This window comes from Capnocytophaga catalasegens (assembly GCF_026005215.1).
Classification (GTDB): domain Bacteria; phylum Bacteroidota; class Bacteroidia; order Flavobacteriales; family Flavobacteriaceae; genus Capnocytophaga; species Capnocytophaga catalasegens.
In genome coordinates, this window is sequence record NZ_BPMA01000002.1 from 1 (window position 1) to 57671 (window position 57671).

30 protein-coding genes (1 of these 30 running past the window's edge) are annotated in these 57671 nt (G+C 35.0%); 17 read left to right on the plus strand and 13 right to left on the minus strand.

Features of this window, described 5'->3' with window-relative positions:
* Positions 1-562 precede the first annotated feature (562 nt).
* The 9 genes from OO775_RS00175 (at position 563) to OO775_RS00215 (ending at position 12400) form a co-directional block, all read left to right on the plus strand.
* On the plus strand, positions 563-1360 hold the full coding sequence (locus OO775_RS00175) for an HAD family hydrolase (RefSeq protein WP_264844934.1): 798 nt from the start codon (positions 563-565) through the stop codon (positions 1358-1360).
* A 64-nt stretch (positions 1361-1424) separates the two neighbouring features.
* The gene (gene rfbA, locus OO775_RS00180; RefSeq protein ID WP_264844937.1) at positions 1425-2297 is read left to right on the plus strand and encodes a glucose-1-phosphate thymidylyltransferase RfbA; all 873 of its coding nucleotides are present in this window, start codon (positions 1425-1427) and stop codon (positions 2295-2297) included.
* A gap of 47 nt (positions 2298-2344) precedes the next feature.
* A complete protein-coding gene (gene rfbC, locus OO775_RS00185) occupies positions 2345-2914 on the plus strand; it encodes a dTDP-4-dehydrorhamnose 3,5-epimerase (protein ID WP_264844939.1) in 570 nt (189 codons plus the stop codon).
* Entirely contained in the window at positions 2911-3774 is an 864-nt protein-coding gene (rfbD, locus tag OO775_RS00190) for a dTDP-4-dehydrorhamnose reductase (RefSeq protein WP_264844940.1), read from the plus strand. Before rfbC ends, rfbD begins: the two co-directional genes overlap by 4 nt.
* A 59-nt stretch (positions 3775-3833) precedes the next feature.
* Positions 3834-4892, plus strand: coding sequence for a dTDP-glucose 4,6-dehydratase (gene rfbB, locus OO775_RS00195; protein ID WP_264845061.1), 1059 nt, complete (start codon positions 3834-3836; stop codon positions 4890-4892).
* Between the two features lie 374 nt (positions 4893-5266).
* The gene (guaB, locus tag OO775_RS00200) at positions 5267-6739 is read left to right on the plus strand and encodes an IMP dehydrogenase (RefSeq protein ID WP_264844942.1); all 1473 of its coding nucleotides are present in this window, start codon (positions 5267-5269) and stop codon (positions 6737-6739) included.
* Positions 6740-6917: 178 nt separating this feature from the next.
* Positions 6918-10175: a S41 family peptidase gene (locus tag OO775_RS00205; protein ID WP_264844944.1), complete on the plus strand. Its 3258-nt coding sequence runs from the start codon at positions 6918-6920 to the stop codon at positions 10173-10175.
* Between the two features lie 171 nt (positions 10176-10346).
* On the plus strand, positions 10347-11837 hold the full coding sequence (locus tag OO775_RS00210; RefSeq protein ID WP_264844946.1) for a cellulose synthase family protein: 1491 nt from the start codon (positions 10347-10349) through the stop codon (positions 11835-11837).
* Entirely contained in the window at positions 11837-12400 is a 564-nt protein-coding gene (locus OO775_RS00215) for a 5-formyltetrahydrofolate cyclo-ligase (RefSeq protein WP_264844947.1), read from the plus strand. Before OO775_RS00210 ends, OO775_RS00215 begins: the two co-directional genes overlap by 1 nt.
* Before the next feature lie 19 nt (positions 12401-12419).
* On the opposite strand, the gene ribB is transcribed toward OO775_RS00215, so the two are convergent.
* From ribB to hemA, 5 genes are all read right to left on the minus strand, one after another.
* Positions 12420-13547, minus strand: a complete 1128-nt coding sequence (ribB, locus tag OO775_RS00220) for a 3,4-dihydroxy-2-butanone-4-phosphate synthase (RefSeq protein ID WP_264844948.1) — start codon at positions 13545-13547, stop codon at positions 12420-12422.
* Positions 13532-14974, minus strand: coding sequence for an LptF/LptG family permease (locus tag OO775_RS00225; RefSeq protein WP_264844950.1), 1443 nt, complete (start codon positions 14972-14974; stop codon positions 13532-13534). Before OO775_RS00225 ends, ribB begins: the two co-directional genes overlap by 16 nt.
* Before the next feature lie 72 nt (positions 14975-15046).
* A complete protein-coding gene (gene lolA1, locus OO775_RS00230) occupies positions 15047-15694 on the minus strand; it encodes an outer membrane lipoprotein periplasmic chaperone LolA1 (RefSeq protein WP_264844951.1) in 648 nt (215 codons plus the stop codon).
* An 84-nt stretch (positions 15695-15778) separates the two neighbouring features.
* Positions 15779-18169, minus strand: coding sequence for an FtsK/SpoIIIE family DNA translocase (locus tag OO775_RS00235; RefSeq protein ID WP_264844952.1), 2391 nt, complete (start codon positions 18167-18169; stop codon positions 15779-15781).
* Between the two features lie 192 nt (positions 18170-18361).
* Positions 18362-19627: a glutamyl-tRNA reductase gene (gene hemA / locus OO775_RS00240; protein WP_264844954.1), complete on the minus strand. Its 1266-nt coding sequence runs from the start codon at positions 19625-19627 to the stop codon at positions 18362-18364.
* A 195-nt stretch (positions 19628-19822) separates the two neighbouring features.
* Here hemA and OO775_RS00245 point away from each other — a divergent pair, with 195 nt between their 5' ends.
* On the plus strand, positions 19823-20710 hold the full coding sequence (locus OO775_RS00245) for an AraC family transcriptional regulator (RefSeq protein WP_264844955.1): 888 nt from the start codon (positions 19823-19825) through the stop codon (positions 20708-20710).
* 95 nt (positions 20711-20805) lie between these two features.
* Positions 20806-21402 carry a lipoprotein signal peptidase gene (locus OO775_RS00250; RefSeq protein ID WP_264844957.1) on the plus strand — a complete coding sequence of 199 codons (597 nt, stop codon included), beginning with the start codon at positions 20806-20808 and terminating at the stop codon, positions 21400-21402.
* Between the two features lie 37 nt (positions 21403-21439).
* On the opposite strand, the gene rsmG is transcribed toward OO775_RS00250, so the two are convergent.
* Positions 21440-22060, minus strand: coding sequence for a 16S rRNA (guanine(527)-N(7))-methyltransferase RsmG (gene rsmG, locus OO775_RS00255; protein ID WP_264844958.1), 621 nt, complete (start codon positions 22058-22060; stop codon positions 21440-21442).
* A 129-nt stretch (positions 22061-22189) separates the two neighbouring features.
* Between rsmG and OO775_RS00260 the strand changes: the two genes are divergently transcribed.
* Positions 22190-23377 carry a pyridoxal phosphate-dependent aminotransferase gene (locus OO775_RS00260; protein WP_264844959.1) on the plus strand — a complete coding sequence of 396 codons (1188 nt, stop codon included), beginning with the start codon at positions 22190-22192 and terminating at the stop codon, positions 23375-23377.
* A gap of 113 nt (positions 23378-23490) precedes the next feature.
* Here the strand turns inward: OO775_RS00260 and OO775_RS00265 are convergent, their stop codons facing one another.
* The gene (locus tag OO775_RS00265; protein ID WP_264844961.1) at positions 23491-24189 is read right to left on the minus strand and encodes a PQLLE family protein; all 699 of its coding nucleotides are present in this window, start codon (positions 24187-24189) and stop codon (positions 23491-23493) included.
* A gap of 773 nt (positions 24190-24962) precedes the next feature.
* Between OO775_RS00265 and nagB the strand changes: the two genes are divergently transcribed.
* The 5 genes from nagB to OO775_RS00290 all read left to right on the plus strand — a co-directional run bounded on the left by nagB (position 24963) and on the right by OO775_RS00290 (position 32129).
* Complete coding sequence (gene nagB, locus OO775_RS00270) at positions 24963-26906, plus strand: glucosamine-6-phosphate deaminase (protein ID WP_264844962.1); 1944 nt, start codon at positions 24963-24965, stop codon at positions 26904-26906.
* A 139-nt stretch (positions 26907-27045) separates the two neighbouring features.
* Positions 27046-28332 carry a glutamate-1-semialdehyde 2,1-aminomutase gene (gene hemL / locus OO775_RS00275; protein WP_264844964.1) on the plus strand — a complete coding sequence of 429 codons (1287 nt, stop codon included), beginning with the start codon at positions 27046-27048 and terminating at the stop codon, positions 28330-28332.
* A 31-nt stretch (positions 28333-28363) separates the two neighbouring features.
* The gene (locus tag OO775_RS00280) at positions 28364-28675 is read left to right on the plus strand and encodes a DUF4288 domain-containing protein (RefSeq protein WP_264844965.1); all 312 of its coding nucleotides are present in this window, start codon (positions 28364-28366) and stop codon (positions 28673-28675) included.
* Between the two features lie 11 nt (positions 28676-28686).
* Positions 28687-30999 carry a beta-N-acetylhexosaminidase gene (locus tag OO775_RS00285; protein WP_264844966.1) on the plus strand — a complete coding sequence of 771 codons (2313 nt, stop codon included), beginning with the start codon at positions 28687-28689 and terminating at the stop codon, positions 30997-30999.
* 113 nt (positions 31000-31112) lie between these two features.
* Positions 31113-32129 carry a DUF4369 domain-containing protein gene (locus OO775_RS00290; protein ID WP_264844968.1) on the plus strand — a complete coding sequence of 339 codons (1017 nt, stop codon included), beginning with the start codon at positions 31113-31115 and terminating at the stop codon, positions 32127-32129.
* A gap of 62 nt (positions 32130-32191) precedes the next feature.
* Here OO775_RS00290 and OO775_RS00295 read toward each other — a convergent pair whose 3' ends face one another.
* The 6 genes from OO775_RS00295 to OO775_RS00320 form a co-directional block, all read right to left on the minus strand.
* Complete coding sequence (locus OO775_RS00295; RefSeq protein ID WP_264844969.1) at positions 32192-33196, minus strand: outer membrane beta-barrel protein; 1005 nt, start codon at positions 33194-33196, stop codon at positions 32192-32194.
* Between the two features lie 95 nt (positions 33197-33291).
* Positions 33292-33639, minus strand: a complete 348-nt coding sequence (gene arsC, locus OO775_RS00300) for an arsenate reductase (glutaredoxin) (RefSeq protein WP_264844970.1) — start codon at positions 33637-33639, stop codon at positions 33292-33294.
* A gap of 20 nt (positions 33640-33659) precedes the next feature.
* Positions 33660-34886, minus strand: coding sequence for a M64 family metallopeptidase (locus tag OO775_RS00305; RefSeq protein ID WP_264844972.1), 1227 nt, complete (start codon positions 34884-34886; stop codon positions 33660-33662).
* Between the two features lie 135 nt (positions 34887-35021).
* Positions 35022-43622: a T9SS type B sorting domain-containing protein gene (locus tag OO775_RS00310; RefSeq protein WP_264844974.1), complete on the minus strand. Its 8601-nt coding sequence runs from the start codon at positions 43620-43622 to the stop codon at positions 35022-35024.
* 293 nt (positions 43623-43915) lie between these two features.
* The gene (locus tag OO775_RS00315; protein ID WP_264844975.1) at positions 43916-56446 is read right to left on the minus strand and encodes a T9SS type B sorting domain-containing protein; all 12531 of its coding nucleotides are present in this window, start codon (positions 56444-56446) and stop codon (positions 43916-43918) included.
* A gap of 378 nt (positions 56447-56824) precedes the next feature.
* On the minus strand, positions 56825-57671 hold the 3' portion of the coding sequence (locus OO775_RS00320; protein WP_264844976.1) for a PorP/SprF family type IX secretion system membrane protein. It continues 572 nt past the right edge of the window; only the last 847 of its 1419 coding nucleotides appear in the window; its start codon lies beyond the right edge, outside the window — the gene reads right to left on this strand; its stop codon occupies positions 56825-56827.

A 57671-nucleotide genomic window follows, 5' to 3' on the forward strand; every position in this document is an offset into this window, starting at 1 on the left:
AGTGATTACGGATATACAAAAATTAAATTACCTATATACAGCTATTTTCTAAATTGGTTGTTTTTGTTTAGATAACAGTAGAAATATAAAAAGAGATGGTTACTCTATGATTCACTCACTTTTTACCAAAAAAGTTCTGTTTGTAGGCCAAAAGATACAGAAAAAGATAATTAGCAAATAATTTTGTCTTTTTTTATATTTTATCATATCTTATTCCTGAATTATAAAACTTCATTTCTATTTCTCAATGCTCCACAAAAACGAAATTACAACTATTTTTTGTATTTTCAACATAAAATAACTTCTATTTTCTGTCGGAAATATGAAAATATTGGCAATAAATCGCTTAAAAATAATCATTCGATAACTTACCTTTCAAAGTTGTATCAATTGAAATGGAAAAACATCGCATTGAACTCTGCAAATGAATCAAGTTAATATACAAACATTATCTAAAAAACTAAAATAGTTATCAGAGTTACAACGTATTTTCTTGAAAAAAACTTTTTTTGATGTTATATCTATAAAAAAAACATTATCTTTGCCACTTAATAATTTTTTTATGATAAAACTTATTGTCTCTGACATTGATGGAACACTGGTCAATAGTAAGAAAGAAATTCCTACAGATTTCTGGTCTCTGTTTCAGGAGTTGAAAGAGAGAAGTATTGGTTTTTGTATTGCAAGTGGAAGACAAATTCAAGGTTTGCAACAACTTTTTGCTCCGATTGCTGATGATTTAATATTCATTCCAGACAATGGTGCTTCTTTGGTAAGTAAAGGTACTTTGCTTTATGAAGATTCTGTACCATTTTCACTCTTAACATCTATTATAAAAGTCTGTGAAAAGGTTAACAGCGTAGGAATTGGGCTTTGTGGCAAAAAATATACTTATATCAAAACCAAAGATGAAGGTATCTTTGCGCAATACCTCCCTTACTATCCTGCACACCAGAGAGTTGAGACTTTTGAAAATATTAATGATGTATTTTTTAAATTAGCTATTTACGATAAAAAAGATATACGTACAAACCTATATCCTCTTCTGGCAAAGTTTGGACAACAGCTAAATATAGCTATTTCGGGAAAAACTTGGCTTGATGTAATGAAAAAAGACACCAACAAAGGCAATGCTCTTGCATACCTACAAAAATACTTAGACGTAACGGTTTCTGAAACTGCTGTTTTTGGGGATCACCTCAACGACTTGGAGATGATGCGTTTTGCCAAATATAGTTTTGCTATGAAAAATGCAGAAGAAGAGGTTAAAAAAGTTGCTAATTATATCACAGATTTTGATAATGAAAACCAAGGCGTAACAAGGCAAATAAGAAAATTTTTCGAATCAGAATTGATATAGTTTCAATTTCTGAATATATCATTCCATAAAATTTAGAATATATAAATATATAATAAAAAAATATATGAAAGGAATTATTCTTGCAGGAGGCTCAGGCACAAGGCTTTACCCAATTACAAAGGGCATTTCAAAACAGTTGCTTCCCATTTATGACAAACCAATGATTTACTATCCACTATCGGTGCTGATGCTGGCAGGTATTCGGGAAATTTTGGTTATTTCTACACCGCAAGATTTGGGCGGATTTGAGCGTTTGCTCGGTGATGGAAGCGATTTTGGTTTGAAAATCGAGTATGCCAAACAACCTTCGCCCGACGGATTGGCACAAGCCTTCATTATCGGAGAGAAATTCATTGGAAATGAAGATGTTTGCCTTGTTTTGGGCGATAATATTTTCTATGGTCAGCATTTTACAAAAATGCTTGTAGAATCAGTAGAAACAGCTGAAAAAGAACGCAAAGCAACCGTTTTTGGCTACTATGTCAAAGACCCTGAACGCTACGGAGTGGCCAAATTTGACCAAAATGGAAATGTTCTTTCTATTGAAGAAAAACCAAAAATACCAAAGTCCAATTATGCTGTGGTGGGGCTGTATTTTTACCCAAATAAGGTAGTCGAAATAGCCAAAAGCATCAAACCTTCTGCACGAGGAGAATTGGAAATCACCACTGTAAATCAAGAATTTTTAAAAGATAACGAACTGAAAGTCCAGCTATTAGGACGTGGTTTTGCGTGGCTTGACACCGGTACGCACGATTCACTTTCCGAAGCCTCGAATTTTGTAGAAACTCTCGAAAAACGCCAAGGGTTAAAAATTTCTTGCTTGGAGGAAATCGCCTACAAAAAAGGTTGGATTTCTGCCGATAAAGTCCAAGAGCTAGCCAAGCCAATGCTTAAAAATCAGTACGGGCAATATTTAATGGATTTATTAAAATAGTTTTTAGCTTACTTTTTGGTAAGTTATGTTTATTATTAAGGTAAAATATGAACATAATCCCAACGGAAATAAAAGAAGTTTTTATCATCGAACCGAAGATTTTTGATGATGAGCGTGGTTATTTTTTCGAATCGTTTTCTCAGCAAAAATTTGTAGAAAATATATGTAAAACAACCTTTGTACAAGATAACGAATCGAAGTCTAAGTACGGCGTTTTGAGAGGATTACACTTTCAGAAACCGCCTTTTACTCAATCAAAATTAGTACGCGTGGTACAAGGGAAAGTCCTTGATGTGACGGTAGATATTCGCAAAGGTTCACCCACTTTTGGCAAACACGTAGCCGTAGAACTTTCAGGCAAAAACAAAAGGCAATTGTTTGTCCCAAGAGGATTTGCTCACGGATTTGCGGTACTTAGTCAAGAGGTGATTTTCCAGTATAAATGTGATAATTATTACGCTCCACAGGAGGAAGGCAGCGTACTTTGGTCTGACCCAGCTTTGCAAATTGATTGGAAAATTCCACAAAAAGATATCATCCTTTCACAAAAAGACAAAGAAAGTCCACTATTGAAAGACGCTTTTTTGTTTGATTATAATCAAGATTTGTACGAATGAACATTTTAATAACAGGAGCCAGCGGTCAGTTAGGTTCGGAGATAAGAAATATCGTAAAAAAATCATCGAATAACAATTATATCTTTACAGATATTCAGCAATTAGACATTACCAATAAAGAGGCTGTACTACGCTTTTTTGTTGATAATCAAATAAATATAGTGGTAAATTGTGCTGCTTACACCCAAGTAGACAGAGCTGAAGATGAGCCTGAAAACGCTCACAAAGTCAACTGTTTGGCTATGGAATTTTTAGCTGATGCTTGTCAGAAAACATCAAGCAAGATGATTCATATTTCCACCGATTATGTATTTTCGGGAGAAAAAAATACGCCTTACACCGAAAAAGACGCTGAAAAACCATTGGGAGTTTATGGTCAAACGAAATTCGATGGAGAAAATTGCATCAGAAAGGCAAATATTCCACATTTAATAGTGCGAACTTCGTGGTTATATTCCATTTTTGGACATAATTTTGTAAAAACTATTCAAAAATTGAGTAGCAAACGTGCGGAATTGAAAGTGGTTTTTGACCAAGTCGGAACACCTACTAATGCCGCTGATTTAGCCGATTTTATCGTGTATGTCATCGAAAATGATTTACTGAAAAACCAACAAGAAACCTATCATTTTTCAAACGAAGGCGTATGTTCGTGGTTCGATTTTGCTACTGAAATTGTGCGTTTGTCTGGAAACAATTGTATCGTAAAACCTTGTTTATCAGACGAATTCCCAAGTAAAGTAACTCGCCCAAGTTATTCTGTATTGGACAAAACAAAACTTAAAACAGATTTTAACTATTCTATTCCGCATTGGACAAAAAGTTTTAGAAAAAGTCAAGCGAAAAATCCGAATATTTAAATTTTACTTTTGAAAGGGCAAAACATTTTTTGCCCCTACATGAAACTTAAAAAATATACATAATGAAAAATATATTAATCACTGGTGGAGCTGGATTTATTGGCTCACACGTTGTTCGGTTGTTTGTCAATAAATATCCGCAGTACAACATCATCAATTTAGATTTTCTGACGTATGCAGGAAATCTCGAAAACCTCAAAGACATCGAAAATGCTCCAAATTACGAATTTGTCAAGGCTGACATTTGTGATTTCGAAGCAATGAAACAACTTATTGAAAGCAAAAAAATCAATGCGATTATTCACTTAGCTGCTGAAAGTCACGTAGATAGAAGCATAAAAGACCCTTTTACATTTGCCAAAACCAACGTAATGGGAACGCTTTCGCTATTACAAGCAGCTCGTGAGGTATGGAATAGCGATTGGAAAGACAAACTATTTTACCACGTTTCCACTGATGAGGTGTATGGAGCGTTGGAAATGGACGACACCCTTTTCACAGAAAACACCAAATACGACCCGCATTCGCCTTATTCGGCATCGAAAGCCTCGTCTGACCATTTTGTAAGAGCCTATCAAGATACGTATGGATTGCCGACCGTGATTTCCAACTGCTCGAATAATTATGGAAGTTATCAATTTCCTGAGAAGCTAATTCCATTGTTTATCAACAACATACAAAACAACAAACCGCTTCCCGTTTACGGAAAAGGCGAAAATGTCCGTGATTGGCTTTTTGTGGAAGACCACGCACGTGCCATTGATGTTATTTTCCACAAAGGAAAAATAGGCGACACATATAACATTGGCGGATTTAACGAATGGAAAAACATCGACCTTATCCGTTTGATTATCAAAGAAGTAGATAAACAATTGGGACGTCCCGAAGGAACTTCTGAAAAGCTAATAACGTACGTTACTGACCGAGCTGGACACGATTTACGTTATGCCATTGATGCTACGAAAATCAAAAACAAATTGGGTTGGGAGCCTTCGTTACAGTTTGAAGAAGGAATCCGAAAAACCGTCAAATGGTATCTGGACAATCAAGCGTGGATAGATAATGTAACGGCTGGAAATTACCAGAAATATTACGAAGAGATGTACAAAAATAGATAAAAAAATACCCGTAAAAACGGGTATTTCTCTACTTAAAACTAACTAATTCTGACAAGGCTAAACAACTGATATAAACACTAAAAAGAACATACCTGTCAGAATTGCAAATGAAACATAAAAAACACTATTAATTTTTATTTCATTTTGCTTATGCGAAGATTCGCATTTCAAACAACAACACCGCAAAGGTAAAACCATTTTTCAAAAAAACAAAATTATTTTTAATTATTTTAAATAAAAATAATATCTCGGTGATTTACAAACAACTAACTCTAAAAAATATTTACCCTACTCCTACTCTATTTTTTTAAAGAAAAAATTTGTCATATTATTTTTTTGACCTATATTTGCGTGCAACTACAAAAAGTTGCCTTATGAATTCAGAAAATCCTAAAATTATAAGTGAAGGACTCACTTACGATGATGTTTTATTAGTCCCTAATTATTCCGAAGTACTACCTAGAGATGTCTCTATTCAAACTTTATTTTCAAGAAATATCACACTGAATGTTCCAGTGGTTTCCGCTGCGATGGATACTGTAACCGAATCGGCTATGGCAATTGCTATGGCACGTGAAGGAGGTATTGGCGTGCTTCATAAGAATATGACCATTGACAAGCAAGCCTTAAATGTGCGAAAAGTAAAACGTGCCGAAAGTGGCATGATTATTGACCCTGTTACCCTTTCTCTAACAGCTACTGTAGGTGATGCAAAACTTTGTATGAAAGAAAATAGTATTGGTGGCATTCCTATTGTTGATGCGAATGGTATTCTCAAAGGGATTGTTACTAATAGAGATTTACGTTTTGAACGAAATACCAAACGTCCGATTGTCGAGGTGATGACTCATCAGAATCTAATCACTGCCTTAGAAGGTATTTCAATGCTTGAAGCAGAAAAAATCCTCGAAAAAAACAAAATTGAAAAACTTCCTGTTATTGGAAAAGACAATAAATTAGTCGGTCTGATAACTTTCCGAGATATTGCCAAACTTCAAAAAAAATCTATTTCAAACAAAGACCACTTAGGTCGCCTACGTGTTGCCGCTGCTTTGGGAGTTACCGCCGATGCTACCGAACGAGCAGAGGCTCTTGTTGGTGCTGGTGTCGATGCTGTTATCATTGATACTGCTCACGGACATACCAAAGGAGTTGTTTCTGTTTTAAAATCGGTAAAGGCCAAATTTCCTGATTTAGACATCGTAGTAGGAAACATAGCTACTGCCGAAGCAGCAATTTATCTGGCAGAAAATGGTGCCGATGCTGTAAAAGTAGGTATCGGACCGGGTTCTATCTGTACTACGCGTGTAGTTGCTGGCGTTGGATATCCTCAGCTTTCTGCGGTTATGCAAGTAGCACAAGCCTTAAAGGGTAAAAATATTCCTGTTATTGCAGACGGAGGTATTCGTTACACAGGTGATATTGTCAAAGCAATTGCTGCTGGAGCCCATAGCGTAATGCTTGGGTCACTTTTGGCAGGAATCAAAGAATCCCCAGGGGAAACTATTATTTTTGAAGGACGAAAATTCAAATCATATCGAGGAATGGGCTCTGTGGAAGCTATGGAAAAAGGAAGCAAAGACCGCTATTTTCAAGATGTGGAAGACGACATCAAAAAACTCGTTCCCGAAGGAATTGTAGGACGCGTACCATACAAAGGAGAACTCCAAGAGAGTATGCATCAGTTCATTGGTGGGTTACGTGCTGGTATGGGATATTGCGGAGCCAAAGACATTCCTACCCTGCAAGAGGTTGGAAAATTTGTACGAATTACAGCAAGCGGTATTGTTGAAAGCCATCCACACAACGTTACCATTACCAAAGAAGCCCCCAATTATTCTAGATAAATAACAAAAAATACAAGTTATACAGAAATAATTTGTACTTGAATTTCATTATAATTTTATCAATTTAGCGCATAAGTATTTTATTTACAAATACTTAATGACTGTGTGGTAGTTACTTTTATATATTGAATTATAAACAAAAAATCAATTATTTATTACACATCAAATACAATTCAAAATGAGAATTCTTTTTTATCTTTTCTTTTTAAGTTTTTCAACGAATTTATTTGCGCAAGCTCCTTCATGGCTTAGATACGCATCCATCTCTCCCGATGGAAAATATATTGCTTTTTCATATCAGGGAGATATTTACAAAGTACCTGTTACAGGAGGTGAAGCAATCCGCTTAACTACACATTCGGGGTACGAAACCAAGCCTATTTGGTCTCCCGATAGTAAAAAAATAGCTTTTACAAGCGATCGCAAAGGAGGCTATCAACGTATATTTATTATGAATAGTGAAGGTTCAGAGGCTACTCAACTAACTTTCCATTCGGCTAGTGCTACGCCTTACACTTTTTCAAAAGACGGAAAATTTGTTATTTTTTCAGCAAGCATTGGAACCGAAGCTCAAAATGCACTTTATCCATTTCGTAATTTTCATCAATTATACAAGATTTCTATAAATGGAGGAAGCCCCGAGCGAATTTTATCAACCCCAGCAGAATGCGTTAATTTCAGTACTAACGGAAATAAAATGTTGTATCAAGATATAAAAGGATTTGAAAATCAATGGCGCAAACATCACACCTCGTCAATTACACGCGATATTTGGTCATACGACTTGAAAAATAACACACATACCCAACTTACCCACTGGAAAGGAGAAGACCGAAATCCGATATATACTACTGATAATCAATCTTTTTACTTTTTAAGTGAACGAAATGGTTCTTTTAATGTTTTTAAAGCAGATTTAAAGAATATTGATAACCCTAAGCAACTTACTTTTTTCAAAGATTTTCCTGTTCGTTTCCTTTCGATGGCTACCAATGGAATGCTTGCATTCGGTTACAAAGGCGAATTATACACACTCAAAGAAGGTGAAAAACCTGAAAAAGTTATTATTTCCATACGTAATGATGTTTCTAACATTCAGGAACAGAAATTAAATTTTTCATCAGGAGCAACTTCGATAGCCGTTTCTGCCAATGGCAAGCAAATAGCTATGGCTATTCGTGGCGATGTTTTTGTTACTTCAACCGATTATACTACAACAAAACAAATTACTAAAACTGCTTCGGCTGAAGCCAATATTACTTTTGCCTTTGACGGACGCTCACTTGTTTATTCGAGCTATCGCGATGGATACTGGGATTTGTACAAATCGCAAATAACCCGAAGTGAAGATATGAATTTTGCAAATGCTGTACAAATTTCCGAAGAAAAACTCATTAAAAATGATTCTTCTGAAAAAATGTATCCTCAATTTTCTCCTGATGGCAAAGAAATTGCTTTTGTACGCAATCGAACTGAACTTGTTGTATATAATTTAGATAGCAAAAAAACACGTATTATTACTGATGGAAAATACCAACTGGAACGTAGTGGATATTTTCATTATAAATGGTCGCCTGATGGAAAATGGTTTGTAATTCAGTATGTTGCACGAAATCATGCTCCATATTATGATATAGGTATTGTAAGTAGTGAAGGTGGTAATGAAGTGTTTAATATTACCGAAAGTGGTTATACGAATACCAATCCAAGATGGGCGCTTGATGGGAATGCAATAATCTGGAATACAGAACGTTACGGAATGAGAAATCACGCTTCATGGGGTTCTATGCGCGATGTTGTAATTGCTTTTTTAAATCGAGAGGCTTTTGACAAATATTTGATGAATAAAGAAGAATTTGAGCTCTACACTGAAGCTTCTAAAAAAGAAAATAAATCTAAAAAATCTTCCGAAGAATTTGACCAAAAAGAAAGTAAAAAAGATAGTATCTCTGATAAGAATTCGACTAAAAAGAAAGATATAAAAATAGAATTTGACAATCTTCAAGAACGGATTGTTCGACTTACTCCAAATTCGTCTGTTTTAGGAGATGCTATCATAAGTAAAGACGGGAAAAAATTGTACTACCTGGCTGCTTTTGAAAGTGGATATGACCTCTGGGTACACGATTTGCGCGAGAAATCGACCAAATTATTATCCAAAATTAATGGAAATTCTCTTTACTTCGATATGGATAAAGATGGGAAAAATATCTTCTTGCTTGGAAGTCAAAAAATGCAAGTAATGGAAATTCCATCAGAAAAATTTAAATCCATTTCATTCAATGCTTCGGCAAAAATTGACCTTGTCAAGGAACGAGAATTTATGTTTGATATGGTCAAACGCGAAATAAAAGAACGTTTTTATATTAAAGATTTACACAGAGTTAATTGGGAAAAACTCACGCAAGAATACCGAAAATTTTTACCATATATAAATAATAATTATGATTTTGCCGAAATGCTAAGCGAATTGTTAGGAGAACTCAATGTTTCACACACTGGGGCAAGATATTATCCTTCCACATCGGCAGATGAAGCTACGGCACAATTAGGTGCTTTTGTAAGTACTCCAAAAAATGGAAAAGGCTTAGTGATTGATGAAATTGTAGTCAATAGTCCATTTGATAATTTTCAATCTAAAGCAGAAAAAGGCGTTATTATTGAAAAAATTGACGGAGAAGAGATAACACAACAAACGGATTATGCCATACTTCTGGAAGGAAAAGTTCAGAAAAAAGTATTGATTTCTCTCTACAATCCAAAAGATGGTAAACGATGGGACGAAATCATAAAGCCCTTATCTACAAGCGATTGGAATAAACTTCAGTACAAACGATGGGTAAAACAACGTGCCAAAGATGTCGAAAAATGGTCTAATGGTCGCTTAGGTTATGTACATATTCCTTCAATGGGTGATGATAGTTTTCGAGAAATATATACAGATTTGCTCGGAAAATACTATGACAAAGAGGGAATTGTTATTGATATTCGATATAACGGAGGTGGTCGACTTCATGAGGATATCGAAGTACTTTTCAGTGCAAAAAAATATCTAACTCAAAAGGTACAAGGCAAAAAATATGCTGATATGCCAAGTCGCCGATGGACAAAACCTTCTATTATGCTTATGAATGAAGCTGATTATTCAAATGCACACGGCACCCCTTGGGTTTATAAACATACAGGTATTGGCAAACTTGTGGGAATGCCCGTAGCAGGTACAATGACTTCGGTTAATTGGGTTACTCTTCAAGATACTTCTCTTAATTTTGGAATTCCCGTAGTGGGATACGAAAAAATTGATGGAACTTACTTGGAAAATGATCAACTCGACCCAGATATATATGCTCCTCTTGATCTTAATAAAATAGTAAAAGGAGAAGATACTCAACTTAAAAAAGCTGTAGAAGAATTATTAAATCAAATAAAAAAATGACTTTAAATCTTGCATTTATCATTTTATTTATAAGTCAAATTTGAAAATTTTATTTTTTAAAACCTTAGGAAATACTCACTTTTTTAATATTTGACTTATTTTTTTTGCTTTACTTTTTTGTTATAAAAAAAAAGTCTGTACATTTGCAACGAAAATCAAAATCAAAAAAGTATGGATTTAGGTCTAATTATCACATACACAATTGTAAGCATTTATTGTTTGGCATTATTGCTTATCTTTTTTTATAGTTTGTCAATTCTTAATCTGTCGATTAACTATCTCAAACATAAAAAACAAACCGATGATGCTCCAAAATTTAACCTACTTGATCCAAGGGAAATTCCATATGTAACTGTACAACTTCCTATCTACAATGAAAAATATGTAGTACCGCGTTTATTGGAAAATATTGCCAAACTCGAATATCCTAAAAACAAATTAGAAATTCAAGTTTTAGATGATTCTACCGACGAATCTGTTTCAGAAACAGCTCGAATTATAGCGGAATTACAAAAAACAGGTTTAGATATTATTCATGTTCGGCGCGAAAACAGAGAAGGATTCAAAGCCGGTGCACTGAAAGCAGCTACAGCTTTTGCCAAAGGTGATTTCATAGCTATTTTTGATGCAGATTTTATGCCTCAACCCGATTGGCTTAAAAAAACCATTGTTTATTTCAAGGATGAAAAAATTGGAGTAGTGCAAACTCGCTGGGGGCACATCAATCGAAATTATTCATTACTTACTAAAATTCAAGCACTTGCTCTTGATACCCACTTCACTTTGGAACAAGTTGGGCGAAACAGCGAAGGACATTTTATTAACTTTAACGGTACTGCGGGTATTTGGCGTAAAGCAACTATCCTTGACGCTGGTAATTGGGAAGGCGATACACTAACCGAAGACTTAGATTTGAGTTATCGAGCTCAACTTCGCAATTGGAAATTCAAATACTTAGAAGATGTTGAAACGCCTGCCGAACTTCCTGTGGTGGTTTCTGCAGCGCGCTCACAACAATTTCGCTGGAACAAAGGCGGTGCTGAGGTATTCAAAAAATCGGTTCGTGCAGTATTAACTGCTAAAAACATCAATTGGAAAACAAAATTTCACGGAGTAATGCACTTGCTCAATAGTTCTATGTTCTTATATGTATTCATTGTAGCGGTGCTTAGCGTTCCGATGATGTATATCAAAAATGCGTATCCAAACTTAGCTTGGGTCTTTCAAGTAACGAGTTTTTTCATAGCTAGTACTATTATTCTTTTCTGTTGTTATTGGATAACTTATAAAAATATTCAAGGGAAAACTTTTGACGATTTTGTTGATTATATAAAATTATTTTTTACATTTTTCTCTGTTGCCTTAGGGTTTTCGCTACACAATGTAATTGCTGTTTTAGAAGGTTATACAGGAAAAAAAAGTGAGTTTGTCCGTACTCCCAAGTTCAATATTAGTAATCTTAAAGACTCTTGGAAAGGAAACAAATATATCAATACAAAACTTTCTCCTAATATGATTTTGGAATTTTTGCTAATGCTTTATTTCCTTTTTGGATTGTATAGTGGTATCAAACTCAATGATTTTGGACTATTTCCTTTTCACTTGATGCTCTGTTTCGGATTTGGTTTTGTTTTTTATAAATCATTAGTACCCAAGGCATAATGAACAAACATACTTTACGAAAAATATACAAAGAAAAAAGAGCTTCCCTTTCGGAGGCTCTTCGTGATTTACAAAGTCTAGATATTGCTAATCAATCACTTACATTACCTATTTGGAATAAACGCCTATATCATATTTTTTTCTCAATAGAAAACCAGAATGAAGTTAATACACAGTACTTATTGAATATTCTTTTTGGTAAAGACAAAAATATAGCCACTTCAAAAACGATTTTTGAGGAAAATAGGTTAAAACATTTTCTACTTACTGACCAAACTTTAATAAAAATTAACTCACAAGGAATTCCAGAACCTGATGGAGGCATTCCAATAGAACCTCAATTGATTGATGTGATTTTCGTACCTCTTTTAGCTTATGATATACAAGGAAATCGGATAGGATATGGCAAAGGATTCTACGACCGATTTTTTTTAGAATGCCGCTTTGATGTTCTTAAAATCGGTTTATCATTTTTCCCTCCCGAAAAAGAAATTTCAGATATTTCACAAAATGATATTCCTCTTGATTATTGTATCACTCCCCAAACTATTTTCAAATTTTAATTCCTTTATACCTTACAAATCAATACGTTACATACTCTGATATTTCTAATCCGTAGCCCGACATACCTACATATCGTGAAGGTTCAGAGTTAGTCAATAATCTCATATTAGATATTTGTAAGTCGTGAATAATTTGAGCACCTATACCAAAGTCTTTACTCTCTGTGCTTTTGGATAAAGAGATTTTTTCGCCATTTTGCAAGGCTTTGAGTTGTTGAATACGTTGTAACAAATTCAATGAATAATCTTCTTGACTGATTACAACCACTACTCCTTTGCCTTCTTGTGCTATTTTTTTAAAAATTCGGTCTAACTCATTATCTTGATTTTTAGCAATTAGTTCCAAAATATTATTGCTAATAAAAGTAGAATGCACACGTGTAAGAACCGCTTCATTTTCTTTCCAATTGCCTTTGGTAAAAGCCAAATGAATTTGATTATTAGTTGTTTGTTCGTAAGCTCTTAGACGAAATTGTCCATAATCTGTTTCTATGGTAAAATCTTCTTTCTTATTGATAAGTCGGTCGTTACGCATACGATAAGCCACTAAATCTTCAATAGAAATAATCTTCATTTGATGTTTTTTGGCAATTTCCATAAGTTGTGGAAGTCGTGCCATAGAACCATCTTCGTTTAGTATTTCAATTAAAATTCCTGCGGGATTAAGCCCTGCCAATCGAGCCAAATCGACTGCTGCTTCAGTGTGTCCTGTTCTTCGTAGTACGCCTCCTTCTTTGGCTTTTAACGGGAAGATATGCCCGGGACGACCAAAATCTTCAGGTTTTGTAGCAGAATTCACTAAAGCTTGAATGGTTTTGGCGCGGTCAAATACAGAAATTCCTGTTGTACAACCATGCCCTTTCAAATCAATAGAAACTGTAAATTGGGTATGATGAAGTACCGTATTGTTCTCAACCATCATATCCAAACCCAATTCCTTACAACGACTCTCTAACAATGGCGTACATAAGAGTCCGCGACCGTATAATGTCATAAAGTTAATCATTTCGGGAGTTACTTTTTCTGCTGCTGCGACAAAATCACCTTCATTTTCTCGGTCTTCATCATCAACAACAATAACCATTTTCCCTTGTTGAATATCTTCAATAGCTTCTTGTATAGTGTTTAATTTTATTTTATTTTCCATTTTTTTATCGATTTTAAAATATTTTTAATAGTAAAAAAACGCTCTGCAAACTGAAACACAGGCTTGTCTTGGTTAATACGAATAGTCAAATACATTCCCAAAGGTAATAATATAAAAGTAGGTATCCAAGGGGCAATTATAGCATTCAGATGTCCATTTTCTGCCATACTTTTCATAAACATTCCTAAGAAATAATACGAAAGAAAAAGCCCCATAGCAACTACTAACGGAAGTCCCATACCTCCTTTTCTGATAAAAGCACCTAAAGGAGCTGCAACAAAAAATAACACAAAACAAGTAAAAGCCAAAGCAAACTTATCGCTTAACGTTAGCGTATAAACATTGATAATTTTGTTTTTTAATTTAATATCTTCTTTTCTAGATTCTAGATTATTCCGTAACGAATTGTTATTATCTTTGGCTAAACTATACAATTGACTTCTTTTGTAATCATCTGAAAAGAAATTTTTTAACTCCCCAAAATTTCGTATTGTATCTTTATATTTTTTTTCTGAATTAGGTCCTCGCCCTTGAACAAAACCAATCCCAGTACGGCGATATAAACTTTCTCCAAAAGCTTCTATACTGGCTTTATGTTCTGTTTTCAAAGAGTCTAAAACATATGATAATTGATTGACATTCATAGACTTATAAGAGCCCCTATCACTTTCTTGATTGAGATCAACTTCGGCTTGACTAACATCAATATTCATTGTATAAGTTTCAAATTTTGTCTTAGCAAAAGGAAATGTAATATGACTATGGTCGTTTCTTATATCTCTGTAATAGGTTCCATCTTTGAGTACTAATTGCAGTACGTTTGACATATTGTTCTCGCTTATGAGTTCACCTTCTTTGGCTTTTATCACAGTTCTATTAACGTTATATTCTGTCTGATGAATAATAACATCGTGCAAATATTGCCCATTTTCCCCCGTTTTCTTGCGAACTTTAATAGCAAATCCTTGTATATGAGTGAAGATGCCTTCGCTTATGGCTGCTGATGGTTGTACTTGCTGAACATTTCTTCTCAAATCGGCTGCTTTTTTATGAGCCACAGGTTGCAGGTTATTACTTGTAAAAAATACAGACAAACTTAGAACAAACATAAAAATTATCAAAATACGCAAAGCCCTAAAAAGTGATACACCAGAAGATTTCATGGCTGCAAATTCATAACTTTCGGCAAAAGCTCCCATTGTCATAATTGATGAAAGAACAACTGTTAGCGGAAGAATAATAGGAATTAGATTGGGGAGCATAAGTAAAATAAACTTAACAATAATCCAAATACTAATTCCTTTTCCTGCAAATTCGTCAATATACAGCCATATTGTATGAAATACAAATATCAATACAATGATGAAAAAACCACTAAAAAAGTTAATCAAAAATCGAGTTAATATGTATCGGTTGAGAATTTTCATTGTACAAAAGTAAAAAGGAAAAGTATAAAGTCATAAAACTTTATACTAATGTTTTTGTTTTAAAATAATATATTAAAATCTTGATATGTAATAGCCTTCTTTTTTATATTTGGTTTCATCAAATTGAAATTTGTTCTCTGGCAATATCTGATTAGTTTTTATCTGATTGACAACAATAGTGGTGCGGACATCTTTTTTATCAATTTGAATAACATTGTAAATATGTTTGGTCATACTATCAATTCCGAGAAGAATTTGTTTAATATTGCTGTCGTTTTTAGTTGGTTTCAAGTCAATATACTGAATTTTTCGTCCCTTCACATTTTGCTCTATATCCCACTTATAAGTATAACCTTTTCGGTAAAAAGTAAGCATACTAGAAGGGGAATAGAGTTCTTCTTTTTTATTTGTTGCAGACTCAATAGTAATTTCTTCATTTTCAGGAGTTATCGTGTAAATATTTTTCCCATCAAATATTTGAGTTACTCCCAGATAGTTAATAACATATTTTTCTCCTTCCAAAGTTACATCACCACGTGTTTCTTGTTTGATATTTTCTTTGGGATTATCAAGCATATAGCGAAAATCAATTTGTATATTCTTATACGAAATTACTTTATTATATACTTCATCAAGCAGTTTTTTAGCTTTGATATTTGCATTTTGTGCCGAAGTAATTCCCACAACAAATATCGCTAATAATGTAAAAAATCGGTTCATTTTATTATTTTTGTATGTTTATCAGATAATATTTTTACCTTTGATTAGCAAAAATGATACCAAAAAAATATCACCTAACTATTTTTATAAATTATTTTCAAAAAATTGTTCTAATGCAATAACATCTGTAATAAGCACACGGCGAGCTTTACTCCCCTCGAAAGGCCCTACGATTCCTGCAGCTTCCAATTGGTCAATAAGTCGTCCTGCTCTATTGTATCCTAACTTTAGCTTACGTTGTAAGAGTGATGCAGAACCTTGTTGAGCATTAACAATAATTTCAGCAGCTTCTCTAAAAAGAACATCTCGATCCGAAGCATCAAACTCCAAAGGCTCACTACTTCCTTCTCCTACGTATTCAGGTAATAAATGTGCATCAGGATAAGCCTTTTGAGCTCCGATAAAATCTACTATTTTTTCTACTTCGGGAGTATCAACAAAAGCACATTGAATACGAACCATATCATTACCTTGAGTATAAAGCATATCTCCTTTTCCAATAAGCTGGTCTGCTCCTGAACCATCTAGAATGGTTTTTGAATCAATTTTAGAGGTTACACGAAATGCTACACGAGCAGGAAAATTAGCTTTAATAATACCTGTGATAACATTCACCGAAGGTCGTTGCGTAGCAATAATTAAGTGAATACCAATAGCTCGTGCCAACTGTGCTAATCGTGCAATAGGAAGTTCTACTTCTTTGCCCGCAGTCATAATAAGGTCTGCAAATTCATCAACAACCAAAACAATATAAGGCAAAAACTGATGTCCTTCATTCGGATTTAATTGCCGAGCCTTAAATTTTACATTGTACTCCTTAATATTACGAACCATTGCATTTTTCAGAAGTTCGTATCGATTATCCATTTCAATACAAAGTGAATTCAATGTATTGATAACCTTTGTATTATCTGTAATTATAGCTTCTTCACTATCGGGTAATTTTGCTAAATAATGTCGTTCTATTTTATTATACAAAGTAAGTTCTACTTTCTTTGGATCTACCAAAACGAATTTTACTTCAGCAGGATGTTTTTTATACAAAAGCGAAGTAAGCACTGCATTTAGTCCAACCGATTTCCCTTGTCCAGTAGCTCCTGCCATTAGTAAGTGGGGCATTTTGGTCAAATCAACTACATAAGTTTCATTGGTAATTGTTTTTCCAAAAGCCACAGGTAGCTCCATTTCAGCAGTTTGAAAACGTTGCGAACTAATAACTGAACGCATCGAAACCATCGAAGGTTTCTTGTTAGGTACTTCTATTCCGACTGTACCTTTCCCTGGTATTGGAGCTATAATACGAATACCCAATGCAGCAAGTGAAAGAGCGATATCATCTTCCAAACTTTTAATTCGTGCAATTTTGATACCAGGAGCAGGGACAATTTCATACAGAGTAACTGTCGGTCCTATAATTGCTGATATTTTAACAATTTCAATTTTATAATTCCGAAGCGTTTGTATAATTGTATTTTTGTTTTCGTTCAGTTCAGCATCATCACGAATAACTCCCGTATTACTGTATTCTTTAAGCAAATCGACTGGCGGAAATTGATAATTTTTTAGTTCTAAAGTAGGGTCGTATTCTCCAAAGTTTTCAACCAATTGTTGCGCTAACAATTTAGGGTCTATTTCTTCTTCTTTCTTTACCTTAACTTCAAAAGATTGTGATGTAATAACCTCTGTATCAACATCTCTTACTTCAATTTCTAACGGAGGTATATCTTTTTTATGTGTATAAACATCAACTTTGGATTGAGGTTTTTCTGTTAGAGAAATTTCTTTAAAAACAACTTCAGAAGCTGTATTTTTAGTATCTTCTCCCGATGTTTGATTTGATATTTCTTGTGAAGAAATGTCTTTATCTCGGTGTGTTACTTTTTGAAACAAATTTTTGGAAGCTCCAATGGTTTCTCGTGAAGAAGTCAAAACATTTCGAAGTTTTTCGGGAGTAATATTAAATTTTCCGATACAATAAATACTACCAATAGTCAGTAATATAAGCCCTGTACCCACAGAACCTATATAATCTTGCATAAATCGATTTATTTCATATCCGCTTATTCCGCTCAATATGGTTGCCTCAGAATTGAAAAAACCCAAACAAATCGAAATAAATAACATCCAAAGAATGCCCCAAAACCAGCGATTTAGTAATCGTATTTTAAGTTCTAACAATATTTTCAGTCCTGAAAGTGCCAATAAAACAACAGGGATAAATGTAGCTATACCAAATCCTTTGTAAATAAATAAATTCCCTAAGAATGCCCCTATTTTGCTTAAAATATTTTTGGCTTGTACATTGCGGTCAGAAAGATTTGTCAAAAGACTTTGGTCTACTTGCCAACTAAACATATAAGAAACGAAGGCAAAACTCAATAAAATAGAAAACATCAACAAGAAAAAACCTAACATTATTTTTCGTTGTTGCTTCTTGTCTGCATTACTGGGGGTTGCTTTCTTTTTTTTAGACATTTTTCTTTTTATTTTATAAAAATTTGATTTTTGACAAAAATCTGCGCAAAGATACATAAAACTATTAAATAAATAGTACAATGTAAGCGAATATTCTACATATTGAATTTCTTATAAGGATTTATGAAAAAAAAAACAAAATCAAATTTGAAAAACAAATTCAATTTTGTGTATTACAAAGTTATTTTTTTATTATTTATCAACGCTCATCTCCATTTGATTCAGTTGGAAAATTTGTTGTACAAAAACTAAACTTTCTTCAACCGATGCACTTTCTTTGAGATAATTCATAAACTGCGTTGTTATTTTTTGAATAATTCGATTACTGAGTATTTCGGCTTGTTCTTCATTAAAATCAATAATTTTTTTACGTTGAAAATCAATTTCAGCGTTTTTCATTATTTCAAGTTTTGTTTTAAGCGCTTTGATGGTTGGAACAAATTTTCGACTTTCTACCCATTCAAAAAACTCTTTTTTCACCTCTTTTATAATTTGCTGTGCTTGTGGAATATATAATTTTCGCTGTTCCAGTGTATCATCAGTTATTTGTGAGAGATAATCCATATGTATAAGTGTAATTCCCTGATGTTCAATTACGTTATCATTTACATTTTTAGGAATTGAAAGATCTAAAATAACCATTTGTTTTCCTTGCGGAATTATTTGTTTGTCTATTGTGGGATTTTCTGCTCCAGTAGCTACTATCAGAATATCACTTTGTTTTATTTCATCTGACAAATCCTGATAATTTTTAACAATAAGATTAAACTTTCCTGCTATTTCATCTGCTTTATCTTTGGTTCTGTTAATAAGTGTAATATGCTTATTATCAATATGTTTCACTAAATTTTCGCACGTATTACGCCCTATTTTCCCTACCCCAAACAGCAAAATATTTTTCTGAGAAATATTTTTTACATTTTTTAGCAAGTATTGTACTGCAGCAAATGAGACAGAAGTAGCTCCTGACGAAAGTTCTGTTTCTGTTTTCACTCGCTTACTTGCCTGAATTACAGCATTCTGTAATCGTTCCATAAAGGCATTGATAAGATTGTATTTTTTAGAGAGTGCAAAACTCTTTTTGAATTGACTAATAATTTCAAAATCGCCCAGTATTTGACTATCTAAGCCTGTTCCTACATTGAAAATATGGTCAAAAGCGTCTTTATTTTTATACACATAACCTACTTTTTGAAAATCATCAATACTAGCTTTGGAATGCATACATAGCTTCTGAATAAGCTGAAAAGGATGTTGCGCAAAGCCATACAATTCCGTACGATTACAAGTCGAAATGACCATAAGAGCGTCCATCCCTTCACATTGAGCATCTGCCAGCAAAGCTTCTTGATGTTGGCTATCCAAACTAAAAGCCCCACGTATATTAGCATCTGCTTTCTTATAACTGATTCCTATTACATAGAAGTGGCTGTATTTTGAAATGTTATATTGCTGCATAAGTATTTTAAGTATCGTTTTGCAAAAATAAGACGTTATTATCAAAAAAAATAACGCTCAAAGTTCTTTTTTTATCCCTAAAAGTTCTATCTTTGCATCGTAAAAAATTAAATACTGAAAATCAATAATTTACAAGTTTTTAAATTTTCTACACTTGTGAAATATGGAATAAATCTAAATAAATACATCATAAAAATGAAAACTAAAATTTTAAAAAATATCGCAGAAAGTACCCGCACACTCCATCAAGTAGATAACGAAATCTTCGTTCTCTTCAATTTAAACAATGATACTGATTATAAAGAAGTTACGCATACTATTCAGCAAAATTTTATTCAATTTCATTTCTGTATAAAAGGACAAGGACAATTTTTATTCAACCAAGGAACGTATGGACTTATGATGCCTGCGTTACAAATGCTACTTTTGTACAATCCACAGCGAGAACTTCCTGTACATCTGAAATTAAATCCTAAATCAATTGTAATATCTATTTTTATTTCGATACAAAAATTCCATTCTTTGTTTTCGACAGAATCTGACTTAATAGATTTCTTACAAGTCGAAAATAAAGACAAAAAATACTACTCAGAAGGCAATATTTCTTCGCAAATGGCAACTATTTTACATCAAATGTATCAGTCGAACGTACATTCGAGCGTATATTCGCTTTATCTAAAAGGCAAAATTTACGAATTATTAAGCATATACTTCAACAAAAACACAGATGTTGAGCAATGTCCTTTCCTTTCAGATGAAGATAATATGGTTAAAATACGCAAAGCCAAAGAAATCATCATTCAACAGATGCTCACTCCCCCATCTTTGCAAGAACTTGCCAATGAAGTAGGCATAACTCTCAAAAAACTCAAATCGGGTTTCAAACAAGTGTATGGTGAGTCGGTATATAACTTCTTGTTCGATTACAAAATGGAAATGGCTCGCAAGTTATTGGAAGGTGGGCAGTATAACATCAATGAGCTTAGTTTGAAGCTCGGATACAGCACACCGAGTCATTTTATTTCTGCATTCAAGAAGAAATTTGGCACAACTCCCAAAAGGTATCTTTTGGTGAAAGAATAATCTTTCTTCAAAAACGAATTTTTAACAAAGAAATTAGAAAATGTATTTGGTAGAATTGAATATTATTTTCTATTTTTGCACTTTATTTTTCAGTTATGAAATTCAAACACGCAATACTTATCATATTTTTGGTACTTCTGGCTGACCAAGCCTCTAAGATTTATATAAAAACGCACTTTGCAGAGTACGACGATATTGAGGTTTTCAGTTGGTTCAAGATTTTTTTCATTGAGAATGAAGGAGCCGCTTGGGGAGTGAAAATTCCGGGAGAATATGGCAAATTGATACTAACATTGTTCAGAATTATAGCTGTTTTCGGTATCGGTTATTGGCTTTGGGACGCCGTTAAGAAACAAAGTTCGCGTATTTTAATCGTTTCTATCGCTCTTATTTTCGCTGGAGCATTAGGCAATATTATTGATTCGGTTTTCTACGGAGTTATTTTCGACCATAGCACAGGTAAGGTCGCTACGCTTTTCAGTCAAGAGCCTTATGGAACGCTTTTTCACGGCAAGGTGGTCGATATGCTGTATTTTCCGTTGATTGATACCAAGCTTCCGGAGTGGTTACCCATTTGGGGAGGCAAACGATTTACTTTTTTCGACCCTGTTTTCAATATAGCCGATAGTGCCATCAGTATAGCTGTTGGTTTGCTTATTGTTTTCAACAAAAGAGCCTTTGGTACGAAGTAATACCTCTATTTTTTTGAAAATAAAGCCTCAGTCCTTATTATGGTTGAGGTAGATAAACTACTTTTTTGGTCTGGAAGAAATCTTGCTCAAAGTAATCAGAAAGATTGTATAACTGAGCACTTGCAAAAGGTGAAAGTTCTTCTGTAAGGTCGCCTCCTTTGAGATATAATATTCCATTTTTTCGATTATGAAGCGATTGAGGTTTGAATTTCCCTTGTACCCAGCGAACAAACTCGGGCATTTGCGTAACTGCTCGGCTTACAACGAAATCGAACTGTTCCGTAACAGATTCTGCCCGACGATGCTCAGCTCGGACGTTCTTCAATGCTAATGATGCAGCAATTTCTTGAACTACTTTTATCTTTTTTCCAATAGAATCGACCAAGAGAAATTGCGTTTCCGGAAAAAAAATAGCTAATGGAATGCCGGGAAAGCCTCCGCCCGTCCCGATATCCATCACGTGTGTATGAGGCAGAAAGGTTTGCACTTTGACAATTCCCAAGGCGTGTAACAAGTGTCTTACGACAATCTCTTGTATGTCTTTGCGCGAAATTACATTGATTTTGGCATTCCATTGTTTGTACAATTCCACCGATTTATCAAATTGTGCCACTTGCTTGGCGGTTAATTCCGGAAAGTATTTTAAAAGTTCTTCCATAGTTTGCATATTAGGCTACAAAAATAAAACAAATCCTTCATATTTGTTATATTTTCCAAAAATTTCTTTATTATTTTATCAAATAAAACAATATATGTTCTATATTTGTCTTTTCTAAACTTTATTATAATGAATACACTTTTATCGGATAGAGTAAATCGCATTACACTTTCGGCAACGCTTGCTATGGCAGCCAAAACACGCGAATTAAAAGCGCAAGGCAAAGATATTATTAACCTAAGCTTAGGAGAACCTGATTTTGACGTCCCCGATTTCATCAAAAAAGCTGCTATCAAAGCCATTGAAGAGAATTATAGTAAATACTCTCCTATTGATGGTTTTGCTGACCTTAAAGATGCTATTTGCCAAAAGTTCGAGCGCGATAATCACCTCACATATACTCCTTCTCAGATTGTAGTTTCGACAGGTGCTAAGCAGTCATTGGCAAATGCCGCTTTGGTACTGCTCAATAAGGGTGATGAGGTCATTTTGCCAGCACCTTATTGGGTTAGCTATTCAGATATTACTAAAATTGCCAATGGCATTCCCATTGAGGTAAAAACATCTATCAAGAACGACTTTAAGATAACTCCCGAGCAATTGGAAGCAGCAATTACACCACAGACAAAACTTTTGTTTCTTTGCTCGCCTAACAATCCGAGTGGTTCAATTTATACCCGTTCCGAATTAGAAGCTTTGGCAACAATTCTTCGCAAATACCCAAATATTTTTATTATTTCTGACGAAATATACGAATATATCAATTTCATAGGCGAACATACCAGCATAGCCGAAATAGATGGAATGTACGAACGAACTATTACCATCAATGGCGTCTCCAAAGCCTTTGCCATGACTGGTTGGCGTATCGGATATATGGGAGCTGCCCAGTGGATTGCTCGTGCATGCAGCAAATTGCAAGGTCAAATAACCAGTGGAGCTAATACAATTGCCCAACGAGCGACTATGGCTGCCTTACAAGCGCCCAAAAGTGCTACACAATATATGATTGACCAGTTTCGTAATCGTCGAGACTTAGTATTAGAGCTTCTTCGCCAAATAGATGGCTTTCAAGTAAATGAACCACAAGGAGCTTTCTATGTTTTTCCTGATATTTCTTCTTTTTTTGGGAAAATATTACGAGGTAAAAAGATAGATACTGCCAATGATTTCTCTATGTTTTTACTTGAAGAGGCTGGTGTAGCTACTGTTACGGGAGAAGCCTTTGGAGATAATCAATGTATCCGACTTTCATATGCTACAAGCGAACAAGAGCTTCGTGAAGCTATCAAACGAATAAAAAATGTACTCCAATAAATCTTTATTTCAGCATATACGTTGCCAAATATCCTTCATTTTATTATACATACCAATGAAAAGAGCAGTTATTCCTATTAAAACACTGCTCTTTTCTATTAGTAATAGAAAATTTAATTTCTTTTTGTAACAATTCCCAATGCTTCAAGGTCTTGTGCCTGAGAGAGTGCTACTTTGGCATATGCCACAAAGTCTATGTACTGCTTGTGAAGCTCATTGAAGTATTTGTCACGGATTTCTGTCGATTTTTGAGCTTGAGCGGTCTCTTTCTTTTGAGTTTCTTTCAGAAAGATAATTTCTGAGAGCTTATCTTGAACCATTTTTAAGTCTTCTTCTTTAATACTAATTGTTTGGAGTTTAGACATAAATATCGGGTTTTTAAGCAATTGTGAATAGAAGTTCCCTACTTGCACTAACCAATCACTATATGCCATTTTTCTTTTCCCAGAGAAGTCCAATGAAGAAGCTGCTAACTTATCACCTTTGAAAAGGATTTTACAGAAAGCTAAGTGTTTGCTATACAATTCGTTAATTTCTGCAAATTTTTGGTCAAATTTGCTTGTTGCAGCGTATTGTTTCGCATATTCAGTCTTTTGAACTTGATGTAACTCTTCCAAACGAACAACTTTTGCATAAAGTTCATCAAGAGCTTCAAGCGTATAACCTAGTGGTTTTACTTGCTCTTGTATGTTTGGTAATTTTCCATTAGAAAATGCTAAACGCATTTTTTGAATCCACTCCTCAACTGATATGTGTTGATTTTTTTTCTTTGGAGATTGATTCTTCTCATTCTGAATTTGATTTTCGCTCATATTATTATCTATTTATATGTTATAAATTATTTTTTACTTATTTTTTATTATAATTCCTATATAAAAAACTTATAAACTACTATTTTTTTCATTTTTATTTTCTCATAAATTGATTTTTACCAGTCAGAATTCATTTCTACATAGTAAATATTTATTTATAATTGGTCAATATTTATTTCTAATCAGTCAGAATTCATTTCTTTATGGTAATCATTCATTTATATATGGTAAAAATTTATTTCTATACAATATGAATCAATATCTTTTTATTTAAAAAAAAAATAGTATTGGTAAAAATAAATAACTTAGTTATATTTTTCAAAATAAATACAGCAAATTATGTGCCACAAATAGTTAAAATAAAATTATTTTAAAGAAAATTAAAATATGTTTTTTATTTTTCAAAAAATAAGTAAGAAAATAATAATTATATCGTGTATTTATTCATTTTAAATTTATCATTTTCAATTCTCCAATGAGAAAAATAATAAACTATTTGCACTTCCTTTTAATAATATGCTCCATATAGCATAAATTTAGTATCAAAATAATTATATAAAAGGTAATAATTCATTTCTTTACTATACATATTCGTAACCAAATAGCTTTTAAAAGTATAAACCCATGTAAGAGTTTGTTCATTAGTAACTAAATTATACTTTATAAAACGTTTTAGTTCAGAAATGTATATTTTTTTCCATCTGTCATAGATTATGAATAAAAAAATGTTGTAGCTTTGAAACAAATTTCATTATCTAACAAAATTCTTAAAAATGAGTAAGTTATATTCCAAAAATGACCAACGTATTAAGCATCAACCTGCGGGACAACAAGAAGAAATGCGTTATGAGAAAATCCACAACGTAGTCTTTGACGATGCACAAGCAGCTTCACTGGCAGTAGCTCACGAAATTGCTGACCTTATTACTTTGAAACAATCGGAAGGGTTACCTTGCGTGTTAGGATTAGCCACAGGGTCTTCCCCTATCAAAGTATATAAAGAATTGGTGCGCCTACACAAAGAAGAAGGATTAAGTTTCAAAAATGTTATTACATTTAACTTAGACGAATACTATCCGATGTCAAAGCAAGACCCACAAAGTTACTGGCACTTTATGCACAAACATCTGTTCGACCATATTGACATCAATCCTGCCAATATTCATATTCCCAACGGGGAAATTCCTAAAGAACAAGTTCGTGAATATTGCAATCAATACGAAGATAAAATACAAAAAGCAGGCGGTATTGACTTTCAACTCTTAGGGATAGGAAGAACCGGACACATTGGGTTCAATGAACCAGGCTCTAATATCAATTCTGCTACACGTATGGTAACTCTTAACAAAGTTACAAAAACTGATGCCGCAGAAACCTTCGGCGGATACAAAAATGTACCACAGAAAGCCATCACTATGGGAGTAGGAACGGTATTATCTGCTCGACGTATCGTATTATTAGCTTGGGGAATTAACAAAGCGGAAATTATCGAAAAAACTATCGAAGGAGATATCTCAACACATATCCCAGCTACTTTCTTACAAGAACACAACAATACTACATTTGTCATCGACCAAACTGCCGCAAGTAACCTTACTCGATTCAAAACTCCTTGGCTTGTAAGTGATTATGATTTTAAGAAAAACTATGACGAAATTACTCGTGCCGTAGTTTGGCTTTGCGACCGATTAAAAAAACCAATTTTAGGACTTCGTGAAGAAGATTACTTAGAAAATGGATTAGGCAATTTATTGGTTGAAAAATCAGCTTATGATATGAATATCAAGATTTTCAATCGTATTCAGCGTACTATTACAGGTTGGCCAGGAGGCAAACCCAACGCCGATGACCAATATCGACCTGAAAGAGAACTTCCTCATAAAAAACGTGTTATTATATTTAGTCCACACCCCGACGATGATGTTATTTCGATGGGAGGTACGTTCGATAGATTGGTAGAACAAGGACACGAAGTACATATTGCATATCAAACCTCAGGAAGTACCGCCGTGGCAGATACTGAAGCCCTTCGTTTTGTAGAAGTTGCACACGATATGCTTTTGGGAAAAACTGATGTTTCTCACTTGGAAGAAGTCATCAAAATACTTCGTAACAAAAAAGCTGGCGATAAAGAAACTCTTGATGTTTGGAAACTCAAAGGAAATATTCGTCGCCACGAATGTTATGGCGCTACTCGTTATTATAACGTTCCTGATGAGAATTTACACTTTTTGAATCTTCCTTTCTACGAAACACAAGCCGTTGAAAAACAACCTATTGGCGAGGCAGATATTAAAATTATTGAAGAGCTTATCCGTAGAGTGAAACCACATCAAATATATGCTGCAGGCGACTTAGCAGATCCACACGGCACACACAAAGTGGCATTAGACGGAATTTTTGCCGCTTTGGAACGCCTCAAACACGAAGAATATATGAAAGATTGTTGGGTATGGCTCTATCGAGGAGCTTGGCACGAATGGGATATTCACGAAATGGAGATGGTCGTACCAATGACCCGAGACCAAGTACTTCGCAAACGTCAAGCGATTTTTTTCCATCAATCACAAAAAGATGGAGCTATGTATATGGGAAGTGATATGCGCGAATTCTGGCAACGTGCAGAAGAACGTAATGCTGACACAGCTAAACGTTTCCGCGAATTAGGTTTTGCTCAATACGAAGCAATGGAAGCTTTCCGAAGATATTTTTTCTAGTAATTTAAATTTTTTAGTGCCTTAATACTCTCTGTTAAAAATTTGACAGGGAGTATTTTTTCATATAAAAAATTTCATAAATTCATAGAAACTCTTTACATTTGTAATTTCATTTAAAAAATCTAACAAAAAAACAATAATGATATATAAAAGAAGTAGCGAACTTTTCTCGCAAGCACAAAAAGTACTACCTGGTGGAGTTAATTCACCTGTACGAGCTTTTAATTCGGTAGGAGGAACTCCTATTTTTGTAAAAAAAGCACAAGGAGCTTACCTATATGATGAAGACGGAAACCAATTTATTGATTACATTGCTTCGTGGGGTCCATTATTATTCGGACATACTTACCAACCTGTAATTGACGCTGTTATAGAGCGAGCTAAAAGAGGAACATCTTTTGGTATGCCTACCGAAATTGAAACTCAAATAGCCGAATTGGCAGTCAAAATGGTACCCAATATTGATAAAATTCGTTTTGTCAATAGCGGAACTGAAGCCTGTATGAGTGCCATTCGATTAGCTCGCGGTTATACCAATCGAGAGAAAATTATTAAGTTTTCAGGTTGTTATCACGGGCATTCTGATTCTTTTTTAATAGAAGCTGGTAGCGGAGCTGTTACCTTTGGTACGCCTAATAGTCCAGGAGTTACGCAAGGTACTGCCAAAGATACTCTACTTGCTCAATACAATGATATTCAATCTGTTGAAAAATTATTTGATGCGAATAAAAACCAAATAGCTGCCATTATTATAGAGCCTGTTGCTGGTAATATGGGATGTGTTCTTCCCAGAAAAAATTTTCTTAAAGCATTAAGACAAATTTGCACTGAAAATCAATCATTACTTATTTTTGATGAAGTAATGACTGGTTTTCGCTTAGCCAAAGGAGGAGCTCAAGAAGTATTTGATATTCAAGCAGATATAGTTACTTTCGGGAAAGTAATCGGTGGTGGCTTGCCTGTAGGTGCTTTTGCCAGTCGTAATGAAATAATGAATCACTTAGCCCCTGAGGGTCGGGTGTATCAGGCTGGAACACTCAGCGGAAATCCCTTGGCAATGAGTGCAGGGCTAGCAATGCTTACCGAAATAGAAAATAATTCGCAAGTATTTGATAGCTTAGCCAAAAAGACAGAATATTTACACAAAGGTTTTGAAGAAATATTGACTAAAAACAATATTCCGTTTCGGATAAATCGTTTCGGGTCAATGATGTCTTTATTTTTCACAGAAGAAGACGTTGTTGATTTTGCATCATCGTGTAAATCTAATCAAGAAAAATTTAGAAAATACTTTCACGGAATGCTTGCAGAAGGTATTTATTTGCCTCCAAGCGGATTTGAAAGTTATTTCTTAAATGATGCCCTCTCTTATGAAGATTTAGATAAAACTATTCAAGCTTTAGAAAAAATCTCAAAAACATTATAACTAATTTATAAATATTTAAAAATATTTCCCTATGAAAAAATATTTTTCAACAATACTATTTCGTACAACCAATTTGGCAACCAAACAAATGATATATGAAGAGACTTTTATTTCTGTAAAAGCCGAAAATCAAGAAGATGCCGTACAAAAAGTTACAGATTATGCAAAATCTTGTGTAACAACTTACAAAAATGATAAAGGTGAAGAGTTACACGTATATTTTGTAAAAATAGGTGCAACCCAAGAGTTTCTTCAAGAAGATGAAACACAAGATGTTAATGAAATTTCTGTACGAAGTTTTGAAAATTTTGACGAATATTTTAAATTCGTCATTCCTGAATAAAATTCAATATGATGAAACGTTATTTTATAATTTTTATAGGATTTCTTACTATGAATTGCCAATCTGGCAAAGAAATCCATTTTACCGAGCAAGATATTAATCTTGTTCCCAAGCCCGAAGAAATAATTTTGGAAACTGATTATTTTGAATTTTCTCCTGAAACGAAATTTGTTGCTAATGATTCGCTACGCCCTGTAATTGAGCTTATTACAAACAAATTTCGCTCTGCCTCAGGTTGGGATTTTTCTAAAAATATTCAAAATTCAAACAAGCAATATCCTTCTAATTATATAAAATTGGTCGTAGATGAAAATCTTGCCAAAGAAAGCTATACTTTCCATTCAGATAAAGATAAAATAATCATTTATGCTCGTGATTATCAAGGTTTTGTATATGGAATACAAACACTACGGCAATTACTTCCTGCGGAAATAGAAAGCACTTCTGTTGTAAAAACAAACTGGGTTATTCCGTCTGTAAAAATCACAGACAAACCTCAGTATCAGTGGCGCGGTCTAATGCTCGATGTGGCTAGACATTTTTTTTCAAAAGAATACATTCTCAAAACAATAGACCGAATGGCTATGCTGAAAATCAATACATTTCATTTTCATCTGTTGGACAATGAAGGTTGGCGTATTGAGATAAAAAAATATCCAAAATTGACCGAAATCGGTGCATGGCGCGTAAATCAAGAAAACAAACATTGGAATGCTCGAACCACCAATAATCCCAATGAAAAAGGTTCTTATGGCGGATTTTTCACACAAGAAGATATTAAAGAAATCGTAGCTTATGCTTCCAAATATGGTATCAATGTAGTTCCTGAAATAGAAATGCCTGCTCACGTAATGAGCGCTATCGCAGCATATCCAGAACTCTCGTGCCACAAACGCCCTATTGCTGTACCTTCGGGTGGCGTATGGCCTATTACCGATATTTATTGTGCGGGACAAGAAAAAACTTTTGCTTTTCTACAAGATGTTTTAGATGAAGTAACTAACTTATTTCCAAGTAAATACATCCATATTGGAGGAGATGAAGCCACGCATACCGAATGGGAAAAATGCCCCTTGTGCAAAGTTCGTATGAAAACTGAAAATTTGAAAAATGCACACGAGTTACAAAGCTACTTTATCAAACGGATAAATAAATATTTGCAATCAAAAAATCGGCAACTTATTGGTTGGGACGAAATTATTGATGGAGGCTTGCCCGATGATGCCATCATAATGGTTTGGCGAGGCAATGATATAGCTAAGAAAGCTATAAAACAAGGCTCACAAGTAATTCTGACAAGTCAAGGTTATATAGACCAATACCAAGGTTTGCCTGATAACGAACCTTTGGCTATCGGTGGCTATCTGCCCATAAGTCGTATTTATAATGAAGCTTTTGACGAAAAAAAATTGTCAACAGAAGAGCAAACCAAAATACTCGGTATGCAGGCTAACTTATGGGCTGAATATATTCCTGACGAAAAACATTCAGAATATATGCTTTTCCCAAGACTTTTAGCGCTATCGGAAGTATTTTGGACGGCTGAGAATCATCGTAATTGGACGGATTTTTCACAACGTGTTGAGAAATTTTTCCCACGACTAAGTCTAATGGACATCAATTATTCCAAATCAATGTATCAAACCACTGCCAAAGTTACTGATACTCAATATAATAAAGTAAAAATAGCTTTGAATAGTGAAGCTCCCAATGCAGATATTCGATACACCTTAAATGAAGACGATTTTTCAAAAGCTATCCCCTACACAGACACACTTTATATTAACAAGACAACAACAATTAAGGCTTGTGCTTTCGTCCAAGGAAAACCAACTCACACAGCATATCAAGATACGATTACCTTCCATAAAGCGATTGGAAAATCTGTAACTTTTGCTCCTACATATCATAAAAATTATCAAGGACAAGGCAATAAAACATTGACAAATATCGTTCGTGGTACAAAAGATTTTCACGACAAACAATGGCTTGGGTGGTTAGTTGATAGCCCTACGATTATCATTGATTTAGGTGATAATCAAGAAGTTAGTAAAATTGTAGTCGGAACAATGGAAAATCAAGGTTCGGGAATTTACTTCCCTACTGAAATTCGTTTTCTATCTTCACAAGATGGAAAAAAATATACTGAAATAGGAAAAATAATTCACCCGTATAAAAACAATGGTTTTGCTACTTTGAAAGATTTTTCTTTACAAATAAGTTCACAGAATACTCGTTATATTAAGCTGGAAATCAAAAATTTAGCTTACCCACCCAAAGGTGGTGATGCTTGGCTTTTTATTGATGAAGTACAAGTATTTTAATTTCTTGTCCTATTTAATTTTCAACAAATACCTATATTTTTAGACAAAATTTCATTTTTCCTTTTATAATCAAAAAAAGTCTGTATCTTTGGGCTTTCAAAAATTAAATTAGAATGAAAACGTTTTTATTTGGAATTTTTTTACTAGGATTCTCTACAATACAAGGGCAAAATTTTTTAATTGATGGCGAAGTTTTGCATCCGTATGAAGGCTATTTATACCTAATGTATGGATATAAAATAGACAGCGTGCGTGTTGTAAATCAGCGATTTACCTTTTCAGGAAGTATTCCTTATCCTATGAAAGCCAATATTGCTACCTTACGTAATAATCGACAAACGGGCTTTTTGATGTTAGAAAATAGCCGGCTTATTGTTGATATAGCTATTGAAAACAAGCGCAATGTCAATTTCAAAGCAGTCAGAGGTAGTCAATCTGTTACACAAATTAAAAATTTTATCATTTTAAAAAATAAAAATCGGAATGCAGCCAATTTGAGTGATATTCTTTATCAAAGATTGAATGATTTGATTCGTTCCAATCCAAAAAATCAATTTTACGGAATGCTTTTGGCAGAAACTTTTTCAGAACGAAAAATAAACTACAAGCAAGCACAACAATTATCTACATTACTTGATAAACAAGCCCAAGACCCCGAAGATATGTCAAAGATACAGATATTGCTTGAAACTTTGCAAAAAACACAAATTGGAGCAAAATTTCCCAACATAGAATTGCCTAATAACAAAGACCAACTACAAGCACTTGATGCTGTAAAAAAACGTTTTACATTAGTTTCTTTCTCTTCATCAGAATGCATTGCTTGCATTGAAATTGACCGAAAATATGCAACCATTTATGACCAATATAAAAACAACGGTTTTGCCATTTATGAAATATTTTTGGAACACGACAAAGATGCCTATTTAGGACATTTGTCAAGAGAAGGACTCAAATGGCATACAGTTCTTGCTCTTAAAAAATATAACAACCCGATTATAAAATCATTGGGAATTGTTGAAGTTCCTACCAATTTTTTATTAGATAATTCTGGGAAAATAATAGCTATTAACGTAGGTCCCAATTTGCTTTCTCGGAAACTGAGCGAATATCTTGATAAGAAAAAATAACAAAAAACATCATTTGATTTTAAAATCAAATGGTGTTTTTTGTTTATTAGAACGTAATTATCTTAGAATGTATAAGTTATACCAACATTTATTCCTAATGACGAATACGAAACTTTTTCAGTAATTTTTTTAGTAATATCTGTATTGCTTGCTGGCAACTCATCTACATATGTCGTTCTTGCTAAATAGGTTTGGTCTCGTAAAGCATCACGATATACGCCATCTGTAAATTCACTCAACTTTTTATAAGGCATTGTTATTGAGTATGCAGGTAACGAAGCATTTGCAGGATTGATAAAAATTGACTCTAAGGTTTGTTCAAAATGTTGTAACTGAGAATAATCGCGTTTTACGCTGATATTCATATATTCTACTTCTGCAAAAATAGCTACTTTTGGAGAAAAATTGTATTTATACCCCAAAGCAGCAATTGTACCAAAAGGCATTTTCCCTTTAAAATCTTCAGTGTATGAAGTTTCTATTTTGGCTCCTTTTTGAATATGTGTATAGCCGTTAGCTAGCAAATTTGCTATATTTGTTGCCAAAGACGACGGCAATTCCGCTCCCAACGAAGCCAATGCTGCCAAAGGAATATCTTGGTCTGTAACGGTTGTTGAATAGGCTATCGCTTCGGTCTTCCCTCCTACTTTGGTCAAAATTCCAAAACGACCATAAAAATTGTCTGTAAAATTATAAATAACGGAAAGCGCCAAACCATAAGCTCGCCCACGGGCTTTTACATCGCCATTAACAGTTGCTGTAAGTGGTGTATTTGCTAAATTTTTAGTGGCTACTTCCTTACGAACAGATTGATCTGCCCCATGCAAATATCCGCCACTAATATCAACACCCCACGTTTTGTTAAAAAAATATCCTAAACGAAGTTGTGTATTAAATCCTTCTCCATAGGTTCCAAAATTAACTTTTTGATTTCCTTTGATATTCTCCTCACCAATTTTTATAGAAGGAACTCCCCAAGCATATCCGCCCGATGCAGATACATAAAATTGCGCTTGTACCATCATTGTTGTTGCCAAAAAAGCAATTGCTACTAAAATTTTTTTCATCGAATTTGAAATATTATTTTTTTTTTTTTGCAAAGGAACAAAAAAAATTGTTTATAACAATAATAATCAATGTTAATATTTAATTTCAACAACAACTATTTTAATGACAACCATTGGAAAATAAGCTCTGGCGGACGTGCTATAATTGCTTTATTTTCTTTTATAACTATCGGTCTTTCAATAAGTTTTGGATAAGTTGCAAGTAATTTGATAAGTTCTTTGTCAGACATTTCTTTATCTGAAAATTCTTTCCAAATAGATTCATTTTTCCGAATTAAATCAATAGGAGCAATTCCCAAAAGTTGTAATAATTCTTCTATTTCAGCCTCTGTTGGCGGATTTTTTAAGTAATCAATCACTTGAATTTGCTCCGTTTCGTTACGCAACAATGCTAAACATTGCCGACTTTTACTGCACTGATTGTTATGATATATTTTTATCATCTGTATAAAATTTTAAAATATTATTGACAATGAAATTTGATAATTTGCTCAATAGTTCGTTGACAAACAGGACAGAAATGTTCTGTTGAAAGCGTCTTCATTAAACAATTTTGTACAGGACTATATATTCCCTTAAGTTGGTAATTTCCTCCCTCAAAAGCTCCAACAACCTTTTGGTATTTCGGAGTTCTTGGCGTAGGAATAGGCGTTTTTTTGCTAACTAAATCTTTCCATTTGGATGAAAAATTAATCAATGTTGTAACATTCTGTTGCCAAGGTTCTATATCAAAGTTTGGTGAAATTTCCATTCCTGCCGAATCTTCATAATATTCATCTGCCAACCCAGCAAAAGCATGTCCAAATTCGTGAACAAAAACTTTCTCAGAAGAAGGTCCTTGAGCAGCAACCAAACTCATCGCATTATAAAATCCACCCCCTCCATAATACTGAGTATTGACAAGAACATAAGCTTGGTCGCAAGGAACTAAAGCTGTAATATCTGCAAGAGTAAATAACGATGGAGTGGTCAAATATCTTGGCGAATCAAACGTATAAAAATGAGAATTAAGTATTGTATTTTTATAAATTCCTTCACCTGATACATCAGTTCCTGCTTCTTGAGAAAGCGATTGAATAGCATAGACATTAAATTTGTTTTTGTATTTGTCAAACGGAGGTTTAGAAAACATATAATCAACCAAACGTTTTGCATCTGCAACAAAACTAACCATTTGTTCATTGGTATATCCTTCGGCAACAATAGCCAAATCTATCGCTTTGTCGGGCAAATTATGCTTATATAACTCCGTAACTTGATAATTGACAGGTGTTTCTCGTATAATAGCATAGTGAGTAGGGTCAATGACTTCTGTAAAAATAGTTGTAAAAGCACCTTTACTATTTCTTTTTTGTAATTCAAATATCACAGATGATTTGGGGAATGGAATTCGAATTATATTTTCAAAAGCACGTATTTTTTCTTTGGCTTCGACAGTTGTTTGCCATTCATCAAAAATAGGCGAAAATCCTTTTGCAAACACTATACGGTTACTCTTAGCATCTTTTATTTTCGCTCGAAAAGTTCCATATTCGGGATAAATCAAATTTGTTTTAGAACCTCCAAAATAAGATTCTTTTTTTAACTTAACAATAGAAACCGAAGTCTGATTATGAGTGCCTATAAGCAAAAAATCAATTCGCAGGGCGCCTTCTTCAAAATAAGTATCAAACTCTTGAGCTGAAAGCATTATTGAAACATTCAATAAAAAGAATAAAAAAAAGTTTTGCATCAGTATTCTAAATATTTCTGCAAAAATAAATATTTTTCAATAAAAAAACAAAAGGACTGAGATATCTCAGTCCTCTTATCTAAATTGATTTTCCTATTTATTATTATCCAAATACAACCAACCCGCTTTTCGGTGTGATGTACCTAAACCATCTTGATAATCAAATATATAATAATACGTTCCTGTTGGCAATTTTTCTTGTTTTTGTATCGTTACTCGTCCTGTTGAGTATCCATTGAACGAATTATCATAGCCTTCTTTTTCGAATACCAATACGCCCCAACGATTGAATATCTTCAATATATTATTTGGATAACATTCGATTCCTTCTATTACAAACTTATCATTATGTCCATCTCCATTAGCCGATACTCCGTTGTAGAATACTAACTCACAACCATCTAACACATCTACCGTTACTGTGGCTGTATTCGAACAACTTGTAGGGTTAGATACTTCACATATCGTATAGGTTATCGTATAAGTTCCTGCAGGTGTATTGGGTTTTACTCGTACACTTCCGTCTGAATTGATTTCCAATTCATTAGTTGGTGTTGAACGAATCGTAACTACCGATGATGTAGGTGTATTTCCATTCAATGTATCATTGGTCAATACATTTAAATTAGGAACTATACCCCCTGGTTTTCCATTAACTTTGCTTGTACTTATATCATCAGTAGCTGATATATCTGTTACCACAATTTTGATAATTGATGGAGTGCGCGTACAAAGCGATGTTCCTGTTTCACAAATTGTATATTTGGCATTGTACGTACCTACCGGAGTACCTGCCGGTACAATTACTTTTCCGTCAGGAGTCAATGTAAGACCTGTAATGCCTCCCGTATCTTCTAACGTTATTGTAATATTACCACTATTCGCTGCTCCAATTATTCTTCCATTCAAAGCATCATTATCCAAAATGTTTTCCAACGTACCTCCATTTTTACTATTTATCGGTGTAGATGAATAATCATCACTCTGTGAAGTTATCGTTGGTGAAACTTGAATAGTTATCTTGGCGGTATCGCAATTAGTTGTACTTCCTACTTGACAAACCTTGTATGTAAAGGTATATGTGCCTATTGGTGTATTTTGTGCTACCGTTATTTTACCACTTGCTACATCTACAACAAATGGATTAGTTCCTGTAAATGGCGTACCATCTCTTTGTATATCATTGTTGATTGTTACTGATAAGTTTGTTCTATCCGATGCGTTTCGAATACTTGAACCATTAACAGTATCATTGTCAAAAATATTCAAATCTACACCCGATTTTTTCACAACACCTCCATCTACTGTACTTATTACGTCGTTGTTTGCATCATCTACCAAGTCAATTGACAATGAGCTTACTACTACTTTAACTTCTGCGCTATCGCAAATACTTGGATTTGCTTTATCACAGATTTGATACTTAATCGTATATGTTCCTGGTGTCGCTCCCGATGGAACGGTTATCGTACCATCTGTATTTGCTGTAAAGCCTGTTGGTATCGTTGTCGTATCCCAAGTCAAATCTACATTGCTTGTTGTAGCAGAAGTTCCGTTTAGCGTATCATTTGTAAGTACGCTTGGTACCGTGCCTCCTGCATTGCCAATGGTTGAAGTTGGATCATCTACCGCATCGATAGTGCTTACTACTACTTTAACTTCTGCGCTATCGCAAATACTTGGATTTGCTTTATCACAGATTTGATACTTAATCGTATATGTTCCTGGTGTCGCTCCCGATGCAACAGTTATCGTACCATCTGTATTTGCTGTAAAGCCTGTTGGTATCGTTGTCGTATCCCAAGTCAAATTTACATTGCTTGTTGTAGCAGAAGTTCCGTTTAGCGTATCATTTGTAAGTACGCTTGGTACTGTTCCTCCTGCATTGCCAATGGTCGAAGTTGGGTCATTTACTGCATCGATGTTTATCACTTTTATAGTTGCTGTTTGTGTCTTTTTATTTCCGAAACTATCTGTTGTTTCAAAGGTTACAACTATATTTCCATTTGTACAAACATCGGCTGGTTTTACATAATTGTTCGTAACGCTTGTTGCTCCTACGCAAGCATCATTTGCTGTTGCCAAGGCTAACCAATTCGCAACTTTGGTATCAAATGATGTATCTCTACAACCTATTGTCAAATCTGCTGGAACTGTTAGCACTGGTGCTACGGTGTCGTCTATTGTTATAGTAACTGCCACTCTATCGCTTTCACAACCCGATGCATTTATTTGACTAACATATTTGGTTACAACTGTTTTTGTTGATACTTTTTTATCTACTTGCGGAACTGTTGTTACAAAAACTGATGTTGTTGCATCTTCATACCAACGCAATGTGTTTCCTACGCTTGCTGTTGCTGCAAAAGCTACCATTTCAGTATTGCTTGTTGGGCAAACGGTTTGTGAAGTTACAGTTGGTACAGCAGGTTTTGCTAACTGGGCTTGCAACGTAAAGGCTGGCGAAGCTACCGATTCGCAAGTACCTGATTTTGCTTTTACCGTAATGTTTGCGCCTGTTGGCAAGCCAGATACTTTTCCGTCCGATGCGATATTTACACCAGTTAATACACTTCCGCCCGAAGTAAATTCATACGTGTAAGAAGCATTGTAATTTGTTATCGTTGCTACCGAAGCATCATTACAAGTGGCTACACTTACGGTTACTGTCGGTACGGCAGGAAGTGCTTCTATTTCAATAGTTACTGCAACTCTACCGCTTTCACAACCTGCCAATTTGGGGTCTTTACTTATTTGGCTAACATATTTTGTTGCAATACCTACAACACTTTTATCTACTTGTGGCACTGATGTCAATGCGGTGGTAGTAGTTGCATCATCGTACCATTTCAATTCGTGATTTGCATCAAGAGCAGAAACTTCACTACCAAATGAATACATTTCTGAGGTTGCCGTCTTACAGAATTTTTTAGGAGTTGTTGGCACCACAGGATTTTTTATTCCTGATTGTGGTGTAATGTGCTGAATTACGCTTTCACATTGACCTGGCTGGGTTCGTGTATAACCATACATTTTATTATTGATTAAAACAATCGTACCATCTGTTATTTCTGTATCTTTTTCACCGGAAGCTTTTAAATTATATACCCGTATTGTTCCTGATTCTGCAGCAGATATTCTTGTTTTAAGTTCTCCAAGAGTTGGCGCTTGACAGAAAGGCTCATGTGATAAATACCCCCTATCCGATGTTTGTCCATTTGTAACATTTATTGTCGTTTTCGACTTACAACTTCCTTTTACAAACTCTATATCATATTGATGACCCGCAGTAATTGTTGATGGTACTGTTGTTGTCCCTGTTTCATAAATATTTACTGCATCTACTTGACTACTATTTGTAATACGGGTTTTTAATTCACCCAAAGTAATTGTTCCACAAATAGTTGTATCTGAAATTATTGGGATAGGTAACATAACTAATGTTACTGAAATATCTACTTGCTTACTTTCACAACCCCCTTGCAGTGAACTTACTTTATAAGTTCCCGAAGAAAGTAACTCTGTATCTTGTAATTCTACTCCCAATCGATAAACCTTAATCATTGACGGAGTAGCACTATTGACACGTTTTTTCAAATCTAATACACTTGATGTACCACAGAATGTCTGCGCCGAAACCACTGGTCCTGCCGGTGCAGGAGTTACCGTTACTTTTACTTCTTGGGTTGCTACGCAACCATTGGTACGTGTAATAGTTACCTTATAAGTGATTTCTTTATTAGTTGTAAGCGATGCTCCCGTATATCTAAAAGTTGGAGCTTTGACATTCGTTCCTCCCTGCAAATAAGCTAAATCGGCAGGATTAGTCGCTGTCCAAGTATAACTTGCATAGTTAGGCAAAGCAACTGTTTGGAAAGCTTTACTTTCTGTCCCACAAACGCTCATATCGGGAACTAATCCTGATATTGGGTCAGGTGCAGGTGCTTTTACTGGCGTACCATCACACAAACAATGATTGTCTGCTCCTGATATTTTCAAATACATACGACATACCTGATTTTCATCTAAATCAAAAGTACTTGTTTGTCCTGTAAGGGTCACTCCCGCTCCCACCGAAATAGAAGAAAGTGCAAATGTACTTACTTTTTCAGTATCTTCAGTACGACCATTATTATTGGTATCTACATATAAACTTATATTTAGATTTCCAGTATAACTCGTAGTAGAACTATTTTTAACATCATAAGTATAAGTAACTTTTTCTTTGCCTGAAACAATTTGTGAAGTTACTCTCAAATTCTCAATAGTGAGGTTTGCTCTATCTACTTTTACCGCTACTTTACCTTGTTGCGTTGTGGTTATAATTGTAATTGGAGGGCAAGTAGGTGGTGTTTTACCTGGGCAACTTACTCCTGAAGCTACATCAGTGGTATAGAACGAAATTTCCTTAGTAGTAGCACAATCCAAAGCGGTTCCTGATTTTTGTTTTATACGAATAGTATATGTAAAATTATCATCATTTTTCATTCCCAAAGGAATTTTGATATGCACTTGCTGGTCTCCGTTAGGAGCAGTTATAGTACCTGAAAAAGTAGGGTCTGTAAATGAACCTATTTTAGTTCCTACTGTAAATGAACCTGTAATATATTCAAAACCAGCAGGAATTACTATAACTACTTCTCCATTAGCACCAGTAGTAAAACCAGGTGTTGCTTGGATAATATGTTTTCCTTCATACATAGCTCCATTAGCATCGCACAAGTTTGCATTTCCACTTTTATATATTAACGTATTATTTACTGAATAACTATTACCCGTAACGCCATCAATACCAGCAGTAATAGTGCTTACTCGGTTTCCTGTGATGGGGTCACCACACATATTTTTACCAGTAACCTGAATATCAAACGAAGAACCCGCTACGAAGTTACACTCTGGTTGTACATTGAATTCTATTTTTACTTGTCGTTTATTCAATTCTGTGGTTCCTAAAGTACCAGGCAATCCTGTTGCAGGATACTGAGGATGCTGACTTAAATCAAATTCAACATTCGATCCCGTTGGGTTAGCAAATGGGTGCCAAGTACCTGAATCAAGAGGATATTCCATTCTGAAACCAGTAATTTTGATACCTGCTGCCAATGCCATTTGCATTTTAGGCTCAGTAATAACTCCTTCACCTGCACTATTAAGAATGTAGGTGTATTTGTTATCCTCACACATTTTGAGTTTTGCTCCCGAAGCAGGCGAACCTGCTGCTGCCGAAACTTGTATTTCACTACTAACAGGATTTAAAGTGTATTGAACATTTGAAGCACTACACGCTCCTTCCCCGTTGTAGCTTCCTGTTGGGAAAGCACCGCAGTTCCAACCTGCGTGAATTACCAAAGTTGAAGTATTACAATTGGTCAGTTTTAGTTTGATTTTGTAATTTTTAGACTGTCCAGCAGTTAAACCTGTCGCATCTAAATGATACATTTTCTCTCCTGTTACGCCCGCTTGCGGAGTAATTACACTTCCCGAAGAAACATCAGTAAGGCTAAGTACTTCTATTCCAGTGATATTTGGAATAGAAATCCAAGTGTAAGGAGCTACAGATTTTCCGTGTGTATTGGTAAGTTTTACTTCTATTTCTTCCTCTATTTTAGTTATTTTTAGATTGGTATTACCTACTGCCTGTACGCTCAAAGTTGGCTTTTGAGTAAGTTGAATTGCTTTGTCTTGTTTTGAGACATCTACAGAATGAATACTTCTTCCTAATGGATATGCATAATAATAATCCTCATAAGTAACCTCCAAAGTACCTCTTTCGGCTGTAGAGTCTTTTGTTTGTCCTTCTATGGAGCCACAAGAAGCTTGTATATATGGGCGAATATAAGCACTATATCCATTTTCCGCAGTTAAAGCCCCTGGTGCTAAATACCCTACGCTACCTTTTGGTGGGTTGGTATAAACATAAATCACCTTATCGCCCGCTGTAGTTATAGAAAGATTTGGACTATTCAAGGGGATATTCATTGTTGGACTAAAATCACTTCCTCTGGAAGAATTTAATCTGTATTCAAATTCTAATTTTTTAATAGTATACGTTTTTGGAAGAGTAATGGTAAAGGTTTTTATGAGTCGATCTGGTCGGAATTCATTTCGGAAGACAATTCCCGATGAATTAAAACGACGCGCCAAGTAACTCATGTTATACCCAATGGCTCTCTCCTCACACCCCTCCACAAGAAAATCATTACTTCCATTTATGGTATAAGTTCCTGCAGTGTAAAAATCGGGGATAATCGGCACTCCACAATAATATTTTTTATTATCTGATGGTTTCAACATATAAAAGTGAGAAGAATTCCCGACCAATACATCTTGATTATAAGCATACTGAGCATCTACTGTATAGGAAGCCACAATAGTAAATTTATCATCTTGTAAGAGTCCACCAACAGGAAGCACTGAACTCAAATCCCAAGTAATGCGTTTTTTTTGTCCTTCATTAGCCACTGTAGCTACTGCATCTGTTAGTATTTGTTCTGTTCCTATTTGAGTTCCTCCACGAGAAAATTTTACTTTTATATTAAGAGGTTTTAAAGAAACTTTATCTTCTGTTAAGAAAGTATAGTATAGATTATCTGTTGTACCTCTATTTTGTCTTCCTTCAGCGGTAATTTCAATATCATCTAAATACAACGAACGCTTCAAATCAATTGGATCAACACTGGTAGCCGTAGCACGTGTGGTCATTGTATGGTCTGTCCAACCAAGCGAATTATCAGCTCTACGTCCCGAAGTTCGTTCAATTACAGGACCTTCGTCTGTACAAGTTTGCGGACAGATAAAACGGATATTTTTTTGAGCACAAACCATTTTAAGAACACAAGTTTGTCCATTGTTTTCTTCTACATAATTGATATTGTACTTAATTGGGCGCTCTCCCAAACCTCCTGTACAGTCGTTGGTGAAGTCCATCGTTACATATTCCATTATAATATTAGATCTTTTAGGTCCCGAAATAATAACCTTATTTCCATTTTGAGTAACAGTTGGTGAAGTTGAAAGTGGAGTCCCATTCCTATCTGTCCATTTTATGTTACTAACTTTAAGTCCCGCAGGTAATTCAAGTTCATACTGAATATATTTTTGAATATCGGAGCCACCTCCTTTTTTAACATCAGAAGAAGTAAAAGTACTTCCCCCGAAACTAAAACCTCCTGCAATGGTCACATTTTCGCCTAACACTTGTGGAAAAGCAGAACTATCTGACATTCCGTGAAGTGAGCGCGTAAGAACTGAAGTACCCATATTAGGTTGTCCTTCAGCAGAGATTACTGTATTACAATTATTAGTGTATCCAAATTGGATTACCCGTGCCACTGAAAAGGTTTTGTTAAATGGCAGATCACCCACACAATTAACAGGTGTTTCTTTTTTGAGATAAATTCGAAGGGTAATTTCTTGTTGTGATGCTAAATCATTATATTTCCCTTCACCGTCTAAATCAGAAAGTCCTGAAAGATTTTCCTTACCCGAAACTAATGTAGCAGAAGAAAAATCTGCTGTATATATTTTCTTATATTGGTGTGTTGTAGTAGGAATTAAAGTCCCCACAACTTCATTATGATTTGCTGAATTGAGTAGTTCAATTTTATCTGGAATATACAAAGCAGCTGTATTTACATACGATTCATGAATACGAATATTTAGATTCCGCATAGCTGAAGCTATACTCATTGTAGTTCCTTCATTTTTATAAGTAATAACATATGACCCTATATAGGTATCACAAATTCCTTTAGAGGAAGGAATAAAATAAGTTTTATTAGGATTCACCTGCATATTCAACTTAGGTGCTCCCGTAGGTGCAGTAACAGAGCGTGTTGCACTATTTTCTTGATAAAGATTATTAGCAGATTCTCCCCAACCTGCACTATAAATGATATTCTGAGTACCACAAATATTTACATTATATTCGTGGTTTATGGTAATAGTGGCATTATTTTGAAGTCCTCCACCCGTTAAGTGTGTGAGTTGGTTTCTTTTTATTTCATAATAATAACGATTCCCTGACTGATTTGTAGGTGTAAGGTCAGTTCCGTTAAAAGAAATTTTATTATGAGTAATCCCTGCTGGATATTCTACATAGAAATAAATATGGTACAAGGTAGTATTTCCTCCATTGCGAATTTGAAAAGTTTGCATGCCACTTGCCCCATAAGCATTAGTATGAGCAGCGACATTTTGTACAGATATTTCTGGATAAGCAAATACATAGTCGTTAGAATTCTCCTGACGATTTGAAGCAATAACTACAACTTTATCTTTGAGCTTAACCCCACCTCTGGCTTTTTCATAAGCCGTTTTGGAAGCTTTTTTCTCAATGGTAAAAGTTACCGAACTTCCTGTAAGAGTAAATTCAGGTTTGTTAAGGTCAGAAATATTAGATTCTACTACTATTCCTCCTGTGATATTGGTTATAGTTCCTGCTTTGTAGGTAACTCCCTCAGGAAGGGTAACTCGCACCTGAGTACTGCCTGTAATGCCCGTTACACTAATCTCTAATGTTCCAAAGCTAAACTGGTCAGCAATATTAAATCCTGTGGAAGCCTTAGCTCCTCCTGGTGGAACTGACTGCCCAAAGGAAAATGAAGTAGCTCCCAAAAAGACTACCATCAAAATAATCAAATATGAAATTGTTTTTTGCATGTTTTCAAATATTTCTTTCTGTCGCATGTCCATTTTTATCTATATTTGGGTGCAAAATTATAATTTTTCCTGATATTTGCAAACAAAATGTAAAATATTTTTTCTTTTTTCCTTTTTTCTATTTTTAAAAATCATATTATATTGAAAATCAAAACCATAAAATAACATTTTCATAACTTACTTTATTTTATATTTTCTTTCATTACAAATAAAGGCAAAACAAATATTAAATATCTATAGAAAAAATTAAATATTTTAAATGTCTGTCAATACAAAAAACAACCCCACTAAGGGGTTGTTTTTATGTTTAATATTCTTACTTTATATTATCTATACAATGTAAAGTGTCCTTTGAATACTCTATCATCGTCTGGTTCTCTCAGGTGAAGGATAAACCAATAGTCTCCTGTCGGCAATTCTCTACCTTGATATAATCCATTCCAACCTTGACCTGGTTTGAGTTCGGCTATCTTACGACCATAGCGATCGAATATCGTAATTTCAGCCTGTAGATAACTTTCAAGATATTTCGGATACCACAGGTCTCTATCTCCATCTCCGTTTGGAGTAAAATATCTTGGTATTTCTATATCATAGAATTCTTTTTGAATATCTATAAAATATCCACAACCATTTTGGTCTTCTACATACACGCGTATTGTTTTAATATCTCTGCCTGTTACAGGATCTTTCACTCCGTGATCACCTTTCTGTACAAGATAGGTCAATGTTTCAGTTGGAGCAGTTGGGTCAAAATCTATAACCTGATTATAGAAGGCTTTGATATCATCAACTTCTGTATAAAGAGGTTTTGCAAAATACACTTTATAGGCTTTCTTACCACCACTTACCTGAATCTTAATCTGATTGATTTCAGTAGCTACTGTGGCGTTCGTAATGGTAAGTGCTGTACTATTCTCAATAGTAAATGTTGGTGTTGCCTTTTTAACACAAGAACCATAGTGTAATTGTATCGTATGTAATCCATCTGCAAGGAAGCCTATTTGGTTACCCGTAGGTGTACCACGTACTTCAATTACAGCGATATTATGCGACTCAAATCGAGTGAAATTTACTGGTGTTGATGAATTATCTAACGTATATTTCAATCCAGAAGTAGCACTCCAATGATATTTTTGGTTACCATCTTTGTCTTCTGTTCTGAGGGTTACATAAATATCGTATGTAGGTCTTTCTCCATTTTTCGTATCGTTACACTGATAGAACACTTCTATTTTTGATGGGTCTAAGTTTGGTGCATCTTCAACAATAAATAGTTTTTCTGTTTTACAACCTGCATCGTCAGTAACTTCTATAATGTAAGAACCTGGTGCTAAGTTTGTTACGCTTTGAGTTGTAGCTGCTGGAATATTCGTTCCGTTGGCTTTACTTAATTTGTTAGCATCTCCTTGTTCGTAAATTGTATAACTATACGCAGCTGTACCTCCTTTGATTTCAAAAGATACACTACCATCTGTTTGACCATAGCAAGAAATACCTCGTGCTGTTATTTTATCAATTTCTATTGGGTCTGGTTCTTTTATTTCAATTCTATCAGTTACCACACAATTGTATTGTGTATCACGAACTACGATATTGTACCAGCCTGCTGCCAAATTCGTAAATTGATTATTAGTTGTAAATTTGGTCAAATCTGGTGAAATTGCATATTCGTAATTTCCTGAACCACCTGTTACATTCAGTTGGAAACTTCCATCGGTACCATTATAACACTTCACGTCAGTTTTCTGAATTGGTGTATGCAAGGTCAAGACTTCGCGAGGTTCAATTGTTGCCTCTACTTCTGCGGTACAAGTTTTATGACTATATTTCTCACGAACTACTACAATTACGTACGTTTGTGGCGCACTTCCTACGGGAACAGCTGGGAAAATAAATACCGGATTGTTCGTATAGGTTGGTGTTGTAGGTGGTGTCGTTCCTTTCAGATAATAATAGAACTTGACATTGGCTACTTCGCTCGGATTTACAGACAAAGTTACTCTGTTACTCATCACGTTCGTTCCATTACAAGTATATTCTACCTTAACACTCGGTTGCAAATCAACACCTGCTTGTATTTCAGGAAGCGGTACTTCTAATGGGTCACAACCCTTATCATCACGTACCCATAATTTGTTAGTTGTTCCTGCTCGAAGCCCTGTAATACCTACACTATTGTCATAACGTAGCCATGTTGTTTGGTCGAATGAATATTCATAGTATTTAACTGCTGGAGTTACCGAACTATCTACAAAAGGTCTACCACCTATTATTGAAAGTTTAAGCTCACCATCAGAAGCTCCTAAACAACCTTCATGAATTACACTACCTGGAGTTACCACCGCACTAAATACTGGTGGTTCAGTAATTGTAAAGGTAAATATATCAACACCTAACGCATTTCCATTTTCGTCATAAATTTCTGACGGGCGACAACCATTTTGGTCTTGCATTATCACTTGATAAACGCCTGGTGCCAAGTCGGTAAATTTACCTCCGTTATCATAGAATCTATCTAAGCGTGGTGAGATTGCATATCGAAACTCACGTGCTGTACCATCAAGCAATGTACCTCCTGATTTGAGCGTAATGGTAAATTTACCATTACTTAATCCGTTACAAGTTACATCGGTTTTAATTCCTGTTACCTCATAGCGTGGCTCTTCGGTTATTGTTATTACAGCACTTCGAGCAGCAGTACAGGCTCCTTTGGTTACCTGAACAATATATTGACCTGCTTTAAGGTTTTCAAAAATACCTGTCAAGTTTGTTGGTACTCCTGCTATTGGAGTTCCTGCTCCATCAAGTAACTGATAGGTATAATCACCCACTACACTACCTCCGGTAGCTGTAGCTTCTATTTTACCTGAAGCATCACCATTACATTTGATATGTGATACAGTAGCCTGAGCTGTTATTGCTAATGGTTTTACAGCATCTATTGAAATTGTATTGGTAAATCCTTCACAATTATTACTATCTGTTACTTTGTATCGGTATTTCGCCGTTACATTATCTGGTATAGAGAATGTATTGGTTGTTTGAGCTGTACCAATAGTTATCGTAATATCATCAGCATCTACACGTTGGTAACTTGTATAAGTTCCTGTTCCTCCGGTGGCATTCACTTGGATAGTTCCCGGTACGCCACAATCTGGGAAGGTTGTTATTACAGCTACAGGATTTACAGCATCATTAGTTCCTACGGTAGCTTCTAATTTAAATGGAGCTGCACAACTAAACAATGGGTCGGTTATTGTTATATAATACTCTCCTGCAATCAAGCCTGTAAAGGTTGTTGTCCCTGTTGGAGGTGTTCCTACCAATGTACCTCGTTGTGTTACAAGTAATTGATTTGTAACTTTATCATATAGAGAATACGAATAGTTTCCACTTCCTCCTGTTACATTAGATACTGTTATAGTACCATCATTACCTCCTTTACAAGTAACTGGAGTTGTTGTTGGTAAAGAACCTCCATTACCTATTTGAGTTGGAACAACTAACACAATTACATTGGTTGTTTGCTGACAACCTCCTGAATCTCTTACTTCAAGTGAATATGAAGCTGCATCAAGATTTTCATATCGTACTTGTGATGACCAACCTGTTATAGGTGTCCCATTTTTCAACAAACGATATTCATAAGGAGCACCCCAACCACCTGTTGCTGGTCCTGTTAAGGCTACTATACCATCATTATTTGAATTACCTGTACAATCTATTGATATTTTTTGCAATTCAGTAAGAGTTGCAACAATTGCATTATCAGGTTGGCGTATGTCAACTGTTGTAGTTACTTTACAACCTGTACTTGTTGCAGTTAATGTAATTTCATATGTTCCTGCCAATGACGCTGGTGGCGCACCTGGTATCGTAATTGCTGGTAATACAACTTGTCCTGTTATTGTATTTGAACCATTGTGTAATAATGTTGTGGCTCCTTGTCTTTTAACTTCATACGTATATCCATTAGTTCCTAACTCTCCTCCTACATTAAGGGTTATGTCTATCGTTGATGCTCCGTGACAAACAGGCTTAGCTGTTGCTGTAAGAGTTGGCAACTTAGCTGGTGCTACCGAATACGGAACTTCATACGTACAACCTGTATCTTTGTCAGTAATTTTTAGTTTGTATATTCCCGCACCCGATGCCAAAGGCAAGGTAAAGTGTGGTGGTACAGAACTTAATGGTGAAGGTCCCCCAGCTATTGTTCCTAACAATACAGGAGGTGATATTGCTCCCGCTGGGTTTTCAACAACATGTATCTCAAATCCTTGTACTGATGTTGTACTATTACGAGTAAATGAAATTTTCACTACTTCACCCATAGTACAAGTCATCGGTGTTTCTTGTTTTACTTCAATATCTTTTATTTTTGGCATTGTAGCTAACGGATACGTACCACTAGTTGCTCCTGGTACTCCTGTACATCCACTTGCATCAGTTACACGCCATTCGATATTTTGGTCTACTCCTATATCAGTAATAGTTACTCGATATGTTGCAGTAGGTGCGACTGGACCTCCTGTACCTGGTATATCTGCACTCCAAGTTTTACCTCCGTCTATTGAAAACTTATAAGGTGGTGTTCCTCCATTAACAACCAATATAAATTCTGTTTTATACTCTGTAGTGCCGGAAGGACTTACTGTATTGGCTGGATTTGTACAGCTAAAAGGCAATATTCCTGTAGGTCCTGTAAGAGGTGAAGCTGTTATGGCTGGTGGATTGTAAATTACCGTAGCAGTACTTACAGCTTCACAACCTCTTGCCGAAGCGACATTTACAAAGTAAGATGTTCCTGTTGGATGATTACCTCCTGCTAATCCTTCAAAAATAGCTCCTACATCTCCATTGGACCTATTAAAAGTTCTCGTCGGTTGTATTGTTATAGGCGCTGTTGAACTTCCTACACGTAGTCCTATGACATATGGACCTTGTACATTGTGTGCAGAAGGAATTGTTACTATAATTCTACCATCATTTGCACCAGCACAAGAAACATCAAATTTGTCAATCTTATATTTAGTAATATCTGGATCTTTGGCTTCATCTATGGTAACTATATGTTCTTTGGTATGACATTCAATATTTCCTGCTGTCCATAATGCTTTTCTTTCTCTATCTATAACATATACTTTATATGTTTTGTTATGGTCAAGAGAAAATGTTACTGTAGCAGTTGTTGCTGGTGGAGCTACATTAAACTCTGTTGCTGCAGAAGCTGCAATTACCGTAGCTCCAGCATTGTCTTTTACTTCATATTGATATTTACCTGAACCACTTGATACTGTAATAGTTACTTCTGCTTGCTTTGTTGTTCCTGTACACATTGCTGGTTTTGTTACCTGTACAGACGAGATAAACTCTGCAAATACAATAATTTTACTTGTTTTAGCAGCACTTTCGCAACCTGTTCCTTTATGACGAATACGTACATCTTTTTCATCATAGCCTGCTGGTACATTAAATGTATTGCTTGTTTGATAATTAGCTCCTCCATCTATTGAGTATTCATAATCCGTAACCGTAGTTGTTGGTGTTAGAGGTTCAATTCGTATTTGGTAAGGCAACGTACAATTATTAGTTACCACCACCTTAAATGTTGGCTGTGGTGCCACATTGGCTGTTACCGTAGTTGTTGCCTCACAACGATTACTATCAACTACACTTATATTAAATGTTACCGATGCAGGTGGTGCTGTCCAAAATGATGCATTAAAGTCTTGACGAGAAACGTTGATAATATTGCTATTGCTTATGATATCACGTCTTAAATTCGGGTTGGTTGAACGCAACAATCGATATACATACCCTGTTCCTGTCCCGTTTTGAGCAGTAACAGTAATCGTTGTTCCACTTGCGTTACAAGCTATATCCGTAGCTGTTGCTGTTGCTGTAATAGGTGTTCCTGATACATTTGGCATTTCAACCATTTGACTGGCTGATTTACATTGTGTTGTAATATCTGTTACTTCTATGTAATAACGGATATTTGGATTAGAAGGGATTCCTGTTATGTTTATTTTCATTCCATTATTAAAGGCAACATTACTACCACTTGTTGGCGCCACACTAGGTGTTGTTACGTTACTTTCTACTCCAGTTGTCAAATCAACTTGTTTTAGTTGCCAGTTGATTAACGTAGTTGTTGGCATGCCTCCTGTTAGAGTGAAATCTATTTGTCCTGTTGTTCCTGATGGCGGACACGGAGCAAATACTTCTGGTGAAGCAATAATACTTGGTTTTGGTATATTTGTATTTGTAAGGTCTATGGTAACCGAAGTATAACAATAGTCTGATGCTGTCGGTGTTGTTATATTTGTTGTTGTATAACGTGCCCAGATTACATACTGACGACCTGCGATAAGTCCGCCTGTTGGTTGATTACCTGCTGCACCAAACACATACGGATGACGATTGGTTGAGGTTGCTGTACCTGAGGTTGTCCAAGTGGTTGCATTACGCGAATCTAACGCATATTGTACATTGTAGTAGGTTACTGTACCTCCCATTTGTACAGGTACGCTATAACTAACACTACAATCGGCTGTACCTTTCTGTATCTGTGCTTGAGGATAAAGCACTTCTACACCACCAGAACGTTTGGTTGTATAATTACCAAGATTGGTAGCACACAACAGTGGATAATTAGCTGTTCCTGCATTGGTCGGTGTTGTTCCCGGTTTGAAACGTCCCATCATAGGTTTTACGGTAGTTCCTTCGGCAATATTGATAAATTCATTACTTGTTTGCCAAGTAACACCTCCATCTTTACTATATAAATATACATAGACTTCACCATTTTGATTATTGGGTGTTACATCAACATTGTCTATTTTGAAACCTAAATCTGCCTGCAAAGGATTACAAGCTGCCGGAGTTCGATTTACATCGGTTATTTTAACATCTAATTTAGGGTCTTTAATAGTTATTGTTCTATCTTTTGAACAAACATTAGCTGCTGTTCGTTTTCCTGCTGAGGCATCATCAGCACTCCATACACCAATCCAATATGTTCCGGCTGGTAGTGCATTTGCTTGTACATTACGCCCATTAGAATTGTTAAATTCTTGTATGAGTGTACCTGTCGAGTTATTTTCTCGTATTTCAATAAAGTAATTTGGTTCTCCAGTGGTAATATTGATTATAACATTACCTGTTCCTCCTGCACAATATGGATCGGTTATTTTCAAAGCATTTGACAAGTCAAGGTCAGAACGACTTGTAACTTGTTGAGTGCCCAATTTTTCTTCACACTGAGTAAGAGTTTTGTCTCGTACCCAAACCTCTACTACATAGTTTCCATTATTTGGCAAAACAAATGTATTAGAAGCCCCATATGTTTTTGCTCCCGAATTGATAACAAAAGCATACTCATAGTTAGCAGCGGTACCGCTACCACCACTGATTATAGTTGCAGTAATGCTACCTGGGTTCTGAGTACCATTACAAGTAAATGGATTAAAGAATCCAGTTATAGAGCCTACAAAACGACTATGCACTATCACTTCTTTTTCAACAAAACAACCAAACTGGTCTGTAGCCTTTATTGTCCATTGCCCTGGTGTTATATTTGTAAATATATTACTTGCATTAGGTACATACTGATTAGTAGAGCTTATTGCTCCTTGTTTTATACTATATGTATAGGTTGCTCCTGTATTATTAGGATGTGTTGTTACAGTCACTGTCAATTGAGAACCTGTGTTCGATGGACAATTTTGTTGTATATCCATTGTAGGAGCTTGACGTTGACGTAGATCAAAAGTTACACTCTTACGTGAAGTTGCTGTATTACAACCTCTTGTATCTTTCACCGTAATAGTATATATACCTGCAGAAGGTAAAGTTACATAGCCTTGTGCATCGGCTATAATTGGAGTTGCCAAGCCTCCTCCTGATACTTCATATGTATAAGGTCCTGTACCTCCTGTAACTGTCAGAATATCTGTTACTTTGATAGTTTTGGAGGTTTCTGTACAGCTTAAATAATCTATCAGACCAGAACCTTTGGGCGTAACAACAAGTTCATTGGGTTGTTTTATTGTAAAAGTAAGGTCTGCCGGGGTACATACTTGTCCGTTAAGTGTATAGCGTAGTTTAAGGGTGTAGTTACCTGGTGCTAATCCAGTAATTTCTAAATTACCCGAAGTAGCTGTTTGCCAAGCTCCCACGGTTCCAATACCATACGCATACTGATAAGACCCTGTAAAGTTGCTTATCTGTACTTGATATTTTCCATCGCTTGCTCCGTGACAAGTTACATCAGTTACCTTAGGAGTAGTACCTGGAGTTACACCAAAGGCTTTTCCTGCCTCTACAACGAAAGGAATATCTACATAGCTATCGCATATTGTAGGTTCTTGATATACATATATATCATCAACCGCCAAGTCATTACCATTGGTTACAGGACTCATACTTACAACTTCGATACGTAATGACGTAGAGGCTACAACTGGTAAGATTCCTGAAAACTCATGCCATGCATTGGGATCTTTTCCATTTACTGGAATATTTCCAGAGTCTTGTTCTGCCAAAATAGCATTGGTATTTTTATCACGAACTCTTATACGGAAAAGAGGAGGTCCACAACTTGTACAATGACACAAGTTATATACATACATACTATACTTAATCGGTTGATTAGGTAATGCATCATCTACTTCTTTAAAATAGATAGGATTATTAAAACCAATACTTCCTACATTCATTGCCAAATAACGTCCCTGAGGCAAACCTGTATGGTCATTAGGGGTTGTCCAACAACCATTACCTAGTACATTATCCTGATTAGCAGCAGAAGTAATTATATAATCCCCATCATTTATAAAATGTCCTACTCCGCTTGTAGAACCACAATGATATGCAGGATATACATTAGGATTGCATGTATTTTGTCCCTGTCCAAAATCTTCACGTATCAATACGTGTGGATTGGGAGAACTAACTGGTTTAAAATATACCCGTTTGGTATGTGTACCCACTGCATAAGGGGGTGTTACCGTATATGGAGTGGTTCTTATCCAGGTAGCTTTATTATCATACGAATATTGATAAACTGGTGTAGTAGGTGTAGTTACTACAAGAGAACCTTTCCCATCACAACCATACACTATATTATGAGTAAGTGATGGAGCTGGTAGTGGTGGATCAACGGTAATGGTATAAGTAACTACACAATTAGGATTTTTACCTCGTACTTGTATAGTATGTGTACCAGGAGCCACATTGGTAAAGTTTTTATTTGTTGTCCAATTTCCTCCATCCAGTTTATATTCATACGGATTTGTTGAATTGATAGGCTCTCCTCCTGAAGCATTTGCCACACGAATATCTGCACCCGCAGGTGGGTTGGCACATGCCAACTTGGTAACTCCAACAAATGCTTTGATAGGTCCTCCACCTTCGTCAATGGTAACCTCAATAGGTTTTTGATCTTGTGGAATAGGATCAGGTGGTACTAAAGCACCTCCAGGACCAGGTATTAAACGAATATCTTCGGGATAATAACATGTAGTTGTTCCTACGGTATAAGATACACGTGTTTGGTAATCACCCGTAGAAAGCCCTGTAAATTTATTATGAGTTTGATACGTTTGCCAAGCACCCCAAGTATTAGTTCCTGTTTTCTTACGAATACTATACTTAATATCATACTTAGTTGCCAATGCTGGGTTATTAAGAGTAAGAGTAATCGTTCCTGCTGTAAGATCACAATCAGCAGGTGTAGATGTAGCAGTAAATTTAGGTTTTTCTATTTCTTTAACTTCTATATCTACTTTATTACCACAATTATTAGCATCAACTACTTGTACACGATACTGCTCAGATGTTTGTCCTGCTGTCCAAGCATCTTCTATAGTAATGGTATAGCTAATGCGTGGAAAGGTTTTTCCTCCAACAGTTACATTACTACGTCCTGTTTCTTGCCAGGTAACTTTATTAGCATCAATAAGCGTTGTCGTTCCTTTATACACTACAAAAGAATACCCTCCCGAAGGCAATAATTCTCCTCCTTGTACAGAAATATTTACTTTACGTTCACTAACACCTGCATCACATGTAAGAGTAGGAACTCCTGCCCCTGTTATAATAAGCCCAGGTAATTCATCAAGAGTTACATTTTTAGAAACGGAACAATTTCCATTTCCTGCGGGAGTAGTAAGTGTAATGCTATATGTGCCTTTGGGTAAGGTAGTCAATATATTATGTTGTGTTGCATCAAGATGACTATCACGTATATCATTATATTGTGTAACTACTGCACTTGTTGCTGTATTTATTATTTTAATAGTATAAGGTGTTGGTATTTTGTTAGAAACCTGTACGCGAATTTCGCCGGTATTTTTGTTGGTTTCTGGGCAATTTACATTTTTAGGTATTATAGTAAGTTCTGTATTAACATCTACTTTTTCAACAGTTACTTCATTTTCATATTCACAGACATTTTTTTGGAAACGTGGATCTACTTTGGGACGAATATATATTTTATAAAGTCCTGCATCAGCAATTCCAGTGTGTTTTACAGAAGTTTGCCCCGCAGGAACATCTGTCCAATCTTTAATAACTTGTGTCCCTTTTACTATTTTATATTGATTATTTCCTCTTGGAATATTACTAATAGTTATCTCTCCTTGTTCATTACACAATATATTTTTAGCTATTACATTATAATTATAATCATTTTTGTAAGCACGGAAATAGTAATATTGCTGACAAGAAACACCATTGGCATCTGTAAAAGTAACTTCTACTGCATATTCAGTACCTGTTGCACTAGCTTGTGTTAAATTATAAACACTTCCTGTATGTAATAATTGAAATTGAGATCGATTTGCATTAGTCATTGCTACCGGACATGAAGCTGTTGGTGAAGCTGTTCCAGTATATCTGAACCATTTAACATTATTATTACCAAACGAGGTAAGATTTATCTGCTTACTCTGATTACCACACAAATACATCTGTACATATGCTTTTCCGTCATTAGCACATGTGGTAATATTGGTTGCATAAGGTATCAATGGATTATTTGCTTGTGAACCAAAATAGGTTACATTGAAAGTTTCTGTCAAACTATTTTGACAATAGGCTTGTGCTGGTAATACCGTTTTGGTAACTACATACGTACCGGGGGCAGTTACATTAAGAGTTCGTTGTGTTCCCAACACATTTGTATCTCCTTGTTTTGTCCAACGATAGGTAGCATAACCTGCTCCTGCTGTAAGAGTAGTTTCTGTACCACATAGCGTTATTTGTTGTGGTTGATTACATGTTGGATCTACTATCAAAAAATTAGTTGGTGAAGGATCTTTAGCACAATTCCCTATACCATTATAACTTCCTATTTTACTTTCAGTAGTAACTCCATTTTTAACATCTAAAGCTGCTTTATATATAATTTCAGCTTGATTTTTGATTTCGTTAGAACATACATCACGAATGGATTTACAATCAGGAATAACTTTTACATTAATAACAATAGGCTTTCCATAGTTACCTTGCCCCCCTTGTTTTAAAAGATTATCAGCTATTTTAAAAGTTATTTTCTTACGTTGTGCTCCATTGATAATAACATCTTCTATCTTATCAAAAGTAATTCCATTGGGTAAGGGTTGTTCAAAATTTGTATAATTAACATTAGCAGGTAAAATATCTTCTAAACGCGCTTGTACAGCATCATCATTTCCTACATTTTTAAACTCTAATTCATAGCGAAGTTGTTGTCCGAAAGTAACACTTTTATTGGTAAAATCTGTCCAATTACCACTCGCGTTAAGTCCCTTAAGCCCTTTACGTAACTCAATAGTAGGAGCTATTGTTTCTACCGAGAAAGCTAACGTTTGAATATAATATACATCACCATTAGTTCCCAATTCTAATTCGGCAGAAGTGGCATTATTAGTAATAACATTATTATTAGGATTAGGGAGTTCATATACATCAATATCCCAACCCAATGTATTACGAGAGTTAGGTTTACGATCCTGTACATATTGCCCATTAAGTGTAATACTTGAATCGAAAAAGTTATCCTTTGCATTAGGCAATGAAAAATTACCTTGTAAAACATTATTAATTTTAAAATAGTCTCTTACCAAATTTATATCTCCTTCAAGTGTCTGAACACCTATACGAGCTTTTACAGGACCTTTAGGAATACTCTGAAAACCAGAAATTGTATATCTTTGCCCTTGTTTAATAAATCCTTTATAGATAGTAATTTTCTTACTTAATACTGATGGATCGGAATCTTCATACACTAAAATAATTGACCAACCTCCTGAAATATTATAATTATCAGCAGGTGTTCCTGCCACGTCTGCTACCCAATATTCACCATCAAGGTTCGCAGACATTAAATTAGTAATATCAGCAAAACTATCATAATAATTCCCCGTACTATTACCATATTTTTGTACTGATGAAGCCGTTACAGTACGATATGTTGATGCACCAGGTATTTTTAATTTTACAGTATTCTCTCTTCCAGTAAGACGACCATTCTCATAATAACTCGTCCAAGTCAAATACGCTTTCTTAACTCGAACGCATGCACTATTGACAGAAGGTACTCTTAAGGTAGCACTACTTGATTGGAAAGTACTCCCATCAGTATCTGCATCTATGAATGTCATAGGAAAACCATATCCATTACTGGAATTTCCATCATATTTTTCACCTCTGTAACTTAATGTATTATTTCCTATGATAATAAAATCTCCTTTTAAACTGGCTCCTCCATTATCGTAAAGAACCTTTAGCGGAGTTTGGGCATATCCACCAAAAATCATCCCAAAAAATAGGGCAACCCATAAACGAAATTTAACTTTTGCTACTTGCATAGTTTAATCTTAATTTTATTTTTTGTTTTATTTTTCTTTTCAGCTTTTTAAACTTTGTTAATTTATAACAAATGATAATACTTTATATTTGAAAACAAATTATAAAAATTGGTTCAAATACAATTTGTTTTTGTATATTTATTTTATATATAACTCATTGATTTTCTTTTTTTAACAAAAATAAACATTCTAAAAACAATTATACGGGGCAAATATACTAACAATTTGTTTAAAAAAACAATCTTTTAACAAAAATATTTAATAACATTTTTTGTTAATTACTTTTTAAACTTTTTCCTTTCAAAAAGAAATTCTTCAAAATACGGAATGTTTTTTGAATGTCTATTTCTAATATCGAAGTTTTCCTATCAAAGAAAACTAATTTCCTACGTGCAGTATCCAAATATTTCCAGTATTAAAGTCTGGATTAAACATATTTTTACCATGAATAGCTTCTGCTGCTTCTCTACTAAGAGCAGCTCCGCCTACATACACATAAGTAAAGTTTGTTTTCGGATGTACAAAACCTGCTACTTGATATTTTTTACGTAATTCCTGAATATAACGGAATGCATTACGTGGATCTCGGAATACTCCGACAACAACATAGTGACCTGGCGGTATTTTATCGCTGGCTATATTTTGTACTCGTATTACTGGTTCTACCTTAGGTGGCTCTTCTACTTTATCTACTTTGGGTGGTGGCGGTGTAGGTGTAGTTTTAGGTACAGTATCTTTGACCACAGGTGGTGTAATTTGTTTTCGAGCATCTGTTCTTCTACTTTCTATGCGTTGACGTGCTTTTTCACGAGCCTTTTGTCGTTGTGCCTGTTGTTTTTCACGAGAAAGTCTAGATGCTTTTTGTCTATCTCCTCCAAATTGTCCATTGATATGCACTCCCCAAGTATGTCCCAATTGTTTAATTTTTGCCCCTGCTCCATTTTCATATTCAAATCCTATACTCAATATATCGTTAATATGAAAACCTACACCTGCAAAAACACCATATTTTTGGGTATAACCCAGATAGGTCCAACCCAAACGAGGCAGGTCAACAGCTACATTACCCGTCATATTCAACTGATCTTGTTCTTTAGTTGCTCGAAACATAACTTGCCAATGTCCATCTTCAAGAATACTACTATTAGAATCATACATTGAACGATACATCAAATGTCCTGTAAAAGTTTTGTCTGCAAAAGCGGTCATTGCTTTACTATCAGCA

Excerpts from the sequence above, each read along its gene's own strand:
- OO775_RS00175 (WP_264844934.1), top strand. The coding sequence starts at position 563 with ATGATAAAACTTATTGTCTCTGACATTGATGGAACACTGGTCAATAGT.
- rfbA (WP_264844937.1), top strand. The coding sequence starts at position 1,425 with ATGAAAGGAATTATTCTTGCAGGAGGCTCAGGCACAAGGCTTTACCCA.
- rfbC (WP_264844939.1), top strand. The coding sequence starts at position 2,345 with ATGAACATAATCCCAACGGAAATAAAAGAAGTTTTTATCATCGAACCG.
- rfbD (WP_264844940.1), top strand. The coding sequence starts at position 2,911 with ATGAACATTTTAATAACAGGAGCCAGCGGTCAGTTAGGTTCGGAGATA.
- guaB (WP_264844942.1), top strand. The coding sequence starts at position 5,267 with ATGAATTCAGAAAATCCTAAAATTATAAGTGAAGGACTCACTTACGAT.
- OO775_RS00205 (WP_264844944.1), top strand. The coding sequence starts at position 6,918 with ATGAGAATTCTTTTTTATCTTTTCTTTTTAAGTTTTTCAACGAATTTA.
- OO775_RS00210 (WP_264844946.1), top strand. The coding sequence starts at position 10,347 with ATGGATTTAGGTCTAATTATCACATACACAATTGTAAGCATTTATTGT.
- OO775_RS00215 (WP_264844947.1), top strand. The coding sequence starts at position 11,837 with ATGAACAAACATACTTTACGAAAAATATACAAAGAAAAAAGAGCTTCC.
- ribB (WP_264844948.1), bottom strand. The coding sequence starts at position 13,547 with ATGGAAAATAAAATAAAATTAAACACTATACAAGAAGCTATTGAAGAT.
- OO775_RS00225 (WP_264844950.1), bottom strand. The coding sequence starts at position 14,974 with ATGAAAATTCTCAACCGATACATATTAACTCGATTTTTGATTAACTTT.
- lolA1 (WP_264844951.1), bottom strand. The coding sequence starts at position 15,694 with ATGAACCGATTTTTTACATTATTAGCGATATTTGTTGTGGGAATTACT.
- OO775_RS00235 (WP_264844952.1), bottom strand. The coding sequence starts at position 18,169 with ATGTCTAAAAAAAAGAAAGCAACCCCCAGTAATGCAGACAAGAAGCAA.
- hemA (WP_264844954.1), bottom strand. The coding sequence starts at position 19,627 with ATGCAGCAATATAACATTTCAAAATACAGCCACTTCTATGTAATAGGA.
- OO775_RS00245 (WP_264844955.1), top strand. The coding sequence starts at position 19,823 with ATGAAAACTAAAATTTTAAAAAATATCGCAGAAAGTACCCGCACACTC.
- OO775_RS00250 (WP_264844957.1), top strand. The coding sequence starts at position 20,806 with ATGAAATTCAAACACGCAATACTTATCATATTTTTGGTACTTCTGGCT.
- rsmG (WP_264844958.1), bottom strand. The coding sequence starts at position 22,060 with ATGGAAGAACTTTTAAAATACTTTCCGGAATTAACCGCCAAGCAAGTG.
- OO775_RS00260 (WP_264844959.1), top strand. The coding sequence starts at position 22,190 with ATGAATACACTTTTATCGGATAGAGTAAATCGCATTACACTTTCGGCA.
- OO775_RS00265 (WP_264844961.1), bottom strand. The coding sequence starts at position 24,189 with ATGAGCGAAAATCAAATTCAGAATGAGAAGAATCAATCTCCAAAGAAA.
- nagB (WP_264844962.1), top strand. The coding sequence starts at position 24,963 with ATGAGTAAGTTATATTCCAAAAATGACCAACGTATTAAGCATCAACCT.
- hemL (WP_264844964.1), top strand. The coding sequence starts at position 27,046 with ATGATATATAAAAGAAGTAGCGAACTTTTCTCGCAAGCACAAAAAGTA.
- OO775_RS00280 (WP_264844965.1), top strand. The coding sequence starts at position 28,364 with ATGAAAAAATATTTTTCAACAATACTATTTCGTACAACCAATTTGGCA.
- OO775_RS00285 (WP_264844966.1), top strand. The coding sequence starts at position 28,687 with ATGAAACGTTATTTTATAATTTTTATAGGATTTCTTACTATGAATTGC.
- OO775_RS00290 (WP_264844968.1), top strand. The coding sequence starts at position 31,113 with ATGAAAACGTTTTTATTTGGAATTTTTTTACTAGGATTCTCTACAATA.
- OO775_RS00295 (WP_264844969.1), bottom strand. The coding sequence starts at position 33,196 with ATGAAAAAAATTTTAGTAGCAATTGCTTTTTTGGCAACAACAATGATG.
- arsC (WP_264844970.1), bottom strand. The coding sequence starts at position 33,639 with ATGATAAAAATATATCATAACAATCAGTGCAGTAAAAGTCGGCAATGT.
- OO775_RS00305 (WP_264844972.1), bottom strand. The coding sequence starts at position 34,886 with ATGCTTTCAGCTCAAGAGTTTGATACTTATTTTGAAGAAGGCGCCCTG.
- OO775_RS00310 (WP_264844974.1), bottom strand. The coding sequence starts at position 43,622 with ATGGACATGCGACAGAAAGAAATATTTGAAAACATGCAAAAAACAATT.
- OO775_RS00315 (WP_264844975.1), bottom strand. The coding sequence starts at position 56,446 with ATGCAAGTAGCAAAAGTTAAATTTCGTTTATGGGTTGCCCTATTTTTT.